Source organism: Fusibacter sp. (assembly GCF_057447755.1).
On sequence record NZ_JBVBZF010000001.1, the window covers coordinates 165466 to 212160 of the forward strand.

113 protein-coding genes (2 of these 113 cut by a window edge) are annotated in these 46695 nt (G+C 34.3%); 67 read left to right on the plus strand and 46 right to left on the minus strand.

Annotation, left to right across the window (positions count from 1 at the left end):
* From AC220I_RS01075 to AC220I_RS01095, 5 genes are all read left to right on the plus strand, one after another.
* Nucleotides 1-109, plus strand: partial view of a hypothetical protein gene (locus AC220I_RS01075; protein WP_486721981.1) — the end only. 284 nt of this gene lie to the left of the window's left edge; 109 of the gene's 393 nt are visible here — the last part of the coding sequence; the start codon falls outside the window, past its left edge; it ends in the stop codon at nucleotides 107-109.
* A gap of 55 nt (nucleotides 110-164) precedes the next feature.
* On the plus strand, nucleotides 165-377 hold the full coding sequence (rpsU, locus tag AC220I_RS01080) for a 30S ribosomal protein S21 (RefSeq protein WP_486721982.1): 213 nt from the start codon (nucleotides 165-167) through the stop codon (nucleotides 375-377).
* 285 nt (nucleotides 378-662) lie between these two features.
* On the plus strand, nucleotides 663-920 hold the full coding sequence (locus tag AC220I_RS01085; RefSeq protein WP_486721983.1) for a hypothetical protein: 258 nt from the start codon (nucleotides 663-665) through the stop codon (nucleotides 918-920).
* A gap of 1 nt (nucleotide 921) precedes the next feature.
* Entirely contained in the window at nucleotides 922-1134 is a 213-nt protein-coding gene (locus tag AC220I_RS01090; RefSeq protein ID WP_486721984.1) for a hypothetical protein, read from the plus strand.
* A 2-nt stretch (nucleotides 1135-1136) separates the two neighbouring features.
* Nucleotides 1137-1517 (plus strand): hypothetical protein, encoded by a 381-nt coding sequence (locus tag AC220I_RS01095; RefSeq protein ID WP_486721985.1) that lies wholly within the window; start codon nucleotides 1137-1139, stop codon nucleotides 1515-1517.
* A gap of 60 nt (nucleotides 1518-1577) precedes the next feature.
* Here the strand turns inward: AC220I_RS01095 and AC220I_RS01100 are convergent, their stop codons facing one another.
* On the minus strand, nucleotides 1578-2219 hold the full coding sequence (locus AC220I_RS01100; RefSeq protein ID WP_486721986.1) for a hypothetical protein: 642 nt from the start codon (nucleotides 2217-2219) through the stop codon (nucleotides 1578-1580).
* A gap of 112 nt (nucleotides 2220-2331) precedes the next feature.
* On the opposite strand from AC220I_RS01100, the gene AC220I_RS01105 reads away from it, so the two are divergent.
* The 16 genes from AC220I_RS01105 to AC220I_RS01180 all read left to right on the plus strand — a co-directional run bounded on the left by AC220I_RS01105 (nucleotide 2332) and on the right by AC220I_RS01180 (nucleotide 8254).
* Nucleotides 2332-2499 (plus strand): hypothetical protein, encoded by a 168-nt coding sequence (locus tag AC220I_RS01105; RefSeq protein WP_486721987.1) that lies wholly within the window; start codon nucleotides 2332-2334, stop codon nucleotides 2497-2499.
* 485 nt (nucleotides 2500-2984) lie between these two features.
* Complete coding sequence (locus AC220I_RS01110) at nucleotides 2985-3206, plus strand: hypothetical protein (protein WP_486721988.1); 222 nt, start codon at nucleotides 2985-2987, stop codon at nucleotides 3204-3206.
* Complete coding sequence (locus tag AC220I_RS01115) at nucleotides 3194-3487, plus strand: hypothetical protein (protein ID WP_486721989.1); 294 nt, start codon at nucleotides 3194-3196, stop codon at nucleotides 3485-3487. Before AC220I_RS01110 ends, AC220I_RS01115 begins: the two co-directional genes overlap by 13 nt.
* Nucleotides 3459-3653, plus strand: coding sequence for a hypothetical protein (locus AC220I_RS01120; protein WP_486721990.1), 195 nt, complete (start codon nucleotides 3459-3461; stop codon nucleotides 3651-3653). Before AC220I_RS01115 ends, AC220I_RS01120 begins: the two co-directional genes overlap by 29 nt.
* Nucleotides 3646-4509 carry an endonuclease III domain-containing protein gene (locus tag AC220I_RS01125; protein ID WP_486721991.1) on the plus strand — a complete coding sequence of 288 codons (864 nt, stop codon included), beginning with the start codon at nucleotides 3646-3648 and terminating at the stop codon, nucleotides 4507-4509. Before AC220I_RS01120 ends, AC220I_RS01125 begins: the two co-directional genes overlap by 8 nt.
* Entirely contained in the window at nucleotides 4496-4972 is a 477-nt protein-coding gene (locus tag AC220I_RS01130; protein WP_486721992.1) for a hypothetical protein, read from the plus strand. The genes AC220I_RS01125 and AC220I_RS01130 overlap by 14 nt, the downstream gene beginning before the upstream one ends.
* Nucleotides 4969-5196 carry a hypothetical protein gene (locus AC220I_RS01135; RefSeq protein WP_486721993.1) on the plus strand — a complete coding sequence of 76 codons (228 nt, stop codon included), beginning with the start codon at nucleotides 4969-4971 and terminating at the stop codon, nucleotides 5194-5196. The genes AC220I_RS01130 and AC220I_RS01135 overlap by 4 nt, the downstream gene beginning before the upstream one ends.
* On the plus strand, nucleotides 5183-5383 hold the full coding sequence (locus AC220I_RS01140) for a hypothetical protein (protein WP_486721994.1): 201 nt from the start codon (nucleotides 5183-5185) through the stop codon (nucleotides 5381-5383). The genes AC220I_RS01135 and AC220I_RS01140 overlap by 14 nt, the downstream gene beginning before the upstream one ends.
* Nucleotides 5384-5672: 289 nt before the next feature.
* Nucleotides 5673-6023 carry a ribosomal protein L7/L12 gene (locus AC220I_RS01145; RefSeq protein ID WP_486721995.1) on the plus strand — a complete coding sequence of 117 codons (351 nt, stop codon included), beginning with the start codon at nucleotides 5673-5675 and terminating at the stop codon, nucleotides 6021-6023.
* Nucleotides 6020-6367 carry a hypothetical protein gene (locus AC220I_RS01150; RefSeq protein ID WP_486721996.1) on the plus strand — a complete coding sequence of 116 codons (348 nt, stop codon included), beginning with the start codon at nucleotides 6020-6022 and terminating at the stop codon, nucleotides 6365-6367. Before AC220I_RS01145 ends, AC220I_RS01150 begins: the two co-directional genes overlap by 4 nt.
* Nucleotides 6368-6398: 31 nt before the next feature.
* Nucleotides 6399-6635, plus strand: a complete 237-nt coding sequence (locus tag AC220I_RS01155; protein WP_486721997.1) for a hypothetical protein — start codon at nucleotides 6399-6401, stop codon at nucleotides 6633-6635.
* Complete coding sequence (locus tag AC220I_RS01160; RefSeq protein ID WP_486721998.1) at nucleotides 6632-6883, plus strand: hypothetical protein; 252 nt, start codon at nucleotides 6632-6634, stop codon at nucleotides 6881-6883. Before AC220I_RS01155 ends, AC220I_RS01160 begins: the two co-directional genes overlap by 4 nt.
* Nucleotides 6834-7088, plus strand: coding sequence for a hypothetical protein (locus AC220I_RS01165; protein ID WP_486721999.1), 255 nt, complete (start codon nucleotides 6834-6836; stop codon nucleotides 7086-7088). The genes AC220I_RS01160 and AC220I_RS01165 overlap by 50 nt, the downstream gene beginning before the upstream one ends.
* Complete coding sequence (locus AC220I_RS01170; RefSeq protein ID WP_486722000.1) at nucleotides 7081-7386, plus strand: hypothetical protein; 306 nt, start codon at nucleotides 7081-7083, stop codon at nucleotides 7384-7386. Before AC220I_RS01165 ends, AC220I_RS01170 begins: the two co-directional genes overlap by 8 nt.
* A gap of 5 nt (nucleotides 7387-7391) precedes the next feature.
* Nucleotides 7392-7589: a hypothetical protein gene (locus AC220I_RS01175; RefSeq protein WP_486722001.1), complete on the plus strand. Its 198-nt coding sequence runs from the start codon at nucleotides 7392-7394 to the stop codon at nucleotides 7587-7589.
* Between the two features lie 374 nt (nucleotides 7590-7963).
* A complete protein-coding gene (locus tag AC220I_RS01180; RefSeq protein ID WP_486722002.1) occupies nucleotides 7964-8254 on the plus strand; it encodes a hypothetical protein in 291 nt (96 codons plus the stop codon).
* Between the two features lie 583 nt (nucleotides 8255-8837).
* On the opposite strand, the gene AC220I_RS01185 is transcribed toward AC220I_RS01180, so the two are convergent.
* From AC220I_RS01185 to AC220I_RS01400, 44 genes are all read right to left on the minus strand, one after another.
* Nucleotides 8838-9122 carry a hypothetical protein gene (locus tag AC220I_RS01185; protein WP_486722003.1) on the minus strand — a complete coding sequence of 95 codons (285 nt, stop codon included), beginning with the start codon at nucleotides 9120-9122 and terminating at the stop codon, nucleotides 8838-8840.
* Nucleotides 9123-9239: 117 nt separating this feature from the next.
* Nucleotides 9240-9626, minus strand: coding sequence for a hypothetical protein (locus AC220I_RS01190; protein ID WP_486722004.1), 387 nt, complete (start codon nucleotides 9624-9626; stop codon nucleotides 9240-9242).
* Between the two features lie 135 nt (nucleotides 9627-9761).
* Nucleotides 9762-10391 (minus strand): hypothetical protein, encoded by a 630-nt coding sequence (locus AC220I_RS01195; protein WP_486722005.1) that lies wholly within the window; start codon nucleotides 10389-10391, stop codon nucleotides 9762-9764.
* Nucleotides 10392-10602: 211 nt separating this feature from the next.
* Entirely contained in the window at nucleotides 10603-10869 is a 267-nt protein-coding gene (locus tag AC220I_RS01200) for a hypothetical protein (RefSeq protein WP_486722006.1), read from the minus strand.
* A gap of 62 nt (nucleotides 10870-10931) precedes the next feature.
* A complete protein-coding gene (locus AC220I_RS01205) occupies nucleotides 10932-11159 on the minus strand; it encodes a hypothetical protein (protein ID WP_486722007.1) in 228 nt (75 codons plus the stop codon).
* A 257-nt stretch (nucleotides 11160-11416) separates the two neighbouring features.
* Complete coding sequence (locus tag AC220I_RS01210) at nucleotides 11417-11677, minus strand: hypothetical protein (RefSeq protein WP_486722008.1); 261 nt, start codon at nucleotides 11675-11677, stop codon at nucleotides 11417-11419.
* A 395-nt stretch (nucleotides 11678-12072) separates the two neighbouring features.
* Nucleotides 12073-12348: a hypothetical protein gene (locus AC220I_RS01215; protein ID WP_486722009.1), complete on the minus strand. Its 276-nt coding sequence runs from the start codon at nucleotides 12346-12348 to the stop codon at nucleotides 12073-12075.
* Between the two features lie 64 nt (nucleotides 12349-12412).
* A complete protein-coding gene (locus AC220I_RS01220) occupies nucleotides 12413-12712 on the minus strand; it encodes a hypothetical protein (RefSeq protein ID WP_486722010.1) in 300 nt (99 codons plus the stop codon).
* Nucleotides 12713-13346: 634 nt separating this feature from the next.
* A complete protein-coding gene (locus AC220I_RS01225; protein ID WP_486722011.1) occupies nucleotides 13347-13631 on the minus strand; it encodes a hypothetical protein in 285 nt (94 codons plus the stop codon).
* Between the two features lie 68 nt (nucleotides 13632-13699).
* Nucleotides 13700-13882 (minus strand): hypothetical protein, encoded by a 183-nt coding sequence (locus AC220I_RS01230; RefSeq protein WP_486722012.1) that lies wholly within the window; start codon nucleotides 13880-13882, stop codon nucleotides 13700-13702.
* A 66-nt stretch (nucleotides 13883-13948) separates the two neighbouring features.
* A complete protein-coding gene (locus tag AC220I_RS01235) occupies nucleotides 13949-14089 on the minus strand; it encodes a hypothetical protein (protein WP_486722013.1) in 141 nt (46 codons plus the stop codon).
* A gap of 65 nt (nucleotides 14090-14154) precedes the next feature.
* Nucleotides 14155-14400 (minus strand): hypothetical protein, encoded by a 246-nt coding sequence (locus tag AC220I_RS01240; RefSeq protein WP_486722014.1) that lies wholly within the window; start codon nucleotides 14398-14400, stop codon nucleotides 14155-14157.
* 153 nt (nucleotides 14401-14553) lie between these two features.
* Entirely contained in the window at nucleotides 14554-14853 is a 300-nt protein-coding gene (locus tag AC220I_RS01245; RefSeq protein ID WP_486722015.1) for a hypothetical protein, read from the minus strand.
* A 256-nt stretch (nucleotides 14854-15109) separates the two neighbouring features.
* A complete protein-coding gene (locus tag AC220I_RS01250) occupies nucleotides 15110-15364 on the minus strand; it encodes a hypothetical protein (protein ID WP_486722016.1) in 255 nt (84 codons plus the stop codon).
* Between the two features lie 83 nt (nucleotides 15365-15447).
* Nucleotides 15448-15696 carry a hypothetical protein gene (locus AC220I_RS01255; RefSeq protein ID WP_486722017.1) on the minus strand — a complete coding sequence of 83 codons (249 nt, stop codon included), beginning with the start codon at nucleotides 15694-15696 and terminating at the stop codon, nucleotides 15448-15450.
* Nucleotides 15689-15814 (minus strand): hypothetical protein, encoded by a 126-nt coding sequence (locus tag AC220I_RS01260; protein WP_486722018.1) that lies wholly within the window; start codon nucleotides 15812-15814, stop codon nucleotides 15689-15691. The genes AC220I_RS01255 and AC220I_RS01260 overlap by 8 nt, the downstream gene beginning before the upstream one ends.
* Nucleotide 15815: 1 nt before the next feature.
* Nucleotides 15816-15983, minus strand: coding sequence for a hypothetical protein (locus AC220I_RS01265; protein ID WP_486722019.1), 168 nt, complete (start codon nucleotides 15981-15983; stop codon nucleotides 15816-15818).
* Nucleotides 15984-16150: 167 nt separating this feature from the next.
* Nucleotides 16151-16690, minus strand: a complete 540-nt coding sequence (locus AC220I_RS01270; RefSeq protein WP_486722020.1) for a protein kinase family protein — start codon at nucleotides 16688-16690, stop codon at nucleotides 16151-16153.
* A gap of 62 nt (nucleotides 16691-16752) precedes the next feature.
* On the minus strand, nucleotides 16753-17220 hold the full coding sequence (locus tag AC220I_RS01275; protein WP_486722021.1) for a hypothetical protein: 468 nt from the start codon (nucleotides 17218-17220) through the stop codon (nucleotides 16753-16755).
* 273 nt (nucleotides 17221-17493) lie between these two features.
* Nucleotides 17494-18108: a hypothetical protein gene (locus tag AC220I_RS01280; RefSeq protein WP_486722022.1), complete on the minus strand. Its 615-nt coding sequence runs from the start codon at nucleotides 18106-18108 to the stop codon at nucleotides 17494-17496.
* A 61-nt stretch (nucleotides 18109-18169) separates the two neighbouring features.
* Nucleotides 18170-18685, minus strand: coding sequence for a hypothetical protein (locus AC220I_RS01285; RefSeq protein ID WP_486722023.1), 516 nt, complete (start codon nucleotides 18683-18685; stop codon nucleotides 18170-18172).
* 70 nt (nucleotides 18686-18755) lie between these two features.
* Nucleotides 18756-19136: a hypothetical protein gene (locus AC220I_RS01290; RefSeq protein ID WP_486722024.1), complete on the minus strand. Its 381-nt coding sequence runs from the start codon at nucleotides 19134-19136 to the stop codon at nucleotides 18756-18758.
* 64 nt (nucleotides 19137-19200) lie between these two features.
* The gene (locus AC220I_RS01295; RefSeq protein ID WP_486722025.1) at nucleotides 19201-19434 is read right to left on the minus strand and encodes a hypothetical protein; all 234 of its coding nucleotides are present in this window, start codon (nucleotides 19432-19434) and stop codon (nucleotides 19201-19203) included.
* Entirely contained in the window at nucleotides 19434-19652 is a 219-nt protein-coding gene (locus tag AC220I_RS01300; protein WP_486722026.1) for a hypothetical protein, read from the minus strand. Before AC220I_RS01300 ends, AC220I_RS01295 begins: the two co-directional genes overlap by 1 nt.
* A 65-nt stretch (nucleotides 19653-19717) precedes the next feature.
* Nucleotides 19718-20032, minus strand: a complete 315-nt coding sequence (locus AC220I_RS01305; RefSeq protein ID WP_486722027.1) for a hypothetical protein — start codon at nucleotides 20030-20032, stop codon at nucleotides 19718-19720.
* Nucleotides 20033-20211: 179 nt separating this feature from the next.
* Nucleotides 20212-20451, minus strand: coding sequence for a hypothetical protein (locus AC220I_RS01310; RefSeq protein ID WP_486722028.1), 240 nt, complete (start codon nucleotides 20449-20451; stop codon nucleotides 20212-20214).
* A complete protein-coding gene (locus AC220I_RS01315) occupies nucleotides 20451-20615 on the minus strand; it encodes a hypothetical protein (protein WP_486722029.1) in 165 nt (54 codons plus the stop codon). The genes AC220I_RS01310 and AC220I_RS01315 overlap by 1 nt, the downstream gene beginning before the upstream one ends.
* 128 nt (nucleotides 20616-20743) lie before the next feature.
* Nucleotides 20744-20962, minus strand: coding sequence for a hypothetical protein (locus AC220I_RS01320; RefSeq protein ID WP_486722030.1), 219 nt, complete (start codon nucleotides 20960-20962; stop codon nucleotides 20744-20746).
* Nucleotides 20963-21109, minus strand: coding sequence for a hypothetical protein (locus AC220I_RS01325; RefSeq protein WP_486722031.1), 147 nt, complete (start codon nucleotides 21107-21109; stop codon nucleotides 20963-20965).
* 125 nt (nucleotides 21110-21234) lie between these two features.
* Entirely contained in the window at nucleotides 21235-21882 is a 648-nt protein-coding gene (locus AC220I_RS01330) for a hypothetical protein (protein WP_486722032.1), read from the minus strand.
* Between the two features lie 132 nt (nucleotides 21883-22014).
* Complete coding sequence (locus AC220I_RS01335) at nucleotides 22015-22251, minus strand: hypothetical protein (protein ID WP_486722033.1); 237 nt, start codon at nucleotides 22249-22251, stop codon at nucleotides 22015-22017.
* Nucleotides 22251-22436 carry a hypothetical protein gene (locus AC220I_RS01340; protein ID WP_486722034.1) on the minus strand — a complete coding sequence of 62 codons (186 nt, stop codon included), beginning with the start codon at nucleotides 22434-22436 and terminating at the stop codon, nucleotides 22251-22253. The genes AC220I_RS01335 and AC220I_RS01340 overlap by 1 nt, the downstream gene beginning before the upstream one ends.
* A gap of 163 nt (nucleotides 22437-22599) precedes the next feature.
* Complete coding sequence (locus AC220I_RS01345; protein WP_486722035.1) at nucleotides 22600-22812, minus strand: hypothetical protein; 213 nt, start codon at nucleotides 22810-22812, stop codon at nucleotides 22600-22602.
* A gap of 29 nt (nucleotides 22813-22841) precedes the next feature.
* Complete coding sequence (locus tag AC220I_RS01350) at nucleotides 22842-23060, minus strand: hypothetical protein (protein WP_486722036.1); 219 nt, start codon at nucleotides 23058-23060, stop codon at nucleotides 22842-22844.
* A 1-nt stretch (nucleotide 23061) separates the two neighbouring features.
* Nucleotides 23062-23325, minus strand: a complete 264-nt coding sequence (locus AC220I_RS01355) for a hypothetical protein (RefSeq protein WP_486722037.1) — start codon at nucleotides 23323-23325, stop codon at nucleotides 23062-23064.
* 57 nt (nucleotides 23326-23382) lie between these two features.
* Nucleotides 23383-23547 carry a hypothetical protein gene (locus tag AC220I_RS01360; protein WP_486722038.1) on the minus strand — a complete coding sequence of 55 codons (165 nt, stop codon included), beginning with the start codon at nucleotides 23545-23547 and terminating at the stop codon, nucleotides 23383-23385.
* A gap of 116 nt (nucleotides 23548-23663) precedes the next feature.
* Nucleotides 23664-23831 carry a hypothetical protein gene (locus tag AC220I_RS01365; protein WP_486722039.1) on the minus strand — a complete coding sequence of 56 codons (168 nt, stop codon included), beginning with the start codon at nucleotides 23829-23831 and terminating at the stop codon, nucleotides 23664-23666.
* A gap of 14 nt (nucleotides 23832-23845) precedes the next feature.
* Complete coding sequence (locus AC220I_RS01370) at nucleotides 23846-24031, minus strand: hypothetical protein (protein ID WP_486722040.1); 186 nt, start codon at nucleotides 24029-24031, stop codon at nucleotides 23846-23848.
* Nucleotides 24028-24297, minus strand: coding sequence for a hypothetical protein (locus AC220I_RS01375; protein ID WP_486722041.1), 270 nt, complete (start codon nucleotides 24295-24297; stop codon nucleotides 24028-24030). Before AC220I_RS01375 ends, AC220I_RS01370 begins: the two co-directional genes overlap by 4 nt.
* Before the next feature lies 1 nt (nucleotide 24298).
* On the minus strand, nucleotides 24299-24742 hold the full coding sequence (locus tag AC220I_RS01380; RefSeq protein ID WP_486722042.1) for a DUF6011 domain-containing protein: 444 nt from the start codon (nucleotides 24740-24742) through the stop codon (nucleotides 24299-24301).
* 88 nt (nucleotides 24743-24830) lie between these two features.
* Nucleotides 24831-25307, minus strand: coding sequence for a hypothetical protein (locus AC220I_RS01385; RefSeq protein ID WP_486722043.1), 477 nt, complete (start codon nucleotides 25305-25307; stop codon nucleotides 24831-24833).
* A gap of 9 nt (nucleotides 25308-25316) precedes the next feature.
* Complete coding sequence (locus AC220I_RS01390; RefSeq protein WP_486722044.1) at nucleotides 25317-25661, minus strand: hypothetical protein; 345 nt, start codon at nucleotides 25659-25661, stop codon at nucleotides 25317-25319.
* Between the two features lie 58 nt (nucleotides 25662-25719).
* Complete coding sequence (locus AC220I_RS01395; RefSeq protein WP_486722045.1) at nucleotides 25720-26004, minus strand: hypothetical protein; 285 nt, start codon at nucleotides 26002-26004, stop codon at nucleotides 25720-25722.
* Between the two features lie 222 nt (nucleotides 26005-26226).
* A complete protein-coding gene (locus AC220I_RS01400) occupies nucleotides 26227-26406 on the minus strand; it encodes a hypothetical protein (RefSeq protein ID WP_486722046.1) in 180 nt (59 codons plus the stop codon).
* A gap of 291 nt (nucleotides 26407-26697) precedes the next feature.
* Between AC220I_RS01400 and AC220I_RS01405 the strand changes: the two genes are divergently transcribed.
* The 20 genes from AC220I_RS01405 (at nucleotide 26698) to AC220I_RS01500 (ending at nucleotide 34883) form a co-directional block, all read left to right on the plus strand.
* The gene (locus AC220I_RS01405) at nucleotides 26698-26895 is read left to right on the plus strand and encodes a hypothetical protein (RefSeq protein WP_486722047.1); all 198 of its coding nucleotides are present in this window, start codon (nucleotides 26698-26700) and stop codon (nucleotides 26893-26895) included.
* A 7-nt stretch (nucleotides 26896-26902) separates the two neighbouring features.
* Nucleotides 26903-27088 carry a hypothetical protein gene (locus AC220I_RS01410; protein WP_486722048.1) on the plus strand — a complete coding sequence of 62 codons (186 nt, stop codon included), beginning with the start codon at nucleotides 26903-26905 and terminating at the stop codon, nucleotides 27086-27088.
* Between the two features lie 214 nt (nucleotides 27089-27302).
* Nucleotides 27303-27494 (plus strand): hypothetical protein, encoded by a 192-nt coding sequence (locus AC220I_RS01415; protein ID WP_486722049.1) that lies wholly within the window; start codon nucleotides 27303-27305, stop codon nucleotides 27492-27494.
* Nucleotides 27495-27549: 55 nt separating this feature from the next.
* Nucleotides 27550-27807: a hypothetical protein gene (locus AC220I_RS01420; protein ID WP_486722050.1), complete on the plus strand. Its 258-nt coding sequence runs from the start codon at nucleotides 27550-27552 to the stop codon at nucleotides 27805-27807.
* Between the two features lie 373 nt (nucleotides 27808-28180).
* A complete protein-coding gene (locus AC220I_RS01425) occupies nucleotides 28181-28531 on the plus strand; it encodes a hypothetical protein (protein ID WP_486722051.1) in 351 nt (116 codons plus the stop codon).
* The gene (locus tag AC220I_RS01430) at nucleotides 28528-28875 is read left to right on the plus strand and encodes a hypothetical protein (protein WP_486722052.1); all 348 of its coding nucleotides are present in this window, start codon (nucleotides 28528-28530) and stop codon (nucleotides 28873-28875) included. Before AC220I_RS01425 ends, AC220I_RS01430 begins: the two co-directional genes overlap by 4 nt.
* Entirely contained in the window at nucleotides 28872-29219 is a 348-nt protein-coding gene (locus AC220I_RS01435) for a hypothetical protein (RefSeq protein WP_486722053.1), read from the plus strand. Before AC220I_RS01430 ends, AC220I_RS01435 begins: the two co-directional genes overlap by 4 nt.
* A 41-nt stretch (nucleotides 29220-29260) precedes the next feature.
* On the plus strand, nucleotides 29261-29557 hold the full coding sequence (locus AC220I_RS01440) for a hypothetical protein (protein ID WP_486722054.1): 297 nt from the start codon (nucleotides 29261-29263) through the stop codon (nucleotides 29555-29557).
* Complete coding sequence (locus tag AC220I_RS01445) at nucleotides 29554-29943, plus strand: hypothetical protein (RefSeq protein ID WP_486722055.1); 390 nt, start codon at nucleotides 29554-29556, stop codon at nucleotides 29941-29943. The genes AC220I_RS01440 and AC220I_RS01445 overlap by 4 nt, the downstream gene beginning before the upstream one ends.
* Nucleotides 29940-30338 (plus strand): hypothetical protein, encoded by a 399-nt coding sequence (locus tag AC220I_RS01450; protein WP_486722056.1) that lies wholly within the window; start codon nucleotides 29940-29942, stop codon nucleotides 30336-30338. The genes AC220I_RS01445 and AC220I_RS01450 overlap by 4 nt, the downstream gene beginning before the upstream one ends.
* 172 nt (nucleotides 30339-30510) lie before the next feature.
* A complete protein-coding gene (locus tag AC220I_RS01455; protein WP_486722057.1) occupies nucleotides 30511-30942 on the plus strand; it encodes a hypothetical protein in 432 nt (143 codons plus the stop codon).
* Nucleotides 30943-31118: 176 nt separating this feature from the next.
* The gene (locus AC220I_RS01460; protein WP_486722058.1) at nucleotides 31119-31382 is read left to right on the plus strand and encodes a hypothetical protein; all 264 of its coding nucleotides are present in this window, start codon (nucleotides 31119-31121) and stop codon (nucleotides 31380-31382) included.
* Nucleotides 31383-31538: 156 nt separating this feature from the next.
* Nucleotides 31539-31796: a hypothetical protein gene (locus AC220I_RS01465; protein WP_486722059.1), complete on the plus strand. Its 258-nt coding sequence runs from the start codon at nucleotides 31539-31541 to the stop codon at nucleotides 31794-31796.
* Nucleotides 31797-32177 carry a hypothetical protein gene (locus AC220I_RS01470; protein ID WP_486722060.1) on the plus strand — a complete coding sequence of 127 codons (381 nt, stop codon included), beginning with the start codon at nucleotides 31797-31799 and terminating at the stop codon, nucleotides 32175-32177. It abuts the gene before it with no gap.
* A complete protein-coding gene (locus AC220I_RS01475) occupies nucleotides 32174-32539 on the plus strand; it encodes a hypothetical protein (protein ID WP_486722061.1) in 366 nt (121 codons plus the stop codon). Before AC220I_RS01470 ends, AC220I_RS01475 begins: the two co-directional genes overlap by 4 nt.
* Nucleotides 32539-32889 carry a hypothetical protein gene (locus AC220I_RS01480; RefSeq protein WP_486722062.1) on the plus strand — a complete coding sequence of 117 codons (351 nt, stop codon included), beginning with the start codon at nucleotides 32539-32541 and terminating at the stop codon, nucleotides 32887-32889. Before AC220I_RS01475 ends, AC220I_RS01480 begins: the two co-directional genes overlap by 1 nt.
* Before the next feature lie 35 nt (nucleotides 32890-32924).
* Nucleotides 32925-33395 (plus strand): hypothetical protein, encoded by a 471-nt coding sequence (locus tag AC220I_RS01485; RefSeq protein WP_486722063.1) that lies wholly within the window; start codon nucleotides 32925-32927, stop codon nucleotides 33393-33395.
* A 42-nt stretch (nucleotides 33396-33437) separates the two neighbouring features.
* Nucleotides 33438-33878: a hypothetical protein gene (locus AC220I_RS01490; RefSeq protein ID WP_486722064.1), complete on the plus strand. Its 441-nt coding sequence runs from the start codon at nucleotides 33438-33440 to the stop codon at nucleotides 33876-33878.
* Between the two features lie 130 nt (nucleotides 33879-34008).
* The gene (locus tag AC220I_RS01495) at nucleotides 34009-34446 is read left to right on the plus strand and encodes a hypothetical protein (RefSeq protein WP_486722065.1); all 438 of its coding nucleotides are present in this window, start codon (nucleotides 34009-34011) and stop codon (nucleotides 34444-34446) included.
* Complete coding sequence (locus AC220I_RS01500; RefSeq protein ID WP_486722066.1) at nucleotides 34443-34883, plus strand: hypothetical protein; 441 nt, start codon at nucleotides 34443-34445, stop codon at nucleotides 34881-34883. The genes AC220I_RS01495 and AC220I_RS01500 overlap by 4 nt, the downstream gene beginning before the upstream one ends.
* Here AC220I_RS01500 and AC220I_RS01505 read toward each other — a convergent pair whose 3' ends face one another.
* Nucleotides 34884-35117 (minus strand): hypothetical protein, encoded by a 234-nt coding sequence (locus AC220I_RS01505; protein WP_486722067.1) that lies wholly within the window; start codon nucleotides 35115-35117, stop codon nucleotides 34884-34886. It abuts the gene before it with no gap.
* Nucleotides 35118-35168: 51 nt separating this feature from the next.
* Between AC220I_RS01505 and AC220I_RS01510 the strand changes: the two genes are divergently transcribed.
* The 26 genes from AC220I_RS01510 to AC220I_RS01635 all read left to right on the plus strand — a co-directional run.
* A complete protein-coding gene (locus AC220I_RS01510) occupies nucleotides 35169-35480 on the plus strand; it encodes a hypothetical protein (protein WP_486722068.1) in 312 nt (103 codons plus the stop codon).
* A 98-nt stretch (nucleotides 35481-35578) separates the two neighbouring features.
* Nucleotides 35579-35947 (plus strand): hypothetical protein, encoded by a 369-nt coding sequence (locus AC220I_RS01515; RefSeq protein WP_486722069.1) that lies wholly within the window; start codon nucleotides 35579-35581, stop codon nucleotides 35945-35947.
* Nucleotides 35944-36183, plus strand: coding sequence for a hypothetical protein (locus tag AC220I_RS01520; protein ID WP_486722070.1), 240 nt, complete (start codon nucleotides 35944-35946; stop codon nucleotides 36181-36183). The genes AC220I_RS01515 and AC220I_RS01520 overlap by 4 nt, the downstream gene beginning before the upstream one ends.
* A gap of 237 nt (nucleotides 36184-36420) precedes the next feature.
* Entirely contained in the window at nucleotides 36421-36741 is a 321-nt protein-coding gene (locus AC220I_RS01525) for a hypothetical protein (protein ID WP_486722071.1), read from the plus strand.
* The gene (locus AC220I_RS01530; protein ID WP_486722072.1) at nucleotides 36741-37067 is read left to right on the plus strand and encodes a hypothetical protein; all 327 of its coding nucleotides are present in this window, start codon (nucleotides 36741-36743) and stop codon (nucleotides 37065-37067) included. Before AC220I_RS01525 ends, AC220I_RS01530 begins: the two co-directional genes overlap by 1 nt.
* On the plus strand, nucleotides 37067-37420 hold the full coding sequence (locus AC220I_RS01535) for a hypothetical protein (protein WP_486722073.1): 354 nt from the start codon (nucleotides 37067-37069) through the stop codon (nucleotides 37418-37420). Before AC220I_RS01530 ends, AC220I_RS01535 begins: the two co-directional genes overlap by 1 nt.
* Nucleotides 37417-37644, plus strand: coding sequence for a hypothetical protein (locus AC220I_RS01540; RefSeq protein WP_486722074.1), 228 nt, complete (start codon nucleotides 37417-37419; stop codon nucleotides 37642-37644). The genes AC220I_RS01535 and AC220I_RS01540 overlap by 4 nt, the downstream gene beginning before the upstream one ends.
* Nucleotides 37644-37931, plus strand: coding sequence for a hypothetical protein (locus tag AC220I_RS01545; protein WP_486722075.1), 288 nt, complete (start codon nucleotides 37644-37646; stop codon nucleotides 37929-37931). The genes AC220I_RS01540 and AC220I_RS01545 overlap by 1 nt, the downstream gene beginning before the upstream one ends.
* A gap of 4 nt (nucleotides 37932-37935) precedes the next feature.
* Nucleotides 37936-38724 (plus strand): metallophosphoesterase, encoded by a 789-nt coding sequence (locus tag AC220I_RS01550; protein WP_486722076.1) that lies wholly within the window; start codon nucleotides 37936-37938, stop codon nucleotides 38722-38724.
* Nucleotides 38725-39057: 333 nt separating this feature from the next.
* Nucleotides 39058-39219, plus strand: coding sequence for a hypothetical protein (locus AC220I_RS01555; protein ID WP_486722077.1), 162 nt, complete (start codon nucleotides 39058-39060; stop codon nucleotides 39217-39219).
* Entirely contained in the window at nucleotides 39206-39739 is a 534-nt protein-coding gene (locus AC220I_RS01560; protein ID WP_486722078.1) for an AAA family ATPase, read from the plus strand. Before AC220I_RS01555 ends, AC220I_RS01560 begins: the two co-directional genes overlap by 14 nt.
* Entirely contained in the window at nucleotides 39726-40505 is a 780-nt protein-coding gene (locus AC220I_RS01565) for a metallophosphoesterase (RefSeq protein ID WP_486722079.1), read from the plus strand. Before AC220I_RS01560 ends, AC220I_RS01565 begins: the two co-directional genes overlap by 14 nt.
* An 18-nt stretch (nucleotides 40506-40523) precedes the next feature.
* Nucleotides 40524-40793: a hypothetical protein gene (locus tag AC220I_RS01570; protein WP_486722080.1), complete on the plus strand. Its 270-nt coding sequence runs from the start codon at nucleotides 40524-40526 to the stop codon at nucleotides 40791-40793.
* Between the two features lie 56 nt (nucleotides 40794-40849).
* Nucleotides 40850-41110 carry a hypothetical protein gene (locus AC220I_RS01575; RefSeq protein WP_486722081.1) on the plus strand — a complete coding sequence of 87 codons (261 nt, stop codon included), beginning with the start codon at nucleotides 40850-40852 and terminating at the stop codon, nucleotides 41108-41110.
* A gap of 8 nt (nucleotides 41111-41118) precedes the next feature.
* Nucleotides 41119-41613 (plus strand): hypothetical protein, encoded by a 495-nt coding sequence (locus tag AC220I_RS01580; protein WP_486722082.1) that lies wholly within the window; start codon nucleotides 41119-41121, stop codon nucleotides 41611-41613.
* Nucleotides 41579-41788 carry a hypothetical protein gene (locus tag AC220I_RS01585; protein WP_486722083.1) on the plus strand — a complete coding sequence of 70 codons (210 nt, stop codon included), beginning with the start codon at nucleotides 41579-41581 and terminating at the stop codon, nucleotides 41786-41788. Before AC220I_RS01580 ends, AC220I_RS01585 begins: the two co-directional genes overlap by 35 nt.
* Complete coding sequence (locus tag AC220I_RS01590) at nucleotides 41788-42219, plus strand: acyl carrier protein (RefSeq protein WP_486722084.1); 432 nt, start codon at nucleotides 41788-41790, stop codon at nucleotides 42217-42219. The genes AC220I_RS01585 and AC220I_RS01590 overlap by 1 nt, the downstream gene beginning before the upstream one ends.
* A gap of 34 nt (nucleotides 42220-42253) precedes the next feature.
* The gene (locus AC220I_RS01595) at nucleotides 42254-42646 is read left to right on the plus strand and encodes a hypothetical protein (protein ID WP_486722085.1); all 393 of its coding nucleotides are present in this window, start codon (nucleotides 42254-42256) and stop codon (nucleotides 42644-42646) included.
* The gene (locus AC220I_RS01600; protein WP_486722086.1) at nucleotides 42643-42828 is read left to right on the plus strand and encodes a hypothetical protein; all 186 of its coding nucleotides are present in this window, start codon (nucleotides 42643-42645) and stop codon (nucleotides 42826-42828) included. The genes AC220I_RS01595 and AC220I_RS01600 overlap by 4 nt, the downstream gene beginning before the upstream one ends.
* Nucleotides 42825-43685: an NAD(+)/NADH kinase gene (locus AC220I_RS01605; protein ID WP_486722087.1), complete on the plus strand. Its 861-nt coding sequence runs from the start codon at nucleotides 42825-42827 to the stop codon at nucleotides 43683-43685. Before AC220I_RS01600 ends, AC220I_RS01605 begins: the two co-directional genes overlap by 4 nt.
* Nucleotides 43682-43969: a hypothetical protein gene (locus AC220I_RS01610; RefSeq protein WP_486722088.1), complete on the plus strand. Its 288-nt coding sequence runs from the start codon at nucleotides 43682-43684 to the stop codon at nucleotides 43967-43969. The genes AC220I_RS01605 and AC220I_RS01610 overlap by 4 nt, the downstream gene beginning before the upstream one ends.
* The gene (locus tag AC220I_RS01615; RefSeq protein ID WP_486722089.1) at nucleotides 43966-44307 is read left to right on the plus strand and encodes a hypothetical protein; all 342 of its coding nucleotides are present in this window, start codon (nucleotides 43966-43968) and stop codon (nucleotides 44305-44307) included. The genes AC220I_RS01610 and AC220I_RS01615 overlap by 4 nt, the downstream gene beginning before the upstream one ends.
* Entirely contained in the window at nucleotides 44304-44495 is a 192-nt protein-coding gene (locus AC220I_RS01620; protein ID WP_486722090.1) for a hypothetical protein, read from the plus strand. The genes AC220I_RS01615 and AC220I_RS01620 overlap by 4 nt, the downstream gene beginning before the upstream one ends.
* Nucleotides 44496-44520: 25 nt before the next feature.
* A complete protein-coding gene (locus AC220I_RS01625; RefSeq protein WP_486722091.1) occupies nucleotides 44521-45816 on the plus strand; it encodes a glycosyltransferase family 2 protein in 1296 nt (431 codons plus the stop codon).
* A 60-nt stretch (nucleotides 45817-45876) separates the two neighbouring features.
* Nucleotides 45877-46116, plus strand: a complete 240-nt coding sequence (locus AC220I_RS01630; RefSeq protein WP_486722092.1) for a hypothetical protein — start codon at nucleotides 45877-45879, stop codon at nucleotides 46114-46116.
* A 9-nt stretch (nucleotides 46117-46125) separates the two neighbouring features.
* Nucleotides 46126-46695, plus strand: partial view of a hypothetical protein gene (locus AC220I_RS01635; RefSeq protein WP_486722093.1) — the 5' portion only. The gene runs 120 nt beyond the window's last position; only the first 570 of its 690 coding nucleotides appear in the window; its start codon is at nucleotides 46126-46128; its stop codon lies beyond the right edge, outside the window.

Consider the following 46695-nt stretch of genomic DNA (forward strand, 5'->3'; position numbering starts at 1 on the left):
ACCAGATTATGCTAACTGGTTGGTTAAAAACCAAGTGGATGGAATTACATACATAGAAGATCCATCTGAAAAAATGATTCGTTTACACAATCTTAAGTGGAAGTTGTAAGTTGACTTTTATTTAGCACAGCCATACAATATAATTATTATAAGAGGATTCTAATATGCCAGGTGTTACTGCAAGAAAAAATGAACATTTTAGTTCATTGTTACGTCGATTCAAAAGATCGGTTGAAAAAGATGATACATTAAATGAACTACGTAAACGTGAGTTCTATGAAAAACCTTCCGCTTTAAAAAAGCGTGCTAAAAAGGCTGCCGCAAAAAGGTGGCATAAACAACAACGAATGGAACAGCTCCCTCAGAGAACTCATTGAATGTAAGATATTCAAAAAAGGATTTCGTTTTTCGAAATCAATGGATTGTTGACGTCCTTCATGATCCCAAATATAAAGATGGGAGACAAGGACGTCGTGTTCATATATGTAAGAAAGGAGATAAAATTCGTGTTATTGCTTGGTGCAAAGGATCTCCTGATGTTTATGTTAAGTTCAAAGATATTGTAAATTTCTGGTCAATCACCAAGTTAGAAGATCTCACAACTGTTGACCCACCAACATAATTATTGTATTATATCCCTAAATTAATCGAGGAACAAAATTATGTATCACGATCCAAAAACCTATCAAGTTTCTGATTATCCTGAATTGGAAATCGATGAATTGTCTGATGGACGAATTTGTCTTACTTATCCTGATGTGGATGGAGATTACAGTCAACATTCAGTAACAGAATTCACTCCTGAACTGGTACATGATATTACTGCGAGAATTGATGTTGTTCGAGCAATCAAAAATCTCAAAAAAGCATGTCCTACTATCAAATATGTCAACGTTAAAGTAACTTACTTGGAGCAATAAAATGAACTTAGATCAAGAGAAAGTGTACGATCATTTATGTGAAGATTATCGTACTGTAACGACCGAACGTTTAATGCGTCATGACACGTATTCTCAAATGGAAGAATTTCGTGTTGCTATTGAGGAAGCAGGTGAAGATTTGGGAATTTATCTCGATGATGACGAAAAGGAAGAATTGGTTGAGGAATTGGCAAATAACTTTTTGAAGTTCTGATTATGAAGAATTTCGATCAGGAAATGAAAGAATTGGATGATATTGTAGATGTGGGGTTCGAGACTCTAAGAGTATATAACTATATTTTTGGTACAAAAATCGACTTCGCAGATTTTGTTCAAAATCATTCTTTCAAATGGAAAAGATTGTATGGAGTTGCATTTGGGTTTATAAAAGATGAGGGTTGTTCATTGCCACATGATACTAAGATGTCTGTTATATCTTTGCTAATCGCCAAACATAAAGGACTGATTGGATTAGAGGTTAGCAAGGATGAAAAAATGATGATGGAATACATTTCAACTTACGATTGGATCTTTGACTGTTTACCTAATCAAACCGAAAAACTAAGGAAGTTCCAAAATCTTAAATGGAAACTATAAAGAAAAGGAGGGAAAATTCCCTCCTAATCTTTTTGGCTAATACTTGGAGAGTAACATAGCCTATTCAAAATTACTGTGATATCCATCTCTATCTTCAATTCGATCTAGACAACTTTCACCAACATTCACTTCTTTTAACATATCATTTCTATCACCAATCAACACATTTTTGTGTTCAAATTTATTTGTGTCCTTTATTTCGTTAAACAAAATTTCTGCTGGACTTGGTGTGTAAGTTGTATAACTTCCAGATCCGCCTGCGAACACACTATCTCGTGGACTATTGTAACCTTTTCCAGATCGATTTGCATAGTTGTCCTTCATTCTTTGTCGTTCCGATTCTGGTAAATTATTGTAATATTCGGAAAAAGTGGGAGGAGCATTACAAGCTACTTGTTTTCTTTTGAATTTTTCTTTTGCTTTTTCCAAATAACGCTTCCAATTTTGTTTTATGTCCTTCCATTTATCCTTTGTATCTGACATCGTTTTATTAACTTTAAAACAAATAGAATTGTTCTTATTAAGATAAGGTGTCAGATAAGTGTGTTGATCATACCAATCTCGTTCCTTTTCTGTAACAGGACATCCTCCACATATTCTTAATTTGGTAAGTAGAAATTTCTTTAATTTGCGTTTAAAATAGATGTGATGAATGATTGGAGTAACTAGTACTATAATCATTAGAGGTAATATAATTTCCATACGAAGTATCTCCTTGTATTATATTACTATTTAGAAATTAAAAAAATTAGGTTACCAGTTGACATAATTTTTAATTCAGGGATAATAGAACCCAAGTTGAGGAGAAATTCTAATGGGTATGATGAAAGCATTATTATTAACAGTTGAAGAAGAATATGGTTTGCACCCCGAATGGGATACAAAAACGTTAATTGACCATATTGTTCAGCAGTATAATTATCCTCGCAATTGGGTTATTGATGCGTACAACGAAGTAACATTTGATTGCTACGAGGAATAAAATTACTTGAGGTAAGGTTGGTAGATTGCCAATCAGTTTAAGCGCGTATTGTGGTGGGGGCGACTTATTCAGATTTAGTTGAACGTTTCAATAATGAAGTTGACAAATAATTCAAATTCTAAGAAGATTATCTTGATCGTTAAGTAGATTGCATGCTACTTTGTGACCACACCACGCAGCCAATCTGTGGTTTTGGTGACGACTTAAAATTCCGATTGGTTATGTAGCAGAGGTGTTCCAAATTTTTGGATATGCAAATACCTAAATTATTGAGGGTATCACCGTTGAAGCTTTGACATAGGACCTTGCTTTTACTGGGTAAATGTAAAAGGTCTGACTTGGAGATTACTATAGATGCTTATTCCTATACCAGTCCTCTGTAGGAATTTAAAATTATGTTTAAGTCCCACCGTTTTTTCCAAACCTCCTGTTGACCCAACATACAATTTAGGGTATTATATCTTAAATTAATTGAGGAAAATACAATGTCTGAATATTTTACACCTCCTGAATTTCCCGAATTGGTTATCGGTAGTATTGTTAGTGTTCATGGTTGTTATAGTGATCCACATTCAGAGTTACATGGTGATCATTTCTACACTGGTGGAACAGTCGTTTTAATGAATGAAAAGGAATTTGTTCTTGATACTGAGCAAGGATTTGTTATAGTTGCAGTAGAGGATTTGATAGCAGTATGGAAATCATAAGGTTAGTAACACATTTAGAACCAAAACATGTCTATGGTATATTTGGTATTTTGGTTCTTATCTTAGGACTTTTAATGGGAAGTACTATTTTCCATGAAAAATTAGATCATGAACATTTCACGTATGTTAAGTATTCAAAGACGAGTGACAAAGTGGAACTGATTTCTAAGGAATCTCCAGACGTTTGGTACTCCTCTGTTTTTACTCGTATTGTTGCATACCAAAATGCTGTCACTTGTACGGACAAATTAAATGAAACCAATGCAAAAAGTTTGGATTAAAACCAATATTAAATTTCCTTTTGATCCACATTCAAAAAATGCTGTGAAATCAATTCTGAAAGAATACAATCTATCAGAAGATGAACAGGTTAAAATTATTTCTCAAATTGAAACAAAAACTATTTCTTTTGAGGACTTTGAAAAAATACTGGTGATTAATGATTGATCAACGATTAATGAAACTAATTGCCAAATTGGCAAAAGATTATCCATTACCAATTCGTACCTTTGGATTAACAGAGGACGATATTGGTAGTGAGAATTGGAAGTTCAGACGTTTAATTACTAATGTAATTGTTGGTGGTTCAAACGAAGATAACGCATTGAAAGCTACCGAAATTATATTCCAACAATATCCTGATTGTAAAGCAATTTATAATTGTGACCAAAAAGTATTTAGACGTGAAATAGCTGATATGCTTGAAGAAAATGATATTAAGTATCCAGGCAAAAAAACTGAACGTATTCTAAGTCTTGTATCAGATTTGGAATTGGAACACAATGGTGAAGTACCAAAATTCTTTAATGAATTAACGGATTTACCTGGAGTTGGACGTCATACAGCAAGTATTATCATGTCTTTGGCTCATGGTGAATGTGATTATTTTGGTGTCGATCTTCACGTACGTAGAATCTTGAAACGTATGGGATTTTTTGATGACAAAATTTCAGATCTTGCTTTGGAAAAAACCGTTAATGATATTGTACCTTATCAAACTGATTTAGGACGGTTCTCTCGTAACTTAGTTGATTTCGGTAGAGATGTTTGTTCGTTTAATCCTGACTGTTCAAGATGTCAAGTCAAGAACTTAATTGATTGTCCAACTGGAAGTAAAGTCAAATCAGAACCACAACCTACCATTCCTCAAGGTGAATATAAAGTCTTAGGAAGTTCAGGACATGAGTTTACGGTCACGGTTTCATGTAGTAAAATTACTTGTAGATGTAAAGGATTCAAATATAGAAGGAAATGTTCTCACGTTGACAAAGTACGTAAAGGTGAAATAAATGCAACAACTTGAATTATCAACAAAATCTTGGCACTATGCTCTATTTAAACAATGGGGTACTTATTATGGTGAAATTGATCTATGTACCTATACGCGAAGATTGGTAATCAATTTTCTATACTGTATTGGTATCACAATTCTTGGTGTACTAGCAGGAATGTTATTGCTTGAAGCACCAATCCAAGTGCTTGGTTGGATGGCTGGTTATCCATTTTTTGAAGCATTCTATTTCTATGAGTGGTCAATGGTCATCTCAGGTATGCTTTATTTCTTAGCTCTTTTGTTTGGAACAATTGGTGGAGTAATATTTGGTATTTGTACAGTTTTTACAAATCAAGAAAAAAATATTAAACGTGGATTAACTCGAATGATTGATCGTGTTGCTGAATATGACACTAGTAAGTTAGTAGCAGCCAATTATCGTTCTTTCAAGGACAAATATTGTTACTTGTTGAAATTTAAGGAATCAGAATGATCTCACAAGAATTCATCGACAAGTACTTTGATTGTGACGAAGATGGATTCTGTCTAGTTAAAGAAGAATATGTAATCAAGTTGAATTTTTTTGAACCAGATTACATATCCTCCATCGAAGAAGATATGGTCTACAGTATGGCAAGTGATAGCAAGTATTCCAGAGCCAAATTAGATCCCAAACTTGTTCAAGTTTATAAGAGGGTAGAAGATGAAAATTTCTAAACAAGAGTTCCTAAAACTGCTTGATGATTATCTTCCTGATGACGCAACTATTATTGGTTGGAGTCCAATGGCTGGTGAGGCATTTGAACTGGATGATGAAGTTCTCGAAATGTACTTACCCGAAAGTGTGGATGCTGAGGACGCAGAAAATCCCGATCATTCAACTCACATTTTGTACCTAGCATGATGGAATTTCTTGTTGTGGTTTTTTCCTCAACCATTAATATCATTAATTGGAGCAAGAGCAAAAACAAACAATCCAAAATGGTACTTTGAAGGAATAGTAAAGGACCGTAAGAAAAAGTAGAGACAATCCGCCGATTTCCGCCGCTTTCTCTGTTTAGGTTCATTCACCTTTTCCAAGCCCCAAAAGATTTCCGATGAACCAAACCTAACTATATTGACAGTCTCTTCACAAACTGTTATAATAGATCTAATGTATTGTGGTTTAAAATTAATGAAGTGTGGATATTATCATGAGATACAAAATTCGCTGCAGAAATGCTGAATATGTAAAAGAGAACAAAGTTCCTGCAATAAAGGCATTTCGTGGAATGTTTGGAGTTGGTCTTAAAGAAGCAAAAGATTCAATTGAAAAAATGATGGAAAACGAAGGAGTTAATTTCGATTTCAATTATGGTGTAATGGAAAATTTTTCAGAATATCTACAAAGTTTTAAAGCAGAAGGATTTGATGTTGAAGACATGAATACAGTCGATAGAAGTTCTGTTCTTTCTTGTCTTGAAGAACTTTCTTTACAGGCAGTAGAATCACACGATTTTGATATAGCTACAGACTTAATTTCAGTACTAAGGAAATATGTATGAGTGTTAGATTTCACACCAAGTACCCTACTCGTAAACCTCTTGTTGTTGGTTCTATCAAAGAATCAAAGATTCAAGCAATGTTGAATACCATTCGACATCAACATGGACTTGCAGATGTTGATCCAACCAATCCTCATGATATTAATTTGACATTATTAACGAATGTGGATTCGACCAGATTTGGTCATCACACGAACAAATTGACAAAAGCAAATATGGGAGGCAAAGTTATCATTGTATTAGAATCATATTGGGCTAATGGTACCCATGATGATTCGTGTTTTGCCGTACATGGAATAGATGATGATTGTTGGGATCTTTACCTGCTTGCAATAAACAGCTAGTTACAATATTTCAAATAACAAGAATAAGAAAATGAAATACAAACAATACCAAAAACTTATTTGTACAGAAAATTATGTTATGGATGATGGAGACGTAACATTTACAGCAGGACGAAAATATATGATTGATCGTATAGATCGATACATTTGGTTTTACAATGACCAAAGTAACTACCATGCATTGCCCGTTTCTGACGTGGACAAGCATTTTAAATCACCAGAGAGTGTCTCAGACGCTTATAAACGTGCTATGAAGGTATTAGGATGACTGAACGAAAAGAAAGTCAAGATTTTGAAATGAAGAAGGTTATTAATCTCATTCCACTTGTTATGGATACAAGTATTGTAACCTTAATATTTGTAGGACTAATTTCTATTATCCACGATATGACCTTTTGGGGAATTCTTATTGCCTTTTTGGGCTCTGCATGGCTGTTGACTGACCTCTTCCCTACAAAGTACTATAGTGAAAGAAGAGTTATTCTTAAAGAGAGAAAAGATGATTCAAATACCTGAAAATTTTCCAATCAAACACTTTTTAGTTGATACTGGATTAATTGTCATCCTTGCACTTATATTGATTGCATTATGTCAAATTAAGATTACGGTTGGAATGGTTATATTTCAAATCATCCTTGCTCCAATATGGCAATTAACTATGCCTGGACATCGTAAGAGATATGGACTTAAAGAACTATCATGGTGGAAATCAAATGATTAATATTGAAGCAAGATACAAACCTGGAACTTCCATGTACCATATAATCTATGATGGGTGGAGTCGAGATTTCAAGCATTCTCAAATACTTGAGGAAGTGAATGCTCAAGGTTATGCTTGTACAATTGAAATGATTGCTGATCTTTGTTCATTATTCCAAAAACAAATGGATGATTACTTTGATCGACAAAATGAGGCTATTCCAGGACCTGACAGATTGGATCCTTTTGATTCCATACAGGAACGAAATGAATTACTAACAGAATTATCACAGATAATTCGTGAACATGAAAAGTGGTGAGTACAATGGGTGGATTTTTATTGGTGATTGTGATCTTGTTTTTCACAGTAGTTGGAATTGCATACATCTTTGAAAGACGAGATGGTGGATTACACAATCCATGCACCAAGTGTGAAAAATGTGGTTCTTGCATACATGATGATTTGGAAGAAGTCAAACCAAAAGTATGTGTAGATTGTGGTGGACGTTGCGCTAGGAAATAGGACGTAGAATGATTGGTGATTTATACAACATTATTAAGACGGGTGTGTTGGTCCTCGTAGGATTGGCACTTGTTATTGGAATTATTGTTGGAGTTTTATTATGAAACCAGATTTCTCATTCTTGTGGAAAGCAATTGGTGTGATCATAGTACTTGTATTCCTTGTCGGGTTAGGACTTGGATCATTGTGAGGATTTGGTTACTATTAACCTGCCTTATTGCAGGATGTGGAACAAATCAGACTGTTACTTCGTTTGGTGGTGAGCTAAAGCACCCCACCAAAGCTCCCGAATGCCTTGAATCCGTACTGGGGTTAGTTACATCAACAGCTGGACAAACGTTGTTGAGACCAATATGCAAAAGGTGGAGCAAATAATGGTAGGAATCGGATCAAAACATGTGTGGGTAGCTCCAACTATTTTATATGGTGGGATAATTTTAGCTATGATAGTGGCTTTGGCGTTTGGTCCAACTGCTTGTAGTAACAATGAACCACACGTAAATCTAACACCATGGGCTGATGTTGGTAAAGTCGTATGTCTTAAGAACTTACCAGGTACAAAATATATTGTAGAACGCAAATATGGTTCGGGTGTGATATTAGTTCCAGATCCAACATTTGAAGGACGTATTATCAGGTTTAGATTATTGGAACCCTGTAACTGATGGAATGGATAGCTTACACTCTTATAGGCATAATGGCATTTTTGGTATTCGTTGTTTTACCGTTGGTTGCATTGTGGCTCGAGATTAATGATCCACCATCTGGCAAAGGACCAACAGGAATTTTCTAATAGTGTTGAACAATCTGTTGAATAATAAAATAAAATTCTTCGGTTGTTAAATCATTTTTCATAGTGTTAATAGCCGATATACATAATACTATATTTTCTTTTGTATAACCTTTTGAACTATCTTTCCGTTCGATTGAAACAGAATAGGGGCCTGCAGCCGTCATTTGCATTTTTTTCTATTTTCTATTTACAAAAATTCTAATTTTCAAATTATTTTTTTCTAAAAAAATTTTTTCGGGTTTGGGATTTTGGAGATTGGATTCAAAATTTGGTACACAATGCCTAGGGCCGAATATCTATACCTACGAATATTCGAAAATCGGGTCCCTCGCATACGAATATTCGGATATTCTAATATACTGAAGCGCTGATAGATTATTCTGAAACAGAAAACTAAATAGGAATGAAGAAGTTAGTACATCCTTGTACAATTAAGTTACATTAGTTGTTGTAACTTATTGATACTTGTAAGGAATTTTCATTACAATACTCAAGCATCTATAATCAGCATGAATTTCTGCTTTAAAATCAAGTAGATTGTTAGCTTGAAGTAACTGATTGATTTGTTTGACTTTTTCGTTAACTTGTTGAGTATTCAGGAAATTAATTCCTTTATCAGTCTTTTCGAATACTCCATAATACTTAACTTTCTGAAATGTATTAGTTTTATCTGAAAACATAACACATTGATTCAATTGAACTTTTGAACGTACAAGTTTTAATATATCTTTACGTAACATATTGATTCTCCTGTGAATTAATATAATATATTATACTACAAATAAAATATAATACAACTGTTGACATTACAACTTATTTGTAGTACAAAGACATCCATGTCTTCGAATGTTCGTATATTAGAATATTAGTTGATTCGAATCTGATTCTATTACAAGATAAGTATCTGACTCATCACAATCAACTCCAACAACAGCTACTATCTTGTTCTTTTTTATGAAGTTATATGCTTTTTCACTATGTGTCCAAATTGCAAACAGAAATCTCTCAGATAAATCAGAGAGATACAAATCTGATTTCTTTATCTGTACTACAGATTTACAATTACTTAATATTCTATTTTCAATCTTCACTATCTGCTTGATTAATGAAGTAATTTTGACACAATCATTTACACATACATGACATGTATCTAATTGAGATTTGTAGAGAATTTCAGTCTCATGAAATGAGATTGCTACTAAATGATAAAATCTTGTTTGTTTGAAAGAACGTTCATTTGACATGTTTTAATATCTCTGTGATTTAATATACGTTCATCATACTACAAATAAACTTTAAGTCAACTGTTGACATTACAACTTATTTGTAGTAAGAAAGAACATCCATGTTCTCTTATATTCGAATCTTACTATCTTAACTTAAAAGTTAAGAATCTTTCGTAAATTCGCATAATATGTGGAACTTCCTGCAACTGTCAAACCTGCTGATTTTTGTAGTAAAATCATTCCATCCTGTCTATTCGGATATTCGTTATTCTTAATATAGTAATCCTCTAAAGCTTTGATTGCTAAGGTTTTTTTACTTTCCTTAACTGCTTGTTTTGCAACAGGTTTTTTAGGTCCTTTAACTTCTTGATTTTCTTCCTTTTTCTTTGCCTTTTTAACTTCCTGTTTTTCTTCAGTATTTTCAGTACTTGTAACTTCCTGTTTTTCTTCCACTTTTTCTTCCTTCTTTAAAGCTTTGATTTTAACGAATTTTCCATCTCCAATTTCTATATCCATAATACTTCCATTCTCATCCTTAAAACTGATATATGTTCCATCATTACTAACTACTTCACCATTATAGGAAAATTTACCAACTTCATCTTCTCCCATCCATTTTACCAAATCACCACTTACTAAGTTAACTGCTTGATCTTTAGACATAATTTCATTTCCTGTATTAGTTAATGTTAAGTTTATATTATATGAACCTTTTTCCAAATTGTCAACAATTAATTTATTTAATTTTAAATTAGTTTGTTGAGTTGTTTGTGTGTTGTTCATGTAATTATAATCTCATTTATGAACCTAAATTACAACAATTATTTTAATTAATTTCGATAAAAGTTCTTGATAAGCTCATAAACAAAACTTATCACCACTATCTCCTTTTATACATATTGTCAGTACTAATAATCCTATATAAGATAAACCTATATCAAATAACGATATAGGTTTTTGTTAGTAATCAGTAAGTTACTTAGTGTACGAAGGATCAAGGAGTTAGAAAGTTTTTCTTAACTAATTCATACACTACAAAATCTTCAGGATAATCATACTGATAGAGTGTATCTACTAACCCATCAAATTCATTGTGGAATTTGACAAATCCTTTATCAACATTCACTTCAATGACTTGTACTTCGTATGACTTATACTCCATTCGAAAGCCATCATTGACATCATAATACTGTGAACTACCATCAGTACCTGACTTCTCCACAATGTTGTGTTCAAGTAAAAGATCAATATTGATTTGCATTTTAGTATCCTGTTGTTTAGTTATGATAGGGTTATATTACTACAACCCTATCTTGGAGTCAACTATTCCTCCTCTTCAGATATTCCTTTCATGGGACCAATAAGTCCATTAGCCATAATCGAGTCCAATGCCTCTCTCATTCCTGATTCACATGTCAATCCACAAAGTATTTCATCAAATACTTCTTCTTCATCAATGGCTTCCAAATCCACTTCATAGCCCTCATCTTCCATAACTTCTTTGAAGGTCTGTAGAATGTCATCTTTGTATTTGTTTAGTATGTCCTGCATATTATGAGTCACTCATATAGGGGTTAATTGATAGGGTTATATTACTGTGGACTATTAGTTATGTCAACTATATTGCATTAATATAACGTAATATGAGTGACTCATATATGGCGCTTTTTAGGACGCGGAATAACACCTTGACTTATAAGTTTATTCCAACGAATTCGTTCGTGGTACACACCCATAAAATAAAAGGCTCCAAACGTGCATGTCAATAAGATTGTAAACCAATTCATTTCTTTTTCCAAAAAGTCAACTTAAATTACATCAACTTCGATAACTTGAGCAAAACATACTGTTTCTCCTTCCATATCCTCATCTACCTCAATGTGAACATGAGTTCCATCTTCAGCAAACGAAGCCTCTTCGTACTCTTCAAATCGCTCACGAAGTGCAGCGATTGCTTTTTCTTTGGTAGAGTAAAACGGAGTGGTGATGTAATCACCATCTTCATCATACTCACTGTAACTTTTTTCAATTGCATAAACTTTCATAATTTGTTTCCTGTGTTTGTTCATTTAATAGGGTTATTATATAATAGCCTAAATGTAATGTCAACAACGACAAAACCCACCAGAACGAATCTTAGTGGGTTTTATCTTCTCATCTATTATCTATCTATCTATAAATTTAATATATAAATCAAGTAACTACATGACCGTAATCTCACCTCTTTGAGTGGCAATTTGGCTTAGTAAAATTATATCTTACCCTAACTAGATTGGTTAGTCAACTAGTACAAACAAATGTCCTGACTCCTCACCATTCATCATAATGATTTTGTCAGTTATTGGAACCAACCCACCCATCATATCCACCAAGTTCAACATACAAAGCTTTTTACAGACATATTATCTCCTGTGTTGTGTGAATTGATAGGGTTATATTACTATAACCCTATCTGTAAGACAACTTACTTTCTGTACTTTCGAACGTCCGTCCATCCATCATTATTCCAGTATCCGAATAAGTCTGAAAATGCATAATCCTTATAATCCATTTCACATAAGTACTTGAGAAGTTCAGGATTTTCCTTAACTTCTTCAATTGTAAGAGGTTTGGTCAGATCAGGATCTTCATCCTCATCTTCAACAGAACCATCAAACTCATAATCATTCAGAACATTAATAATGTTCTGCAAGTCCGATTCAGTAAGTTCGAATGTAACAGTATAGATTGGTTTTGACATATTTGTTTCCTGTGTTAATTGATATAATAGGGTTATTTTACAATAACCCTATTATTATGTCAACTTAAACTTGTTTCAATCTACAAAGTACTTTTTCGTACGTATAATGACCATTATTTGCAGTTGAATTGTAAAGTTTCAAGAAAACAGAAGGATACAAAATTTGTATCTGTTTGGAAGCTTCGTCCAATTGTTCTTTTGTTAAATGATCAACTTCCAATTTTATTGAAACATACTTTGGAGTTTTATTCACATAAAACACCTTAGTACAATTACAAATCAATTTGTTTGGATCAAATTTTTGTCCCCATTTGACCTTACGAATAATTTCTTCAATCTTCCTTCCTGCTTCGGAATAATTCATATAATTGCTCCTGTGATTAAAAATATATTATCATATATTATAACCCTAAAGACAACAAGTACATCCCTGTACTCTGAAGGTGGGCAACAGAAAAAAGAAACCCACATCGAAAGGAGGTGATGTGGGTTATAAAATGCCACTCTTGGTGGCTCACAGGATATTAGTTTAAAATATAAATCTTGCAACAATCATAGCAATTAAAATTGCTACACAAGCCTTAGGACTTACTGGTTCGCTTTTGTCAAATGCTTTTTCAAAGTATTTCATAAAGTTACCTCAACTACATACTACTGCAAGTAAACACGAAAATGCGATTACAAAACAAGTTACTAACATAATTATCTCCTGTATTTATAGGGTTATTATACTAGTAACCTAATTAAATGTCAACTAAATTCGTCTCCAAACATATTGTCGAATATAATATCACAATCTATGCGATCAATGATGTCCCTTAGCTTACTTCTTGATTTCCTTATCATTTCTGATTGTTCCGATTGCATCTTCTTTACTTTGCGTACACGATCAGTTGTAACTAACTGACAATTGCGACATTTCCGCAAAAGTTCCGCATAATAACCACTTGCATCAAAAGTGGTACCTTGCAGTCTTGTAACTGCTTGATTTAACTTACTCATATTTTGTCACCAATGTGGTACATTGGAATCTTGAATGATACGATAAATCCTTCATCTTCCAGCATGCGTCCATCAAATATGGGACGCAATATGTAACCATTATCATGTTCATGATCGATTTCAAACTGACCATGAAAACCTTGAGTATAAGTCCATGTCTCCTTAATGTTCTTACTACAAATAGCACGAATTGTGGACGGACTCATTATGGAAGATACAACTGCAATTGGTTCAATATCTTCACTAAAAGAAGAAATTACAGTTAAGACTACATCGGTCATAATTTCGATTCCTGTGTTTGTTAATATGATGGGGTTATAATACTATAACCCCATCATAATGTCAACGATTATTCTTCGTTAGTATCTTCTTGTTCTTCTTCGAAATAATTTTCAGGATCGAAGTGACGTTTGTGGGCAAGTTTGGTCTGAATTTGACCATCATGTCCACCTGCATTATATGCAGCCACCATCTCTGGTGTCCACTCTAAGCACTTACCATTTTTGGAAGGTTTTTTGGAACGTTTTGCCATAATTTTGTTTCCTGTTTTGTTAATTGATAGGGTTATATTACTATAACCCTATCTTAATGTCAACGATTATTGAGACAACCAATCACATACATCATTGTAGGACGCGTGAGGATAACGTGACATTATCTCATCAAGTTGTTCTTTGAGAGGACGCAATTCCTCCATCAATTTTTCTTCTTGTTGTTCCAACAATTCATCTTCGTCCATCGTGTTCTCCTGTGTAGTTTGATTTATAGGGTTATATTACTATAACCCTATCTTGGATACAACAGTTATTGATTTGATTGAAATTTGATTTTTTCAAGTAAAACAGTAAGTTCTACTACATAATCAATCCTTTTTGCAGTTTCTTGTCGGTAATTTTTGATATCGTCCTTTGTGATAACTATTTCATTTTGTTGAGGATTTGTGATATGAGGAAGACTATCTAACACCATATCATCTTCCATCTCACGATTAACTTCGATAACTTGTTGAAGTATATCGAATTCACGATCTGTTACAATTAATGTTTTCATGTTTGTTCCTGTGTTTTAATTTCAGATTATATATTACCCTAAATAAAAATTAAAATCAACTGTTGACTTTGTCACAGTTCCATAGTACATTAAAAATTCTTATTCATGAATTCGAACATCCATGTTCTCGAATGTATGGTAATACCAAATTACTTACAATCCTAATTTTCGAACACAATTACCCATACCTTCTACTTCTCTCATGTGAAGAATGGTATTTTCGATACCTTCATATTCTGCATCACCACCATCATTGTTATAGTTAGCAACTGATTGTTTTACAAACTGTTTCCAATCATCAATGATAAAGTTTGTTACTTTTACATCAGTTTCCATGTCAATGAATTGAATAATTCGAAACTCTCCAATGTAATTAACACCCAAATATTTTCCTTCTTCAGCGTATGCATCGTTCGTTCCTTCGATTCGTTTTAAAAATGTTTCAAGATTCATACTTGTTCTCCTGTTTGATATCCATATACTATAGATTATATCACCCTATTAATCAACTAGTCCATAGTCGTGTTAGACCAACAAACCATCGTACATTAATAAAGGTCTGTTCCAAGTCAATAACATTACTGTTATCAGGTGGATAACACCTTTCATGTGATCTCTCACAACGTGGTCTAAAAATTCGTTCAGGTGGAAATTGTATTAGTAACATGCGATATTCCTGTATTGTATGAGTCACTCATATAGGGGTGGACTAGCCAGTAGTCCACCGTTTGAAGTCTTCTTCGCTGATTGGAATAAGTTTCTTTTTCTTGAAAGCATTTACAAACTCGATAGCATTATTGTAACGTTCCATTGCCTCCCTTGCCGAATTCAAACCATCTTCATGGAAGGCATAATAAATCAGTTCATCAATGTCATCAAGAACACCAAGACCAGCCAAACCTTCTTCAACAAACTCAGCGAGTAGTTCGGAATTTACTTTGGTGCCAAGAAGTTCAAGTCTCATAATTTGTTTCCTGTTTTGTTAATTGATAGGGTTATATTACTATAACCCTATTGGACTGTCAACTAGTCTTTTTCAGGAGGCAACTAAGAATCGTTTCCTACTCCAAGAGTGTATTCGAACTCAACACCCTCACCAAGAACTTCAACAATTGGAGAATCAATATCGATACACTCAACAGTTTCAGGATCTGACCACCCATCTTCATCACAATATTCATATGACATGTTTGACAAAAGATCAGAAATTTTGTCACATTGATTCTCTGTTATGTCATCGGACAAAACATACCAACCATTGTAACGGTGTTGGAATATAATATCTAATTTAACCATTTCGAAGTACCTTTACAGCCCAACGTTTTGGAGCGTCCGTTCCTAAGTCGATGAATTTGTAATGTTCCTCTCTTTTTGCAAATTTCTTTGCTTCATCGCGTGTACGAAAATAAAACATATTATTTCTCCTCTACTTCAACCCAATCATCATACTCATCAGCATAGATTGGAAAGATATTTTTCTGATCTACATCTTCGGCCATTACATGTTGCCAACAATCACCTTCTTCGACAACTTTTGCAATAACACCAATGTAGCGTTCTTGATAAACTTTACCAACTTCCACATTCTTCTCCTGTTTTGTTAATTGATAGGGTTATAATACTATAGCCCAAATTAGGAGACAACTCAATTATCGTTTGGAGCAAGATGGGGGGTTTGTAGCACGAAAATGAAGTGCTACACCAAAGAATAATAATACTGCAAAACCAATAAGATAACTCATAAGTCCTCCTATGCGACAGGATCAGTTATGACTAATTGTCCATTCTTACGGACCATGATATTATCATCATGAATATCAAGATCATACCGATGTTTTTTGAGTACAGAATTAACTTCAAGAAGTTGCTTACTGGCGCGTTTTGTAAACATGCCTTCCATCACTTTAACTGCATCATTATCGCAAATGAATGATTCCATTATACTTGCAGTAGTCCAAGCACTCTTTGGACGTTGAAGTCTTTCCATCTCTACAACCATATATGGACTGTCTGTACCTTTGCGATAGACTTTAATTGAAAATATTTTGGGAAAGAAAGGATTTTTTGGATACTTTGACGCTCTGGACAAATATTGTAGATAACGTTCGTTTCCATACTCATCTGCACGACCTATTTTAACTGCACGTGCCCTATTGCCGTACACAGTAGCAAATGCTCCTTCACCAAGTTGTTTCATATTACGTTTTTTACATAAATCTTTTTCGAATTGAGTTCGTGATACGTTTGTCTTCTGAATCTCAAACTTAGTACCTGAGACTTTAGCCGTCATAACTTTTTTCCTGTAAAAGAGTTGATTGGGTTACTTTACTATAACCCAATCAAAATGTCAACTTATTCTTCTTCGTCCTTCATGAATTCATCAAAGTCTTCCACTTCTTCCATTTCGACTTGTTCGAGTTTTGGAACTTGAACAATAAACTCATGTTCATCACTTTCAACAATAAGTTCATATTCATCTTCGTCCAACGTAACTTCCTTCACTTTTCCTTCAGCATACCAGTTTCCGTTTATTTCAACAGTAACTCGATCTCCTTTAACAATTTCAGTTGGACGTTCAAGTACTTTGTAATGAATCCAACCTACATCCGTTTCCCATTCAAAATATTCGTCCGAATGTTTTGTCCATTGACCACCAAACCACTTGTTTGTATTGATCATTTCATCATATTCTTTCTTGTCATTTTCAAAACAACTTTCAAGAATATAATCGGACAATGAAGTGTGTTTTGTATCAACTACACTTTCCTCATGAGAATCATATCCCATATCTTCATAATGTTCAGTTATTAAAATTTTCAAAATTAATCTCCTGTTTGATTATTCTATTATTATCACCCTAAATGAATAAAAAATCAACAAAGAAAAAGGTCAGATATTTCTACCTGACCTCTTCAATATGAATATGATAAGGACCTTCACTAACTAAATCATAAAACTTCATTAATTTATCTCCTGTTTGATTATTCTAATATTATCACCCTAAATGAATAAAATGACAACAAAAAAAGAGGCCCATATCAAAGGACGATATGGGCCATAAATGCTCCTCTCAAAGAGGAGCTTCACAGGATATTATAAACTTTCATATAATTTAATTAATTCTTCACCTTGTTCACCATTGTAATTCTCAATGGCATTTTGATGGAATCGTACACTAATACCAGCTCCTCTTCCATAATGAGAAAACATAATACTTCCTAATTCGAAGATCCAACAAGTATCTACTTCCATTTCCAAGTTACACAACCATTCATTAAATTGTTCCTCTTCATCCATGCTATCCATCTCTTCACAATACTCATTCCATTCTTCTTCATCACAGAAGTCCTCTTCCGTTAGTTTTCCACTTTCTAACCATGCTTCATGCAACTGTTGTTCAGTTTCTCCTTGATAAGTTACTGTTCCTACGTAACTTCCTAATCCCAAATGTTCCTTAAAAAATTCCCTATAACCTTCATTCAATGTAAGTACTTGTTTTCCTCTTTCTTCTCCATCGCATGGAGCCAAACAACCATCAAGGAAAGGAAACGCATGTACTGCATCCTTATCCCAAGGACGAGCATAGGACAACTGATAATTAACTAAATCAGTCATTTCTTTTTCCTTTTCATTCCACCACAACTCTTCCTTTTCAGCATCTTCGAATTTGGGCAAGGAATGGATTCGATTCATAATATTCCAAAACATATATTTCTCCTGTGATTGTTAAACAGGGTTATAATACTATAACCCTATTGGACTGTCAACATTAGAATTGTATATCATTATCTTGAAGTAACTTCAAAATCTTTTCCATCCTTTCTGCATCACCAGTCAACTTTATTTCCAACTTATTGAAACGATTGACTGAAAGTGGACTCCATTCATACTCACCATACTTCTTATTCAGTTCCTTCATAGAATTATATGCAGATTTGGATTGTTTCCGTTCTTGTTCACGTTTACGATCACGACGTACAATTCCATCGAGTTCTTCAACAATTGCAGTACAGATCTTGTCAAAATTGAAAGTACCATCTTTTTTCTGACGAAAAGTTCGTGGTCGAATATCATTCATTATACCACCAACTTTAATCGTCGTATGTAACTTTCCTGCATCAAAATGGTAGAAAGAACGACGAGGACCTTCGATTTCGATCTGTAATCCTTCTACATTACAGTATCTGTTTCTTGTTTCACAAACTGAATGATTGTTTTGAACAACCAGACCTGTCTGAAGAAAAACTTCATTGGCCAATTGTTGTTCAATTTCACTTAAATTCATTGAATACTCCTGTGTTGTTTGAACTGATAGGGTTATATTACTATAACCCTATTGGACTGTCAACTGGACTTTATTCGAGACCTAACATCTTGATATTGTTAGTGGAAAACTTGTACCGAGAACCATCCTCACGTTTTGCAATGATGGGGTACTTGCGACTTTTTGGTTTGATGTCACAAATCGTGTACTTATTCAAACCTTGAACAAAAGTCTTTCCAAAGTCCTCGGGTTCAAATCCATACAGACGACAATATTTGTCCCAATTCCGTTTTAATACGTCATCACCTGAACCAGTCGCAACCGACAGCGTGACACGAAAGTCTGTTGGTGAAAATGTAATGTTACCTAAACTTGCAGTAAGTCCATGTTTCTGTAAGGCACTCGCTAAGGTGCGCTCAAGCAACGAACGAATATTTTTGAGGTTTGATTTGTCGAATCTTTCGATAGCCACAATTAGTCTCCTGTGTTGTTTTAAATGATAGGGTCATTATCTCAGACCCTATCTGGAATGTCAACTAGACTTTGACTGGATGCATGACCAATTTAACGATCTTTAACTTCTTGAGTTTGCACAACTTATTCTTTCGTTCTTTCAATTTGTTTTCAAATTGGACTAACTTCCGTTGGATGGCCTCAAGAGTATTGGCAGAACCAGACTTTCTTGGTATGTGGTCAGTTTGGAGCCAACCCATATCCGAATAGACGAATGTGGATTCGTTTGATGCATCAACAATAGTGAAAATTTGCATTACCAACAATCTCCTGCAGATTCAATCGTTTCTGTTTCACCACCAATGTATTCACCATCAAAACCATTATCGTTTCGTAAATGAAGTTCGGTGTAACCATTTGGATTTCGAACAATTTTAGTTATACAACCACTTTGTTCAATATCACACTTAAATTCAACCCAGTCACCGAGAGTTACTCGACGACCATCGTTAACTGTTGTACTTGATAATAACATTTTGTTTCCTGTGTTGTTTTAAATGATAGGGTTATATTACTATAACCCTATCGGACTGTCAACTGTTACAAGCGACGTCTTTTCTTGCGACTTGTTTGTACCGCTTTCGTTACAGAATCAGCAATTCCTTTAAACCGTACTTTCAAATGGCGAGGATTGTCGTGGCCATAATAGTTGGTGTAACGTCTTGAAAGATATGCTTTGTCAACTGAAGGATCTTTGTTCAAAAGTTCGATAACATCAAGTTTTTCTTGAAGATCCAAACCTGCATATACTTTGTATACAGCGTCACCATTGACACCATCTGCAAAATACTGATAAATTTGACGTTCTGGATTAACTGCGGTAATTGCAGTACGAATAAGACCAATTCGTGTCATATATGTTCTCCTGTATTGTTAACATTTTAATATTATCTTATTATATGACCCAATAGTCAACTGTTGACTTGTAACGAGTCCTATGAGATAATCGAAATATTCTTTGAAAAGTGATCATTTTGATCAATGACCAATTTGACCACTTTATTCGATATTCCGAATATGAGAATGGAATTGGATTATGTGGGGAAGTCGATATCACCAATACCAATATCAGATATACCCACACTCATGCCAATATCATCATCCAATACATCTTCTGCCGAATATAGGATTGTTTGCTGAATGGCATCATCATCATCTTGAAGAAATGATTTTAACTCTTCAAGTTTTTCTTCAGATACTTCACCATACAGACAGAGATTAACTGTCATAACAATGACATGTGGATCTTGATCATAATCACGTTCAGTTGACATTATACACCTTCCTGACCCATAATGTCAGCAATCTGTTGTTGACCAAGATGTTTGTAAGCGTCCGCAATAAGACTGGGTGGAATGTCAGACATCTCAGACTGAATCTCACTAAGTGAGAGTCCATTCGTCATATAATATTCGACATCGATAAGTATGGATTTCATTTTAGCCATTTCGATCTCCTGTTGTTAATACGTTTATAATAGCTGATTATAACCCTAAAGACAACGCTTCCATGCGTTCTCTTTTCCCAGACATATCAGTATATTACGTAATGTATGAGTCACTCATACTATACTTGACTTATGATAAACATTTCATCTTCACATGACCATCCCCACAACCACTCTTCAGTTTGTGTAAGATAATCATTAACCATTTTAAGATGATTTGGATGAGGATCAATACCTCTTGCCAAACAATATGCATGAGCAGGACTGTCAGCTTCTACACGTTTGGAACTGGGATTGTGTGTATATAAATCAACATCTATAACTAGATAAGCAGCCATTTACTTACTTCCCAGACCACGAATTAGTGACACTTCATCAACATAACCACATTTGGTGGGACGTTTCTTGAAGAAAGATAAGACCAGTAAAGTTGCACCACTACCCATCATTGCAGATATGATACACAAAATAATTAATTCATTCATGATTTGTCTCCTGTATTGTTATAGATATTATCACCCTATTAGATTTGGAAGACAACAGAAAAAAAGAACCCCCATCAAAAGAAGTGATGGGGGTTATAAAAGACTCTTATCGAGTCGTACAGGAGTTAATCGAGTAATTCCTTGACGAAATCAATTGCGTCCTTGACATCGCCATCATATTTTGGTTTTAAACTGAATGTACCCACTACATTCAACAAGTTAAGTAGATCCTTCTTAGTCTTCGCATCAAACGCTTGATCCAAAGATCGATCCGAAACAACACGTCGGTCCACACCAGTTTGCATCTCGATGAAGTCATCGGGAACATGTCCATCCAATAACTCACCAACTGTTGCCAACAAATCTTCGTCCTGTGCGTACGCAGGATTAATGATGAAGGTTGTGGTCACATCACTTACCACATCATATGGTATTCCATGTTTGTCCAAAAGATTAACTTCATCCTCACTTAAAGTAGAACGAGTGGATCTTTTCTTTAACTCACAACTTGCGAAGGAGTTATTATCGAATCCTTTGAAGTTCTTTGGACGAACGTGTTTCTTTAATCCTTCAGTTGCAAAGATGTCCTTCATCTGATCCTTCACATCCGCTTCCACAGTTTTCTTCATTGCTTCCAATGATTTCATAACTGCATCGATGGCTGCGATTGTATCGAGTTCATCTATTGCAAATTCAGGTTTTGCATTTTTCTTGCCTCCTTTCGCGACCGTTTTAGTCGCTTTGTCCTTCGCTTTGGCAAACATATTACCCATTTCTTTATCTCCTGTTTTATTGATAAGATAGGTTAATTATACCCTATTTTGAGTTGGAGTCAACTGTTATTTCGAAATTCGAAATCCTCTTTCAAAACAACCTTCCGTTTCAGTTACTTCAATTTTAGGGTTTTATACTAGTTTAAAAGCTCCGTTCTTTTGCTCTCTGTAATACTGTTGATTTCCGCTAGGGTAGGTGAATACAACATGCAAATATTTTGTGTGAATAAGCCCGTTGCGGATAGTAACCTTTCTTTTTACCAAAACGCTAACACCGTTATCAATTTCGAAATTATGAGCATCAAGACTGTTTCCGATGAGGCTAGATAAGTAATCAAAAGTAACTTCGCTAGCTTTTAATTTCTCCATTAGCCTTCCCTCTCAATCATAATAAGAATCTGATCAAGGACTTCGTCACCGATTGGTTCATCGGCGTAGTCAGGATGGAATCTTGCATTAATTGCGTCACGAATGGCAACAATATCTTCACCATCGTCCCATCGTTTATTCATTCGTTCATTTAGAATTTCTTGTGGTGACTTTTGTTCCGACATAAATTTTTCCTGTACATTATTAAAATGCACTTTTGTTGAAAAGTGCGAAAACTGTCAGTCTCTTACACTGAGCGGAGAACCAAGTACTTACGCGAATTGGTTGTACGTTACGTCTTTGTAAACATTTTCCATGCTTCTATCATCCCCTAATGAATTAAGGAGATCAACTTAATTTTGATTTCTTAATGTTCGCTTTATCCATAAAGACTGTTGAATCTTCCTCACCGTTAACTATATAAGATTCAGGATTTTTGAAGAGTTTCATGTTCCTTTCTGGTTCATCACAATTATGTTTTTCAACATAATCATCGACAAATTCCTTTAAAGTTTTCTTAGTGGTGTACTCTTCAACTTCAGTCCCATAGTATCCAGCCATACCATAACCACTTTTAATTACAAGAACTTTCATGACAAAAACCCATTTACATAATCGTCCTGTTCAGCCCAGAAATCTTCATCACGAACATCATGTTCCGTAATTGTTTCATCTTGGTGAGAAAGATAGAAAAGAGTTTTCTGATTCTCATCCAAAACATGAAAGATTTCACGTTCAGTTTCAACTTCACAACCAAGATCTGGATCGAACTTGGTTGCTACGAGTTGTACAAAATCATTGTGTATCATTTTACTCACCAAATGAATAATTGATGTTCAGGAAACACCGTTTTATAGGACTTCCATCAAAGTCATCAACAATTGTTTGATCCATATCATCCACAATTTCCATTGAATCAACATCGATCGTAATTCCATCCAACAACTCTTCATCCGTTTCAAACCCATCAGAATCCGTAAAGGTTCCAATAACTGTTTGATTGGGTGGGAGTGACTCTAATTCCTTGATTGCTTCTTGGAAGGCCATAATTAGAGCTTGTACCTCAAGTGCCATTCTTTTTCTCCTGTACGAAATTTTTTAGACGTCCTTGTCGTGTTACCAATCCAACTATTAAACTTTGTTAACGTTGGTGTAGTAGAAGGAATGTGCACCAGCTTCGGTCATTTCCAAAGTCCGCATGATTTCTTTCTTCATTTGTGCAGGTGTACGACCTTTTGCCTTACCACGACGGATGATGGTTTGGGTACGTTCGGTTTTGGTTTTACGTTTTGCCATTTTGGATTACTCCTAGTAGTGTGTTGATAAATTTGGTTAATGTTTTCTTAACCGTTGAATATATAATAGTCAGTTTCAGGGTCCAAGTCAACGATTAATTCGACTCAATTTGGTCGTTAGAACCTGCCTTTAACCCAACATTTTTCGGCAGGTTTTGTGATGACGATTGTGTCCGTTAAACGAATACGTGCAATACGTCGATTAAACGTATTTGTATACACAGAAAGCAAGATCCCTTCGCCACCTTCAAAACATACTGTCTGATCCGTATAATCAGACGTCACTCCCATTACACCTTTCATTGTTTATCCTCTATAATCAAGAAGTTACATGGCTCATTCCCTTCACCATCCTCTTTGCCAATCCAACCAGCCTCGAATCTCCATGCCTGATCGTTTAATGATGCTTGTTCAATTAACTCATCACATTCCTCATCAGTGATGGACTGATGAGGATGATTTCTACAAAACACGTACGCTCTCATTTTGGTACCACCAATGCACGTTCGTGGTCAATAGATCCATTATCAGCACCTATTACAACATATAAACATTCATTTAAGAATTCGAAGTAGTTAACATATAACCCTTCTTCAACATCATAATCGAAGTTCTCATGTTGAAATTCAAAAACACGTTCGTGAAAACGATCTCCTGCTTCAAACTTTGTGTTTGAAGGAAAGTTTTGATACCACCGAGTTACACAAAGTAACTCGGAATATTTGTCTCGATCAATACGAATAGTTTTCATCTTAACTCCTCTTTCTACATTCAGGTCCAATACCTAATTCAATACTTTCAGGATTTGTTAACTTTCTTGCACAACGACAGCACTTACCTTCGTGCCAGAACTGTACTGTGTCAGGTAGGTTCTTGTTGTTCAAAAAATGCATTAACAACCAAACAATTGTCTTCTGTGAAGGTGCATCTTTGGATACACGAGATTTCTTTCCAATAGCATAACTTAATTTGCCATCGTTATTCCAGAACTGACCCAAGTAAGTATACTGATCATCTCCACCAGATAGTACTCTGACGAAGTATGGGATGTTCTTTCCACGATTGTTCTTTGGTGAGCTAACATGATATGTTAGATGTGAATCTGCAATTGTATTCTTCAAAGTGAAGTAAGAATTGCCACCAAACACGAACTGTTTGATGTCAGAAATTTGTTTGATTTGGTTTGGATGTGACATGTTTGATCTCCTGTGATAAATCATTCAATAGGGTTATATTACTATAACCCTATCAGGAGATCAACTGTTTTTAGACTATTTGTTGGACTTAAAAATCTTGTCCACCGACCATAGCATAAATGTTATCTATGGCAACTGCGTCCATCTTCCTTAAAAGCTCCATAATGAATTCTTCCTTTTCCAACGACTCCCATCCATTGATAGCCTTTTGAATCTTCTTCAGTTTTTTGTCCATATTCTTTCGATTCTTTGCAAATTTTGCTTCCTCTTTCCGTTCAATCTCTTCCTCGTATTCAATCTCTTCCAAACGAGATTCAATATGACCTTGAATGTACTCAATGATACTTGCTTTGTATTGTTTGAAATGCAACACTTCTGCTGCAAATTCAAAACTAAGATACAGAAATTCTACTTCCAGTTCATCATTAATCAGAACTGTTAAGCAGATTTCACCATCGTCCTTCCAGTTCTCAAGAATTTTGACACTCTTGAGTTTACGTGGAGTATCAATTTTTTGATAAGGAACTAAGTCCTCTCGTGACATGTCATACCAATTTTGTGCCATTTTGTTCTCCTACTTCATTACAAACGTGTAACGAGCGTCCATTTTTCCTTTCATTTCTTCCTGAATTTGACCATCAATTACAGTCAAAACACCTTCAATTTCAAGACGTTTATTCTTGTCTCTGTAACCATTTCCAGTATCAACTGTATAGGTTGTTTTGTCTCCTGCTTGGACACCATAATCACTACGACAACCAATAATGAAGACAGGAACTTTTCTGTCTCCAAAATGATCCAAGTGTCGTTGTGCAATAACGATGGTACAATCTGGTTCGTCTTTACAGATTTTCTTGAGACCCAACTTTCGACCTGAAGTAGTCAAGTGGTAGGCCTTCATAATGTAGAATTGTGACATTTCTTTCTCCTGTATGATTTAGGGTTATTATATAATAACCCTATTCAGTAGTCAACAATTATTCTGTTCCTTCAGCAGGACAAGGAGTAAACATGAATAACTCTTCCAGACACGTGACAATTTCGTAGTAACGTTCTGGTTGATTGTCATCAATATCAACTCCGTTCGTTAATGCTTCGTACATCAAACAACGATAAAATTCAGGACTTTCCTGACACTTTTGTTTGACGTTATTAATATCGTTTTCATAATAACGATATACACGAATTGCAACACGAGCATGTGTAAGTGATCCATCATCAAGGAATGGAGCAGTTACATGTTGTGAGTTTAAAGTAGACATTATTTGTTCTCCTGTATTAATGTCTCTCTATAATAGACTATATAACCCTCCAAATCAACTGTTGACTTAGTCACCCTAATTTGCTATAATATACTTCACGACTGCAGGGAAGTCGTCAGAAGTGTCAGCGATACGGTCGGGCTTGGTCGGTGGAACGCTGGGGTGAGCGCGTGACCATATTCGAATATTCGAATATTAAAAGGTCATCCTTGACCTTTTATTTTAATCATCAACAGATGAATCAATATCCACACCATCTTGTTCAAAATACATATCGACTACTTCCTCTGTAACTTCATCTAAGTACTGAACTAATTTGTTTCCAATCTCATTAAGTTCTTCCTCAGTAGTATCATCATGAACACCCAATGATAACTTGATTGTAATGTAACCTGATTTCATAATATTTCACTCTCTTTTGTTAATAGATGAATATAGTTTAAAGGTTCCAAATTAATCAAAATACTAAAGAATCTTTAGTTGACTTTCCATTCATGAAGGGTGATAATATATGCACAATCTGAAGAAATGATGCCGCATACAAATGGTCTAGGGCCCAGACCAGAGGACGAGGTGGCAGTGGGGAACTATGGGGATAAACATTAGCAAATACGAATATTCGAATATATCTGTTGACTTTAGACTAGTTCTATGAGATGATATACAAGTTCGAATTATAGGAGAGAAAAGTCCATGTCCACATTAAACCTACTTAACCACAAATACGTAACTTCGGATATTCGTATACCAACACTTACTGATGTGTATACACCTGAGTACGTCGTTGTGTTAACAGACGGACTTGGGCGACTCGAAGAGGAGCAGTTGGAAAAGTTGAAACAAATCAACCAACTTTCACCTGTTGACTTTAGGGTTAAGGATCTGAGATAATATAATCATGGATACTCTATTACAAGCTTACAGTACACATTCTGGTCTCCTTATACATGAGGAGTACTTCGACGATCGTGATTTTCATGGTATGATGAATTTCATGAATCATTATGATAACGAAAACTTTACAATCAAATCAGAACGAGTCTCACCACTTGATCCGATATACAGTTTTACAACAAATCAATAAGTTACGAACTCGATTTCGTACAGGAATAAGAATTTAGTGTTGTGGACAAACTCCACAACCATTTTGGGAATTACTATGAGGTGCGACGTCCTATGAGATCCAAACGTTCACGTAAATTTCACCCTGAGACCATTATAGTCATACTAGTCCTAATCTTACTGACTATACTCTCATACTACATAGACTATGAGTCACTCATATAAGGTAACCACATATGTCAAATAACATACACTTATTAATTCCGAAAGGAAAAGTAATAAAGGAACAATCCGAATTGTCAGACATTGCAATGACAATCGGTGATTTAATCTTAATGGCAAAGGAGTCAAACCATCCATTAAAGAGTCAAGTCCTCATTGAGGCGTCCGACGCAATTACAAAATTAATCGGATCAGAAGCGAAATAGTTATAGACGAGAGTAGTCTAACTGACGGTACTCTCACGACCAAAGGAGTCCAACAGTGTCTAACATTGTCCCTTTAATTCCAAAGGACCACCTCGTAGTTCCAAAGTCTCTCATACAGGAGTCGTTGGATGCGATACACTTGTCAGCTCAATCAATGAAGCTCCTCCTGGAGGGTGATTCACAGTTGACCGTTAATGAGATATCTGATAAAATGGTTGCTAATATGCAATCAGTAACGGAGGTAGCTTGGAAGTTAGTCAGAACGCTAGAAAGTATGAGTCACTCATCTAGCCCATCCCCAGACCAAGAATAGTTCGAAATATTGTACAGAGACGGAATCTGAAAGGGTTTAAGATGTACGAATGGTTTGGAGGTTATGGATTTGAGGGATGGGATTGGAAGGGCATAGAGACGTGCTAATACCTAGACAAAAATTTCCAAACGCTTTTTCGTCTGACGTTTACCTAATAACTGCCAATACGCAACATTATTCACTATGATACACATTACTCCCTACTTTACATTACCTGGACTTATCGTCATTTTCTCGCTAATTTTTGCACTAATCATGTTAACGTCCACGTTGTCATTCAAAGCAACAATCATAACGTTTCTAGTCGTTTACTTTGCTGGATGGTTTGCTCATTTCCTAATTCGTATGAGTCACTCATACAGAGAGAAGTAGCATGTACAGTAAGAAATCTATGCGTTATATCTTATTAGAATGTAAAAAGGCTGGATTTGAATTAACCTTTGAAGTTGAGGCTGGACATATATCGTTTTATTGCAAACATCCTGTATATAAAAAATATACCTTTAAGTATGGTTGTTCATTAAGTGATGTCAATCAACATAATAAAATAGTTGTTGCACGAATAACCACTGAATGTGGAAAAATTTTTGCTCTTTTGGTTCGTATTAATACAGAGTCTGAGTATGCTGTAGAACAAATATTGAACAATCCAGATGTAATTAAGTGGATTAATGAACCGACTGCTGAACAACAAAGATTACATAGATTAAAGTGGGAATTATGAATGTTTTAATAAATGTTTACAAAGAGTTAGCGAACAATAATATTAATCTGAATATGGTTGTGAAAGATCGTGAAACTACATTTGCTCATGTTTCATTTTATACCTTATCTGGTGTTGAACTAACATCCTTTGTGATTCATTTTGATGATTGGAAACAAAACTATAATAAGAGATGGGAATCATTATTGAAGTATCTAAGAGAAACTATCATGAACATTGAAAGATTAAATTCGGATGAACAATATGCACTGAGAGCAATGCATTATAGTGATAAAATTCTATTATTAGTTGATAATCCTAGTCAGACATTGATTCGAACACACAAGTTGAAGTGGGAATTATGAATTTTGATAACTTTAAACACAAACTGGTAAATTCTGGAATTGAAGTTATTAGTATTAACCAAATGCGGAGCAAAAAAGGAGGATTGTCCGACAATTATGCTATACGAATTCGGATGAAGGATCATTGGTGGGAAACTACTTGGTTTTCCTGTGAGGAATTATTGTATCAAACATCAGTACAGATAGAACACCAATTCAAAACTTTACGACCAATGTTTGAACGATTAGATATCGATCCAGCCTATGCAAATGAAGTAATTAAGCAATCAGTTCGAGGTATTGCTTTTATTCGGCATCCAACTGAAGCCCATAAACGATTATACAAATTGGTTTGGCATTTATGAAATTTACTGATAAACTAAATTATGATTAAAGAAGATCAAACATGAGATATGAACAAAGACCTTTTGATGAAAAGTTTATGTTGACCATGCAAGGTATGGAGAACATTCTGTACTTCATATGTGATCACTATAATATAAACTATAGCACCATTCCAAAATTGACAGTGGAAGACCATACAATGTATGTAGATTGTTCTTCTTGGTTTGAGTTTATTGATCATCATATGACACCAAATATTGCTAAGTTGTTGGTTCATGAATATCCTTATGGAATATATGTTGTGGATGATCCAAGTGAGGGGTTAATTAGACAGCACAAAATAAGGTGGGAAGTGTGAAAAAAGCAGAAAAAACCACTGAAATGTTACGGTTATTGGGAAAGATAAACAATGAACTAGATGGAATGGATCTTCCATATTGGGGACAACTTGTAATGGGAAACTCTCCAGGACGAGATGGTTGGCCTATCATTTGGTTCCGTGATAAAACATTCTTGTTCCGACAAGGAATACACGAAGATACATGGGAACCAAATGATAAATTTGCTATACGATTCGAATTACTAGTTAATCATTTAAAGGATACTGATAATTGGGTTAAACGATTGAATGCTGATAACGAATTTGCTATTAGCACCATACAAACCACAAGTGTTGCTTATTCATACATTGAAAAACCAACCGCTGAAATGACAAGATTATTTAAACTGAAGTGGAAATTATGAACATCAAAATTGAAACAATATCTCCAGATCTTAAACCACGTTTGGAAGAGATTGCTAATCAAATCATTGAACGGTCTAATCATAGATTCAAACTTATTATTGTAGATTTAGTTCCTACTAAGGAAATACTATTTAATTTTTATAATGTTTCAGATACAATCGATTTTGAATTTAATTATGTTGTAAAATATAACAAAGTTGTAAATCGCAATTTACGAGATACAGTAAGAGAAGTAACTGATGACCTTGATATTGATCATCAGTATTACACAAGAATCAACAGTTTACCTGATTATGCAGAAAACCAAGTAAAACAACACAAGGTAGCAATATCTTGGATTTACAAACCCTCCCCTAAACTGTTGAGATTACATAAGTTAATTCATCGATTATAAGTTGACCTTAATATGTGTATGGGTGATAATATCTATATTCAATAGAGGTTATCCATATGACAATATTTGTAATTCTTTCATTAATAATTTTTATTCCATTATTGGTTTGGGACGATACAAGACGTTCTAAACCACAATTACTTAAGTGTAAAGTAAAAGTACTGGAACGAAAATGACATCACTTCATCCAACCAAAGTACTTGAAACTGTTGAAGCATTGGTAAATGATATCAATGGTTTTTGTCGTGTACAAGAATTAGGATGGACTATTGACTTAGATTCAATTGAAGACAGTTCATCAAAACCAATGGGTTCCATCATGGTTCCCAAAAATTGTTTGAACATGAGATTCAAATGTCGTCATCCTGATATTTGGACATGGATAGACTATGCTGGTACATATGATTTGTGGGAACATGATTTTGAACTATCAGTTCAAACTTTTCTTAGTGCAATCAATAGACGTAAAGAATGGATTATACAGCTGAATACTGATGAAATTTTTGCAATTGGACAAATTGAAAAAGCCCGAAGTTTTTACAAATATATCCAATATCCAAGCAAAAAATTAACAAGAGCTTATAAGCTACGGTGGACATTATGATTGCTTCTTTGGAAGTATTAAAAGGATCATGTTCTGGCAAGGCTTTGGTATATTATTGAAATTAACGCTAGTACTGAATCGTCTTTATCTGCTATTATATCAGGAAAACACAATTTTGAGTTGATTGAAAATCCTACAGAGCAAATGAAAAGATTACATAAAATAAAGTGGGAAGTATGAAGGTACGGTCAAATCTAATAACATTTTTAACATGGCAAGTAGCAGGTTCTGATATTAGAACTGGTGCTGATATTCTTATGCATAATGATCCAACTGTGATTTTAAGCATGCAAGATAGAAAGGAATTGATTAAAGAATTTTTAGAGTGTGAAATTGATTTAATTTATGAAGTAATTCCACATGTTAGATCCAGTATTGATTGGGTTATTGATCCAACCGAAAGAGCAAAAAGATTATGGAACTTGACTTGGAAACTATAAGTAATGTACAGATGATGCTTGATAAAATCAAGCACTTGAACGGGTACATAGATTGAAATGGACATTATAAATCGACGGGTTAGATTAGGGGTACGATCAAGTAACTTATCAATTAGCAACAAAGCTCACACATGTCGTTCTGTGCAAGAAACCATCATGATGGTTTTGCAACAAGAAGAACTTATGTCACTATGTGAACTTGCAAACATTCCTGATATAGTTGATCTAAGTGCTCCCTTGGCAGTACTAGTAACGTATATAGAAGAAGTTCAGAAATGGGTGGAAGAGTTAATTGAAAGGTTTGGCGATTGGTTAATGTGTAAAGTTATTGAAGTACATGAAGGTGCAATTGAAGTTATACGAAATCCCACATCAAAAATGCTTAAACTCCATAAACTTCAATGGGTACTTTAAATGAATGTTGAACTGGCTAAAAAACGAATTGATAGATATTTGACTGAAAACAATTATGGAATGTACGTAAGTAATATCCAACGAGAAAGTATAAATTTCTATTCAGGTACTATGTTTGAGGTTGAGATAAAATATATTCATTTTTGGAAACCATTTAGATGGACTTTCTCCCAAACGGAACTAGAGGTTCAAACAGTCTTAGAAAATGAAATTGATAACTTAGTTGTACTATTTTCAGACAAAATTGGAACAATCGAGTGGATGATGAAAGATGAGGAATATGCTCGTACATGTATTAAAGAGTACGCATGGGTAATTGATTGGATTCAATTTCCAAAGAAAGAATGGATTAGACTGCATAAATTGATTTATAAATTATGAGAACTGATGATCAAATTTTAAAATATATAAACCAATGTCTACCTGACAATATGGAGGCTAAACTTCACGTTACTCCAAAAGCACACCATTCTTGGTTAATTATCAAAGTAGACAACTTTTGGGCACCACTAATATTTGAATTTAAACGTGAAGATTTCATACTTCATCGTAGTGGGGATTTTGAAATGTCTGTTAAGCAGTTGGAACATAAAGTTAATATGAAGAAGAGTTTTATTATAAGAATGAATAAGGACTCTGACTTTGCACAAAAAATGATTATGAAATACAAACACCATTTTAAGTACTTACAAAATCCAACACCTGACCAAGTTCGGTTACAAGCACTAAAGTGGAGCTTGTAATGGACGAAACTGACATAATTTTAAAGCAAATTTCTCGTCGAATTCGTGAAGAAAATAGAAATTTTTCTATTGGAAGATCTGGTGCAAATACTGTATTCATAAAATATAAACCATTCTGGCCAAGGTTGGAGTATTCGTTAGGAGATCTAGATGAATGGGCGCTACATTTTCTATCCAAATATAGTATATTTGCACGAAATGTAGAAAAAGGAATTGAATATATTTTTAATATAAATTCCTCTGAATCGGAATCATTAAAAGCGATACACGAAAGTGAATACGCTATTCAATACATTCGATATCCAACTGAGGAAATGATAAGACTCCATAAGTTAAGATGGAAATTATAGTTGACCCAATTGCAATTATTTGAGATAATAATTGTATGAATGAATTTAGCCACTACAACCTTGTCCCTTTCTATATCTTTGTGATTGGTGTTGGGATTATATTTGTTGTGTTAGGAATACTAACATATCGTACCAATCTAAAAGATACTAATGATCGTGAGAGATTAAAGAATCTAGAAGCAAAGAAACGTCTACAACAAATCAATCAACAAAAACGAAATTGGGACAAGTTAAGAACAATTTTCGAAAAATCATCTTTGGATGTTGTTCTTGAACATAAAAGAAAAATTCGTTCACAACATGCTAGTGATTATTATAACAAACGAGTTAAAGAATGCCATATTGAATTTTTCCAAAAAATTATTTTTAAAATGTCTCAAGATGAAGACTTTACAAAATTAATGGTCAGAGAATCTGAACATGCTTATGGAATAATTTCCTTAATTCATACCGATTATGATAAATCGTCTATCAAAAAAATACACAAATTACGGTGGAAATTATGATTTTATCTGCTGAGTGGTGGGAAAAATTTGATGGTGGACAATATGAATTCGATACAGTGGGGTAACGTTCCAATTTGGGTTTGGATTGTTGTAGGAGTTTGGCTTTCATCTATCATATACCAAATTTTTTCTGAGCAATATAATGAGTACAGCAATAAAATCCATAAGTTAGAGAAACGATTTTGGAAAAAACATCAACTTAAAGTAGATATTACTTTGGCTGGTGAAGTAATAATTGATGATGGTGATATGAAAAAACCTGTTACAGTTATTATCCTTTCACTTCCAGCTGACCAAAATATGAAAATTGCCTACCATAAAATATTAAAGTATTATTTAAGTCAGAAAGAATTAATTGACAAACTAAATTCCGATGATGAAATTGCAATTCAAATGATTAAAAGCAATTCACAGTGGATTAAGTGGTTAAAAGATCCTTCTGAACGAGTACAGCGTTTTATCAAATTAAGGTATGAATTGTAATGTATAAACTTTTTCTTATGAATTTCAATCGAGTATCGTGGATAGAATCTTTTGATGACAAACAAAAATTCTTTGATCGATATTGGGAAGCAATGTCTGATAATCAAATTGCAATGGTGGAAGTTCGATAATGATGGATGTTGGTCAACAATTGCTAATCATTTTTATGGCTAGTGGTGTAGTGTTTGGATTATTTGTTTTGTTTCCTTGGGTTTTAGATACATCCAAAGAAGACTTTGCGAGACAGGTAGGTGAACATCATGCTTCCATACAAGAATTAACAGCCTCATTGGATCTAATTGAAAATTCTAATTTAGATGAATTGCTCCTACTTAAACTTGGTGAGACTAACTTGACACCCGACCGTTTTTGGCGTGCCATTGCTATTCGACAGCAAAAATGTCTTGAGGTACTTGCCGATGATGTTGCTCATAAAATGAAAAATGATAAACAGTTTGCTCAACAAATTGTTAATCTATCTCCACACGCTTTGGGACTAGTGTTACTCAAATGTAAAGAAATTCCAACAGAAATTCAAAAGTTGCATAAGTTGAAATGGACACTATGACATTTGCATTATATATGTGGATCATTGTTGGAGCATTTATTGGTATTGTCATTATCTACAATGCTTGGGATGAACGTACAAGACTGAAATCTACATCAGATCTAGTACAAAGAACAGAAAGATGGAATGAAGCTGTTTATAATCACCAACAAAAACGAAAAATTCAAAAAATGGATCTTAGTGAATTGTACCTTGCAAGGGAAAAATTACTCAACGATTCAGCATCTTACTCTGAAAAAGAATATCAATTTATTCAAGAACAAATACGTCTTCAATTGTGGGAGTGGAGCTTAGAAATATTAACCAAAGGTAATCGAAAGGATTTAATTAAAATATCACCAAATACTTACTCATTGATGCAAGTGCTTGGTAGAAAGGGAAAATTGAAAATCTCAGATGAAGAGGAACGTTTACAAAAGTTAAGGTGGGAGTTATAATTATTTACCACCAACAAGTTTGTCAACTACTTGCCCAATTTGATCAACACCATATTTTGATTTTAGGGCTTTAAGTTTGGAACTTGTAGAACCTTTGACGAACATACGGATTTCGCTTTTACCTGACGATTGTTTGTCGTGGTACTTATCAGTGGCTTTGTCCCACTCTTTGTGCTTTTTGTCATCTTTTTTGCTGTCGTTTTCTTCAGCTTCAAATATTTCAGAAAGTTTCATTAATATAACTCCATAAATGCATTTGTAATATTTATGGTTGAGGAGAGAAAATTGAATAATTATATTGTTGTGTTAGAACAAAAAATACTCGATCACACATCAGATTATGGTCGTCCAAATCGTCAATCTCTGTATTTAAAAGATCTAAATACAGAACTTCCGTCATATTCATCATATACACATACAAAAGATGATGCACATGAATACGTTTCGGCACGAGCCGCACGAGAAGCAGCCCGATCATTAAATAATGATCCTGAAATACGAAGTGCAATGGACAACAATGGCCTTGATGCAGATGAAGGTTTTGAAGTTAAACCTGTGAAACTAAAGATAAAAGTTGGTTCACATATTTTAGTTTAGGAGAAAATTATGAATATTTTTGTAGTATTTGGAATGTTATTGGTTGCTGTAGGTATTGTCTATGGTATTGATCAACTTCGAAAAAAGAATTGTAAGTAATGGAAATTTTAATGGTTATTGGAGGATTCTTCCTCCTTTTCCTCTTTGCTGAATTGTTCTTTACCATTATTGGAGCAATTTTTGAAGGATTCTTTTTCGTTGTAGGTGGGTTATTCGAGTTACTTTTTAGTTTTATCGGTATGATATTTGAAGGAATTTTTATTGGAATATATCACCTTATCCAGTTGACTGTTGGGTCAGATTCGATTATACTTAAAAAGATGGGTAAGATTAAGTTTCCAAAATTTAAACGGAAACAAAAAATTATTATCAAATCATCTAAAGATCTCCATATCAAAATGGAGCAGGATGAAATTACCATCAACGACAAACTTGATAAACTTTTTGATAAAGAGGAAACAAAATGAGTAAACAAGAGAAGTATCTCAAAAGCTTGGAACAACAATTAATTCGTGAAAATGTTTTGAAAGCAAACCAAGAATCAAATGTACGTTATGAACGTGATTTTCATGAAGAAAAAACTTCTCGTTTATCTGCGGTTCTCTACATTGGTTTAGGTGTAGTTGTAGCAACCTTAACGACTTTGTATTATACGGAAATTGTGAATGTATTCAACCAGATAGGAACATTAATCGGGGTCTAAATGCGTTCATCATATAAAACAATTGGGTGTCTTGCAATAATCATTGGAGTATTAATTGGGGTGATTGTTGTTACTCATTACCTTTAAGTAAATACTTCAATGAAGGACAAAATTCTTAATGGATTGACTATTTGTGGACAATTTGCTATATTATGTATTGTAGCTGTAATTTTTGGTTTTATAGTCATTGGACTAGCTGAATTAGCAGAAATAATATTAAAATAATAGGAGCTAATTATGTCAATAAATTTCAATCGCACTGGTTATATTCCACCCAAATTGCTTGGTGATGAAGTAGTAACACTTGCGAAAAAAGTTCGAACTACAATTGAAAAGGTTATCATAATTAACAACGCTGAAATTGTTGAAGACCTAACAGAAACTATTAGTCGATACCTTTTCAAACATCTCTCCAAACGAACTCAATTTGATGACATAGCAATTGCTGGTCATCTATTAGAACACGATTCTAAATCAGCAACATCCAGACACTTTATTTCATTACGAATGAAGGATAAGGTTATTGAAGTTACATATGATGCAGTGTATAAGTGGTAATGAAAATAAAAATAACAGGTAAAAATATAAACAACAAACGTATATTCAATGAGATAGCAAACCATTTGAATAGACTAACGGTTGTGGAAACATTAGGTCGTAGTTTTATTCCAACTTTTCAAGATGTGTTTCAAGGACATTTAGAAGATGTAATGGAACTTTACCTCCAAAATAAAGAGATAGATAATTATCTTGTTAAAGTTATTATTACAGAAGAGAAAGATTCTGTCACAATTGAAAGTAAAATTCGATTTCGACAGTCTCAATGTTTAAATCAAACAGAAATTCGTTGTGTAATGGTTATAAATCAATCTGAGATATCATAATGATCATACTTATAGTAGTACTTGCTATCAGCATCCAATTATTCTCTTGGTGGTGTAGTGGAGTATTCTATGAGAAATCTGTTTATGCAGCCAGCCATCATACAGGTGAAGAAAAGAAATGGACATTTTGGTGGATCATTTCTATTGTATTACGTTCCTTATTCGTCACCGTTGCTCTTCTCGCATTTACTGAGTATGATTTTATTGGTTGGTTATGGATTTCAATTCTAGTAGCCAAATTCGCTTATATTCGCAATCGTTCAGAATTTGAGATAAAGAAATCTCGGTTTGGACAATTGTTTCTTAAAATTCATGGTTTTGATACAAAAAGATTAGGGGAACGTGTAAAATGAAATTTCAAGAAGATGATTGGGTTACTCATGTTACTTGTGGTGGTAAGGGTAAAGTCTTAAGAGCAGATGATACTCATTCTCAAGTACAATGGGAAGTCAATGCACCAAGACATGTTGGTACATACTACAATACTGAACTTCGTTATTGGGAGTCAATTGACTATGCAAATGCAATTGCCGAAGAATTAGGTCAGTTGTTGTCACAAACTAAGGACGTACAATAATGTATGCCATTACAGTTTTATGTGAAGATGAAAGTCCTTATGTATTTGTTGTGACTTCTGTCAATGATGATGGAACTGTTGATCTTGATCAACTTGATTTGAATGATGATGGATCAGTTAAACATGAAGCACTACGAAAATATGCTTATCAAGTTGCATCACCAGCAAAGGCTAACGATGTTCGTGACATTGTTCGTAAAAAATGTGAAGAGTATGGTGCAACCGTCCAATCGATTGATTTAGTCAAAGTCAAACCCAAATACAAGCATAGTCACATACATATATAAATGTATGCAGATACGAATATTGTCGGATATTCACGTTGAAATCAATCCTGATTTTTGGTTTGAACGTTTAGATAGTGACCAAGATACTACTCTTGTTGTTGCTGGTGATTTCTGTCCCATCAAAAAAGAAAATAGTTTAAAACCTTTACTAGAAAAAATTGCCACACAATTTAAACATGCCATTCTTGTGTTAGGTAATCATGAATTCTATAAAGGTTCGATTGTTAATGCTAGAGAACGTTTAGAGGATCATATTCGAGAAGGTGGTTATAACATTACTGTACTCGATAATTCAACGTACATTGAAGATGACATACTGTTTATCGGTTCAACTCTTTGGACAGATTATGATAAAGAAAATCCAACATTAATGCTTCAATCTGAACAATTTATGACTGACTATCGAGTTATTCGAACAGGTTCCAATGGTGCTCCTTATCTTCGCAAACTCAAACCTGTTGAAATTCTTTACTTACACAAACGTGATAAGAAATATATTTTTGACACTATTACTGAAAATAGAGAACAATTTAGACAGATAGTAGTTATTACTCATCATGGTCCTACTTGGCAATCAATTGGACCAAAATATGTGGGTGAGGTTTCTAATGGGTGTTATGTTAGTGATCTTAGCCAAGAAATTCTTGATACAAAACCCAATCTTTGGATTCATGGTCATACACATCACAGTGCTGATTATATGGTAGGAGAAACGAGAGTTATTATTAATCCTCATGGTTATGGTAATGAAAATTATCATGGATTTAATCGTGCACTCACCCTTGATATCTAACAAAAAATAACTGATCATACGAATATGATATACTTATTTTTATTACTTTGGACAATTCTTGGGTTTATCTTATTTGCGAATTTAGTAAATGCTGATGTGGAAAGTGTTCCTACCCCAAAACTAGTTTTCTTAGGGCTTATTTGTGGACCATATACAACACTTGTAACATTACTTACCCTTGCTGATAGGTACAAATAATATGTTTGATGCTACTCGTGACTTACAAGTTGTAATTGGTGTATTCATTGTTATAATGGTTGTAGTAATTGTTGGTGTTATGTGTATTGAGAAAAGTAGTAAAGAATTACAAAAAACACGTGAGGAGAATGACGAATGACATTAGTATTAATCCTTTTTGGTAGCCTGTTTGGATTAGCTTTCTTGGGTATGATCGCTGACAATTATATGGGTAAAAAAGGTTGGGAAGTAAAACAAGTTGACTATACTAGTGAAGTAGATAAGATACTTCAGGACATACCCAATGAAGGTTGTTAATATATTTGGTGGTCCAGGAGCAGGTAAATCTACGGCTGCACCACTATTGTTTGGCTTTTTGAAAATGAAAGGTATTAATGCTGAACTCGTTGGGGAATATGCAAAAGAATTATTATATGATGGTAGACTTGAATCTGTATCAGAACGTCAAGAATACATTTTTGCTAAACAACACCACAAAATTCACAGGTTAAAAGATCAAGTAGACTATGTTGTAGTTGATAGTCCATTATTGTTAGCTGTTGCATATACAGCGGATGGACATCCTGGTGCTGACCATTTTAAGAACTTTGTTAAAGATAATCATGATCAGTATGATAATTACAACATTTTATTGAGACGAAATTTAGACCTACCATTTCAACAAGAAGGTAGAGATAGGGATTTGGAACAATCGATTGAGTTAGATCAAAAGATTGAACAAATGTTAATTGACTGGAATTACCCATACATTACTGTTGAAGTGTATGAAGGTAATCATTATTACATGGCACATAGGTTGCTAAGTGAAACATCTTAAATTACCATTGGAAAAACGCAGATACTTTATCGTTGGTGATATTCACGGACGGTTTGGTTACTTTCATCAACTACTTCGCAAAGTAGGATTTTGTGATGATGATATTGTCATATCTGTTGGAGATATGATTGATCGTGGTGTTGAATCTTATCGAGTAGTTAAATGGTTCCATGATACATCAAATGCTTATGCTGTTCGTGGTAACCATGAATCTATGTTCTTGGACGCTGCTAATTTACCTGATATACCAAGTACTGGCATGTATGCTAGTGGTGGTTTCGATCGTCGTAAGTTTTGGATTCGTAATGGTGGTGAAACTACCATGAACGAAATCGATCAAATTGATGACTACACAGAAGATAAGTTGAAAGATATGTGTGAGGCTCTTCCATATGTTATTACTGTTGGTGAACAAGATGATCCTCTCGCTTTTCGAGTTCTTCATTCGGATCCTCCACTTCAATGGGATGAAGATGATTGGTTAAATATTGATAATCTGCAGTGTGGACAGAAAGAGCTTGAGACTCTTTTGTGGAGTCGTGCTTTAAGAACATTACTTCAACATACAACTGATGAAGAAGGTTTTGCTGAAATGATGACAATGGAGTTACCATTTCGGACATTCGTTGGACATACTCCAACATATGGAAAAGTTGAACGGGTTGGTCCTGTCACATGGTGTGATACTGGTGGTCGCTACTTATCAATGGTTGAGGCTATTTCGGGTAAAGTTCATTTTATTGAAGGGTTGGGGTGTTACCAATAACCCTTGGGAGAAATATTAATGGTTATTCTTTTAGCAGAAACGTCACCAGCAAAACTGGCACAAAAAGTTTCATTTTTGGCTTACGTTCATGTTCTTGAAGAGGAAAAGTCTGGAAAGGTTGTAGATGGTTGGGAACCTGTTGGACATCCATATACAGATGGTCAGCGTCATTTCATGATGATGGGTCGTCATTTAGATGATGGTCAACTTAGTAAGGATATGGTTGAAGATGAACTTGATGAAGTTAAATATGCTAAGAAGTTATTGAAGCAACGTTTTATCTTATGAAACATTTACTAGGAGTCCAATGTGGCGAAGAATTCTATATATACTTTTGTGAGAATATGAGAAGAGAAGATCAAAACGTACCTCATATTCCATACAAACTGATGTATACAGCTGAAGTAATTATTAACTTCACACAGAAAAAAGTATTAAAGTCTTTTCACATTAGCTTTGACGAATCAAACATATATAATGAAATTTATCAACAATTTCACCAGAATGCAAAACTTGTTGATGAAAAATGGTTACATCAACATTTTGGTGTACGAACTATAACTGTAAATACACAAGGCGGAGGCAACTTTGTCTTGAATGCATAAGAATAATAATGATTTATACAGGTATTGGTAGTAGAAATATACCAGATGACATAAAAGAAAAAATAATACATATTGCAACTCACTTAGCCGAATGTGGTTATACATTACGTTCAGGTGGAGCTGACGGTGCAGATACAGCTTTTGAAATTGGGGCTCTTCGAGGTAATGGCAAGAAAGAAATCTTTTTACCTTGGAGAAATTTTAATGACAATCCTTCTGTCTTATATGAACCCCCTCAACTTGCTTTTGAAATAGCAAGAAAGTACCATCCCAATTGGGCAGGTTTAAAACCTTCCGTTAAACGGATCATGGCTCGAAATTCCCAACAAGTTCTCGGTTTCGACTGTAGAACGCCCACCCAGTTTATAGTATGCTATACTGAAAATGGTGAAATGAAAGGTGGAACAAGTCAAGCATTAAGAATTGCGATTGACTTGAATATACCAATCTATAATCTGGGGGATCCAAATGTTAACAGTTACAGTGACTTTCTCAATCTCTGAGGAAGCAATTGGCGAAGATGAAAATCTTGAATTTATAACACAACAAGTTCGGAATGAACTTTCTAGAGTGGAAGAAAATTCTGAGTGTGGTCTAATTTATCATGGTCATCTATTAACTGATCACCGTCCAACCGATGATGAAGTTTGTGGACTTTATGGGGAATGGTGCGAATAGTGAAATCTCTAGATGGATTGGAAAGGTGGATTGTTAATGCATTGAAGATTGAGCGTAAATGGAAATCTCAAATCTTAACAATAACTGATAATTTAGTAGCACCAACAATTATAGATGTGTTGGATGTTATCGAGTTAGCTATGGATGCTGAAGAAGAATTTGGAATAGAGATTGATGATAGCATATGGGAAGATCAAACAACTGTTGAAGGTTTTGCTCAGTTAATTCGTCGTGAAGTTATTACCAATATAGTATCAGCCAACCAACAAAAACACTACTTTGAGATTACTCCAGCAGATTTATTAGAAATATATGAAACTGATCCACAATTTATTCATAAATTAATAAATGAATATGAAATGGTTGGAGCTTTTATAAAAGGACATAATCCTAATATTGACAAACATCACAATTTAAGATGGAAATTGTAGTTGTCTTTTACCCTTATTGATGTATAATAAACTTATGAAAACATTAACTGCAAAACAATTCGCTTGGTGTTACTTGTTCCTATATGGTCATGTTGATGCTGAATGGAGCTTCTATGGTGGCCATTATAATATGGATAGTAAAAAGACCTTTGAAGCATTAAAGGCTATCAAACGAGATGGTATTGATTGGGATAAAACAGAAGAACCACGAAGTACCACTGAATCTACCTTTGAAGGTACATTTGATAATAATTCCTATACAGAAGTAATGGAAGGAACAATTGTTACATTGGAAGGTACTGAAATTGATTTTTCCTGTGAAAGTGATTTGTCGGAAGTTTGGTCATTGATGGCTGATTTACAAGGTAAAACCATCGAATCTATTTTAAATGAACGTTCTAGAAAATTAGGGTTAGAATACTTATGAATGAATATGAAAGTATTACTGTATACTTCCACACCGAACAAGGTGATGGTTCTTTCAACATGATAAAAAAGGAAGGTTTAAATCTCGATGAGATGATCGAAGTTGCACTGGACACAGTTCGAAAAGTTGGCAACTATGAAATTGTTGAGTTGGTTGATTATAAACCTATGACGGTACAATGAAAATTGTTGTAATTGAAAAACTTAATGCAACTGAAGAAGATCAAGCAAAAATCGATTTTATCGTTCGTAAAATCAAACGTGATCTAAACTTAAACGATACACAAGTTATTGTGTATCGTTCTCACCAACACGAGTCCTTATTTCGAGGAGCATTATTTGTATCATTGGGTGGTGATGGAACTGCATTATTTGCAATGAAATTAGCAGCCCAACACGATGGTAGTGTCATTTCAATGAATCTAGGACATCTAGGTTTTCTTGCTGATTTTGAATATATGGTCAACAACGATAGTTTTGTTAGGGCTATCGGTGAAGTCTATTCTGGACTCTGTGGAAATTCATTGGAACACGAACAACGTTCCATTATTGAAACAAAAACAATATATGGTCAACAAGCATTGGCTGTGAACGAATTTCATTTAGCAGCCAGACTATCAGGAATATTATTAAAATTTACCATAAGAGTTAATGGTCAAACTGTTGGAGTACAAAAAGGTGATGGTGTATTAATTTCAACACCAACAGGATCAACAGCTTATAGTTTAAGTGTTGGTGGTTCAATTATGAGCCCAGAAATTGATGCTATTCAAGTTAATGTTATCTCACCTCACACCATGACATCCCGTCCTCTTATTGTTCCTATGACCAGTAAAATTGAAGTTTTAATTGCTCCAATTAATGAACCACTCTTATTAAGAGGTGATGGTCAAATAATTGATCAGATCACTAGAGCAGATAATGAAATTTCATACACATTTCAAAAATATGCAAATAAAATCAACATGTGGCATCGAATTGGTTGGAACTACTATGATGTTTTAGCTCAAAAAATGTTGTGGTGGAAGCAAGGCGCATGATCGGCTTAAGAAAAATTTTATATTTCTGCCTATTATCAATTGTTTATCAAATTTCATCAGCTGATGAAAATCGATGTTATGGTCTTAGCCAAATTGGTAAAGATTCAGTCATAAACCACCATGCAGGAACTCCTCCCGAACATGCTGAACGTATTGCTCGTAATGAAGATGGCACTTATAACCTTGAACTTTACAACATAATTGTGAGAGCATATCTTTGGGAAGGTACAGCTGAAGAGTACCAATTGAAAATAATGTTTGATTGTTTAGGAAAAGAGAAATGAAAGAAGTATTTGAAGTAACCGAGAACCATATTAAGCTATTACAGAGAATGTACTTTCGATATGATGATTATTGCGAATTTGGTGCACCTGCAGTAGACTGCAAACGTCCATATGGTAATAGTTATGTCTATGGTGACATTGCAGAAATTTTAGGTATTGAGCCTGAAATTATTGATGAAGATTATGATGAAGCAGATTTTTCAGAAGAACAACTGAGATACATGGATCAAATTCATCAAGAGATGACAGATGTTCTTCAAATTTTTACACGTCTATTATCAATTAGTCCAGGCAAGTATGTACAAACTAATTATTATGAATGGGAGAGATTTGAATGAGTTATAAAGCTACTTTTGAATTAACTGTAATGGTTGACATAGACGATCTAAAGGGAGATAATATACTCGATGCTGCACAAACTGCAAGCATGATAACTCAAGATCAGTTAGCTCAACTAATTAGTTCTGGAGATGTTGAAATTTTTGATTCGAAAAATTTTCGAATGACAGGTATAATGGAAACTTAAAGTGTATATCACTGTAAAAAATAAGATGATTATAGCCACCCTTGTAGCAATTGCTTGGGTGGCTTTTTGTGTTTGGTTTGATTCACCTTGGTTTGACCAATTACAAGACATATATGGAAGAGTAGGTGGATTTTTAATTGTTTCATTAATTGCTTTCCTTCCAGGATTTATGAGTTTATTTCTTATTACTGGTTTGTTAAGCGACAAACGACCCATTCCAAAAGGTAAATGGCCCTTACCACCAATTACTGTCCTTGTAGCAGCCTACAATGAAGAAAATCATATTAATGAAACAATAGATTCAATCTTAGCACAAGATTATCCAAATGAGATAGAACTTCTTGTTATATCTGATGGATCTACAGATAAGACTGGTGATGAAGTTGTAACTAGAATAGCCAAATCAATCAATGATCCTGATTTGAAATTTCGTCTCATTGAGTTAACGAAAAATTTTGGTAAAACAATGGCCTTAAATGTAGGACTTAAAGAGGCTTCGCATGAAGTTATTGTAACTCTTGATGCTGATTCTACCTTATACAAAGATGCGTTGGTGAATATTGTTAATAATTTAGTTAATGGACCAACAGGAACTGCAGCAGTTGCAGGAACTGTACTTGTTCGGAACTCTCGTACAAACTGGTTAACTAAAATGCAAGAGTTTGACTATTTTTCAGGTATTGCTGTAATGAAAAGAGTTCAATCTCTTTTGCAAGGTACTATGGTGGCACCTGGAGCATTCTCATGCTATTGGAAACAAGCTCTCCTTAATGTTGGTGGATGGCCTAAAATGTTAGGTGAAGATATTGTTTTAACTTGGGGATTTCTAACAAAAGAATATAGAGTTGGTTATGCCGAAAATGCATTTATGTTCACCAGAGTTCCTGAAAAGTATTCTCAATTCTTTAACCAAAGAGTGAGATGGGCTCGTGGATTAATTGAAGCATATAAGGAACATCCAAAAATCTTAACCACCAAACGTCTCAACTTACCTTTTGTTTGGTATAATTTTATTTCACCCATTTTAGATTTTGCTTTCTTAACAATTTTTGTACCTGGAATTATTCTTGCTTTGGCTTTTCAGTTCTATGCAATTGCTGGTTTAATGACGTTATATTTGCTTCCACTAACACTATTATTAGCCACCATTCAATTCTATAAACAACGAAAAATCTTTCATGATTATGGTTTGAAGATTAGACAAAATTGGGGTGGATTTTTCCTACATGTTTTCTTTTACCAATTAATTGTAAGTCCTGCTTGTTTTGTCGGTTATATTAAAGAGTTAGGAAACGATAGTAAATCTTGGGGAACTAAGTAATAGTTGACTTTCACCCAATTATATCTGATAATGTATTATTAGTTAAGAAAAGAGGTTATTATGAAAGTAAAAGATTTTATTGAACAACTTCAAGCATTAGTTGAAAATGATCCTGAAGTTGGAGAACTTGAAGTATTTCAACAATCTTGCTTTGATGATCCTTATGCTTTTGAAACTACATATATGTATGCATCAGAAGTGTACGAAACAGATGGTGGTCAAACTTACACTGACCTTGCAGAAGTAGGTGATGAAGAGGTCACTGATACCATTCCTGCACTTATTATTGATGCACATTGAGGACTAATTATGTACCCAAGTGAAGAATATTTAAACAAACTGAGAGATGCATTGGAAATCTTTTATCCACATCTCATGCCTGATCATGTTAAAAAGAAACAAAGGGACTTTACAGAACGTGAATATACAAAGGATATTCCACGTCTTGGAAAGAGTTACTTCAAACTTCAATATGAAGTAAGAGCAATGATCAATCCAATTCTTGAATCTCATTTACTTGGTGGTAATGAGATTGTTGTTCCACATTTGGAACAAGAATATGAAAATTTGAAGAAAGGAATTAAAGAACTAAAAAATTCCTTACATAAGTTTAAAGGTCATGTTCCTTTAAAAGCAGTTATGACTGAATACGAAGAACTTCTTAATGAAGATATTCATGAACTTATGATTGCTGATCTTAAACATCTGTGTGAAAAGACTGGAATCAAGTTGAAACGTTTTGCTCGTTTCAGAATTGGTGATACTGTTGAAGTGAAACATGATAAAGCACTTGGACATTGTAAAGTTGTTAATAACTTTGACCCAACTGACATAAAACGTGTTGGTGGTGAACCAGTTAGTTTTTATGTTCGAATTGAA

Excerpts from the sequence above, each read along its gene's own strand:
- AC220I_RS01240 (WP_486722014.1), bottom strand. The coding sequence starts at position 14,400 with ATGAAAACATTAATTGTAACAGATCGTGAATTCGATATACTTCAACAA.
- AC220I_RS01585 (WP_486722083.1), top strand. The coding sequence starts at position 41,579 with ATGTTAACAGTTACAGTGACTTTCTCAATCTCTGAGGAAGCAATTGGC.
- AC220I_RS01115 (WP_486721989.1), top strand. The coding sequence starts at position 3,194 with ATGGAAATCATAAGGTTAGTAACACATTTAGAACCAAAACATGTCTAT.
- AC220I_RS01535 (WP_486722073.1), top strand. The coding sequence starts at position 37,067 with ATGATCATACTTATAGTAGTACTTGCTATCAGCATCCAATTATTCTCT.
- AC220I_RS01135 (WP_486721993.1), top strand. The coding sequence starts at position 4,969 with ATGATCTCACAAGAATTCATCGACAAGTACTTTGATTGTGACGAAGAT.
- AC220I_RS01355 (WP_486722037.1), bottom strand. The coding sequence starts at position 23,325 with ATGGCACTTGAGGTACAAGCTCTAATTATGGCCTTCCAAGAAGCAATC.
- AC220I_RS01625 (WP_486722091.1), top strand. The coding sequence starts at position 44,521 with ATGATTATAGCCACCCTTGTAGCAATTGCTTGGGTGGCTTTTTGTGTT.
- AC220I_RS01325 (WP_486722031.1), bottom strand. The coding sequence starts at position 21,109 with ATGAATGAATTAATTATTTTGTGTATCATATCTGCAATGATGGGTAGT.
- AC220I_RS01200 (WP_486722006.1), bottom strand. The coding sequence starts at position 10,869 with ATGCAAATCAATATTGATCTTTTACTTGAACACAACATTGTGGAGAAG.
- AC220I_RS01450 (WP_486722056.1), top strand. The coding sequence starts at position 29,940 with ATGAACATCAAAATTGAAACAATATCTCCAGATCTTAAACCACGTTTG.
- AC220I_RS01160 (WP_486721998.1), top strand. The coding sequence starts at position 6,632 with ATGACTGAACGAAAAGAAAGTCAAGATTTTGAAATGAAGAAGGTTATT.
- AC220I_RS01260 (WP_486722018.1), bottom strand. The coding sequence starts at position 15,814 with ATGTTTTATTTTCGTACACGCGATGAAGCAAAGAAATTTGCAAAAAGA.
- AC220I_RS01550 (WP_486722076.1), top strand. The coding sequence starts at position 37,936 with ATGCAGATACGAATATTGTCGGATATTCACGTTGAAATCAATCCTGAT.
- AC220I_RS01150 (WP_486721996.1), top strand. The coding sequence starts at position 6,020 with ATGAGTGTTAGATTTCACACCAAGTACCCTACTCGTAAACCTCTTGTT.
- AC220I_RS01310 (WP_486722028.1), bottom strand. The coding sequence starts at position 20,451 with ATGTCAACTGAACGTGATTATGATCAAGATCCACATGTCATTGTTATG.
- AC220I_RS01415 (WP_486722049.1), top strand. The coding sequence starts at position 27,303 with ATGTCAAATAACATACACTTATTAATTCCGAAAGGAAAAGTAATAAAG.
- AC220I_RS01465 (WP_486722059.1), top strand. The coding sequence starts at position 31,539 with ATGATGGTTTTGCAACAAGAAGAACTTATGTCACTATGTGAACTTGCA.
- AC220I_RS01185 (WP_486722003.1), bottom strand. The coding sequence starts at position 9,122 with ATGTTACGTAAAGATATATTAAAACTTGTACGTTCAAAAGTTCAATTG.
- AC220I_RS01430 (WP_486722052.1), top strand. The coding sequence starts at position 28,528 with ATGAATGTTTTAATAAATGTTTACAAAGAGTTAGCGAACAATAATATT.
- AC220I_RS01315 (WP_486722029.1), bottom strand. The coding sequence starts at position 20,615 with ATGAAATCCATACTTATCGATGTCGAATATTATATGACGAATGGACTC.
- AC220I_RS01085 (WP_486721983.1), top strand. The coding sequence starts at position 663 with ATGTATCACGATCCAAAAACCTATCAAGTTTCTGATTATCCTGAATTG.
- AC220I_RS01270 (WP_486722020.1), bottom strand. The coding sequence starts at position 16,690 with ATGACGGCTAAAGTCTCAGGTACTAAGTTTGAGATTCAGAAGACAAAC.
- AC220I_RS01250 (WP_486722016.1), bottom strand. The coding sequence starts at position 15,364 with ATGAGACTTGAACTTCTTGGCACCAAAGTAAATTCCGAACTACTCGCT.
- AC220I_RS01455 (WP_486722057.1), top strand. The coding sequence starts at position 30,511 with ATGACATCACTTCATCCAACCAAAGTACTTGAAACTGTTGAAGCATTG.
- AC220I_RS01595 (WP_486722085.1), top strand. The coding sequence starts at position 42,254 with ATGAAAACATTAACTGCAAAACAATTCGCTTGGTGTTACTTGTTCCTA.
- AC220I_RS01220 (WP_486722010.1), bottom strand. The coding sequence starts at position 12,712 with ATGAATTATTCCGAAGCAGGAAGGAAGATTGAAGAAATTATTCGTAAG.
- AC220I_RS01525 (WP_486722071.1), top strand. The coding sequence starts at position 36,421 with ATGTCAATAAATTTCAATCGCACTGGTTATATTCCACCCAAATTGCTT.
- AC220I_RS01300 (WP_486722026.1), bottom strand. The coding sequence starts at position 19,652 with ATGTTATTATCAAGTACAACAGTTAACGATGGTCGTCGAGTAACTCTC.
- AC220I_RS01390 (WP_486722044.1), bottom strand. The coding sequence starts at position 25,661 with ATGTCACAATTCTACATTATGAAGGCCTACCACTTGACTACTTCAGGT.
- AC220I_RS01435 (WP_486722053.1), top strand. The coding sequence starts at position 28,872 with ATGAATTTTGATAACTTTAAACACAAACTGGTAAATTCTGGAATTGAA.
- AC220I_RS01350 (WP_486722036.1), bottom strand. The coding sequence starts at position 23,060 with ATGATACACAATGATTTTGTACAACTCGTAGCAACCAAGTTCGATCCA.
- AC220I_RS01500 (WP_486722066.1), top strand. The coding sequence starts at position 34,443 with ATGACATTTGCATTATATATGTGGATCATTGTTGGAGCATTTATTGGT.
- AC220I_RS01555 (WP_486722077.1), top strand. The coding sequence starts at position 39,058 with ATGACATTAGTATTAATCCTTTTTGGTAGCCTGTTTGGATTAGCTTTC.
- AC220I_RS01620 (WP_486722090.1), top strand. The coding sequence starts at position 44,304 with ATGAGTTATAAAGCTACTTTTGAATTAACTGTAATGGTTGACATAGAC.
- AC220I_RS01090 (WP_486721984.1), top strand. The coding sequence starts at position 922 with ATGAACTTAGATCAAGAGAAAGTGTACGATCATTTATGTGAAGATTAT.
- AC220I_RS01100 (WP_486721986.1), bottom strand. The coding sequence starts at position 2,219 with ATGGAAATTATATTACCTCTAATGATTATAGTACTAGTTACTCCAATC.
- AC220I_RS01190 (WP_486722004.1), bottom strand. The coding sequence starts at position 9,626 with ATGTCAAATGAACGTTCTTTCAAACAAACAAGATTTTATCATTTAGTA.
- AC220I_RS01405 (WP_486722047.1), top strand. The coding sequence starts at position 26,698 with ATGTCCACATTAAACCTACTTAACCACAAATACGTAACTTCGGATATT.
- AC220I_RS01530 (WP_486722072.1), top strand. The coding sequence starts at position 36,741 with ATGAAAATAAAAATAACAGGTAAAAATATAAACAACAAACGTATATTC.
- AC220I_RS01520 (WP_486722070.1), top strand. The coding sequence starts at position 35,944 with ATGAGTAAACAAGAGAAGTATCTCAAAAGCTTGGAACAACAATTAATT.
- AC220I_RS01175 (WP_486722001.1), top strand. The coding sequence starts at position 7,392 with ATGGGTGGATTTTTATTGGTGATTGTGATCTTGTTTTTCACAGTAGTT.
- AC220I_RS01330 (WP_486722032.1), bottom strand. The coding sequence starts at position 21,882 with ATGGGTAATATGTTTGCCAAAGCGAAGGACAAAGCGACTAAAACGGTC.
- AC220I_RS01120 (WP_486721990.1), top strand. The coding sequence starts at position 3,459 with ATGAAACCAATGCAAAAAGTTTGGATTAAAACCAATATTAAATTTCCT.
- AC220I_RS01360 (WP_486722038.1), bottom strand. The coding sequence starts at position 23,547 with ATGGCAAAACGTAAAACCAAAACCGAACGTACCCAAACCATCATCCGT.
- AC220I_RS01440 (WP_486722054.1), top strand. The coding sequence starts at position 29,261 with ATGAGATATGAACAAAGACCTTTTGATGAAAAGTTTATGTTGACCATG.
- AC220I_RS01320 (WP_486722030.1), bottom strand. The coding sequence starts at position 20,962 with ATGGCTGCTTATCTAGTTATAGATGTTGATTTATATACACACAATCCC.
- AC220I_RS01540 (WP_486722074.1), top strand. The coding sequence starts at position 37,417 with ATGAAATTTCAAGAAGATGATTGGGTTACTCATGTTACTTGTGGTGGT.
- AC220I_RS01460 (WP_486722058.1), top strand. The coding sequence starts at position 31,119 with ATGAAGGTACGGTCAAATCTAATAACATTTTTAACATGGCAAGTAGCA.
- AC220I_RS01155 (WP_486721997.1), top strand. The coding sequence starts at position 6,399 with ATGAAATACAAACAATACCAAAAACTTATTTGTACAGAAAATTATGTT.
- AC220I_RS01480 (WP_486722062.1), top strand. The coding sequence starts at position 32,539 with ATGGACGAAACTGACATAATTTTAAAGCAAATTTCTCGTCGAATTCGT.
- AC220I_RS01105 (WP_486721987.1), top strand. The coding sequence starts at position 2,332 with ATGGGTATGATGAAAGCATTATTATTAACAGTTGAAGAAGAATATGGT.
- AC220I_RS01255 (WP_486722017.1), bottom strand. The coding sequence starts at position 15,696 with ATGGTTAAATTAGATATTATATTCCAACACCGTTACAATGGTTGGTAT.
- AC220I_RS01305 (WP_486722027.1), bottom strand. The coding sequence starts at position 20,032 with ATGACACGAATTGGTCTTATTCGTACTGCAATTACCGCAGTTAATCCA.
- AC220I_RS01140 (WP_486721994.1), top strand. The coding sequence starts at position 5,183 with ATGAAAATTTCTAAACAAGAGTTCCTAAAACTGCTTGATGATTATCTT.
- AC220I_RS01285 (WP_486722023.1), bottom strand. The coding sequence starts at position 18,685 with ATGAATTTAAGTGAAATTGAACAACAATTGGCCAATGAAGTTTTTCTT.
- AC220I_RS01335 (WP_486722033.1), bottom strand. The coding sequence starts at position 22,251 with ATGGAGAAATTAAAAGCTAGCGAAGTTACTTTTGATTACTTATCTAGC.
- AC220I_RS01410 (WP_486722048.1), top strand. The coding sequence starts at position 26,903 with ATGGATACTCTATTACAAGCTTACAGTACACATTCTGGTCTCCTTATA.
- AC220I_RS01400 (WP_486722046.1), bottom strand. The coding sequence starts at position 26,406 with ATGAAATCAGGTTACATTACAATCAAGTTATCATTGGGTGTTCATGAT.
- AC220I_RS01145 (WP_486721995.1), top strand. The coding sequence starts at position 5,673 with ATGAGATACAAAATTCGCTGCAGAAATGCTGAATATGTAAAAGAGAAC.
- AC220I_RS01395 (WP_486722045.1), bottom strand. The coding sequence starts at position 26,004 with ATGTCTACTTTAAACTCACAACATGTAACTGCTCCATTCCTTGATGAT.
- AC220I_RS01215 (WP_486722009.1), bottom strand. The coding sequence starts at position 12,348 with ATGTCAAAACCAATCTATACTGTTACATTCGAACTTACTGAATCGGAC.
- AC220I_RS01375 (WP_486722041.1), bottom strand. The coding sequence starts at position 24,297 with ATGAAAACTATTCGTATTGATCGAGACAAATATTCCGAGTTACTTTGT.
- AC220I_RS01630 (WP_486722092.1), top strand. The coding sequence starts at position 45,877 with ATGAAAGTAAAAGATTTTATTGAACAACTTCAAGCATTAGTTGAAAAT.
- AC220I_RS01425 (WP_486722051.1), top strand. The coding sequence starts at position 28,181 with ATGTACAGTAAGAAATCTATGCGTTATATCTTATTAGAATGTAAAAAG.
- AC220I_RS01560 (WP_486722078.1), top strand. The coding sequence starts at position 39,206 with ATGAAGGTTGTTAATATATTTGGTGGTCCAGGAGCAGGTAAATCTACG.
- rpsU (WP_486721982.1), top strand. The coding sequence starts at position 165 with ATGCCAGGTGTTACTGCAAGAAAAAATGAACATTTTAGTTCATTGTTA.
- AC220I_RS01615 (WP_486722089.1), top strand. The coding sequence starts at position 43,966 with ATGAAAGAAGTATTTGAAGTAACCGAGAACCATATTAAGCTATTACAG.
- AC220I_RS01280 (WP_486722022.1), bottom strand. The coding sequence starts at position 18,108 with ATGTTTTGGAATATTATGAATCGAATCCATTCCTTGCCCAAATTCGAA.
- AC220I_RS01580 (WP_486722082.1), top strand. The coding sequence starts at position 41,119 with ATGATTTATACAGGTATTGGTAGTAGAAATATACCAGATGACATAAAA.
- AC220I_RS01570 (WP_486722080.1), top strand. The coding sequence starts at position 40,524 with ATGGTTATTCTTTTAGCAGAAACGTCACCAGCAAAACTGGCACAAAAA.
- AC220I_RS01125 (WP_486721991.1), top strand. The coding sequence starts at position 3,646 with ATGATTGATCAACGATTAATGAAACTAATTGCCAAATTGGCAAAAGAT.
- AC220I_RS01295 (WP_486722025.1), bottom strand. The coding sequence starts at position 19,434 with ATGCAAATTTTCACTATTGTTGATGCATCAAACGAATCCACATTCGTC.
- AC220I_RS01495 (WP_486722065.1), top strand. The coding sequence starts at position 34,009 with ATGATGGATGTTGGTCAACAATTGCTAATCATTTTTATGGCTAGTGGT.
- AC220I_RS01610 (WP_486722088.1), top strand. The coding sequence starts at position 43,682 with ATGATCGGCTTAAGAAAAATTTTATATTTCTGCCTATTATCAATTGTT.
- AC220I_RS01380 (WP_486722042.1), bottom strand. The coding sequence starts at position 24,742 with ATGTCACATCCAAACCAAATCAAACAAATTTCTGACATCAAACAGTTC.
- AC220I_RS01170 (WP_486722000.1), top strand. The coding sequence starts at position 7,081 with ATGATTAATATTGAAGCAAGATACAAACCTGGAACTTCCATGTACCAT.
- AC220I_RS01545 (WP_486722075.1), top strand. The coding sequence starts at position 37,644 with ATGTATGCCATTACAGTTTTATGTGAAGATGAAAGTCCTTATGTATTT.
- AC220I_RS01345 (WP_486722035.1), bottom strand. The coding sequence starts at position 22,812 with ATGGCTGGATACTATGGGACTGAAGTTGAAGAGTACACCACTAAGAAA.
- AC220I_RS01485 (WP_486722063.1), top strand. The coding sequence starts at position 32,925 with ATGAATGAATTTAGCCACTACAACCTTGTCCCTTTCTATATCTTTGTG.
- AC220I_RS01110 (WP_486721988.1), top strand. The coding sequence starts at position 2,985 with ATGTCTGAATATTTTACACCTCCTGAATTTCCCGAATTGGTTATCGGT.
- AC220I_RS01235 (WP_486722013.1), bottom strand. The coding sequence starts at position 14,089 with ATGGACGAAGATGAATTGTTGGAACAACAAGAAGAAAAATTGATGGAG.
- AC220I_RS01340 (WP_486722034.1), bottom strand. The coding sequence starts at position 22,436 with ATGTCGGAACAAAAGTCACCACAAGAAATTCTAAATGAACGAATGAAT.
- AC220I_RS01515 (WP_486722069.1), top strand. The coding sequence starts at position 35,579 with ATGGAAATTTTAATGGTTATTGGAGGATTCTTCCTCCTTTTCCTCTTT.
- AC220I_RS01130 (WP_486721992.1), top strand. The coding sequence starts at position 4,496 with ATGCAACAACTTGAATTATCAACAAAATCTTGGCACTATGCTCTATTT.
- AC220I_RS01095 (WP_486721985.1), top strand. The coding sequence starts at position 1,137 with ATGAAGAATTTCGATCAGGAAATGAAAGAATTGGATGATATTGTAGAT.
- AC220I_RS01370 (WP_486722040.1), bottom strand. The coding sequence starts at position 24,031 with ATGAGAGCGTACGTGTTTTGTAGAAATCATCCTCATCAGTCCATCACT.
- AC220I_RS01600 (WP_486722086.1), top strand. The coding sequence starts at position 42,643 with ATGAATGAATATGAAAGTATTACTGTATACTTCCACACCGAACAAGGT.
- AC220I_RS01605 (WP_486722087.1), top strand. The coding sequence starts at position 42,825 with ATGAAAATTGTTGTAATTGAAAAACTTAATGCAACTGAAGAAGATCAA.
- AC220I_RS01205 (WP_486722007.1), bottom strand. The coding sequence starts at position 11,159 with ATGCAGGACATACTAAACAAATACAAAGATGACATTCTACAGACCTTC.
- AC220I_RS01180 (WP_486722002.1), top strand. The coding sequence starts at position 7,964 with ATGGTAGGAATCGGATCAAAACATGTGTGGGTAGCTCCAACTATTTTA.
- AC220I_RS01575 (WP_486722081.1), top strand. The coding sequence starts at position 40,850 with ATGAGAAGAGAAGATCAAAACGTACCTCATATTCCATACAAACTGATG.
- AC220I_RS01210 (WP_486722008.1), bottom strand. The coding sequence starts at position 11,677 with ATGAACAAACACAGGAAACAAATTATGAAAGTTTATGCAATTGAAAAA.
- AC220I_RS01225 (WP_486722011.1), bottom strand. The coding sequence starts at position 13,631 with ATGACCGATGTAGTCTTAACTGTAATTTCTTCTTTTAGTGAAGATATT.
- AC220I_RS01490 (WP_486722064.1), top strand. The coding sequence starts at position 33,438 with ATGAATTCGATACAGTGGGGTAACGTTCCAATTTGGGTTTGGATTGTT.
- AC220I_RS01385 (WP_486722043.1), bottom strand. The coding sequence starts at position 25,307 with ATGGCACAAAATTGGTATGACATGTCACGAGAGGACTTAGTTCCTTAT.
- AC220I_RS01470 (WP_486722060.1), top strand. The coding sequence starts at position 31,797 with ATGAATGTTGAACTGGCTAAAAAACGAATTGATAGATATTTGACTGAA.
- AC220I_RS01245 (WP_486722015.1), bottom strand. The coding sequence starts at position 14,853 with ATGAATCTTGAAACATTTTTAAAACGAATCGAAGGAACGAACGATGCA.
- AC220I_RS01505 (WP_486722067.1), bottom strand. The coding sequence starts at position 35,117 with ATGAAACTTTCTGAAATATTTGAAGCTGAAGAAAACGACAGCAAAAAA.
- AC220I_RS01475 (WP_486722061.1), top strand. The coding sequence starts at position 32,174 with ATGAGAACTGATGATCAAATTTTAAAATATATAAACCAATGTCTACCT.
- AC220I_RS01195 (WP_486722005.1), bottom strand. The coding sequence starts at position 10,391 with ATGAACAACACACAAACAACTCAACAAACTAATTTAAAATTAAATAAA.
- AC220I_RS01230 (WP_486722012.1), bottom strand. The coding sequence starts at position 13,882 with ATGGCAAAACGTTCCAAAAAACCTTCCAAAAATGGTAAGTGCTTAGAG.